The sequence below is a fragment of the Stenotrophomonas sp. AG209 genome (assembly GCF_003550055.1).
Classification (GTDB): Bacteria; Pseudomonadota; Gammaproteobacteria; order Xanthomonadales; family Xanthomonadaceae; genus Stenotrophomonas.
In genome coordinates this window covers 1,377,194-1,433,822 of the sequence record NZ_QXDB01000001.1, presented here as the reverse complement: position 1 = coordinate 1,433,822, position 56,629 = coordinate 1,377,194, and the positions used below count along the sequence as shown (strand labels likewise).

Genomic DNA, 56,629 nt, shown 5'->3' with positions numbered 1-56,629 from the left:
AATCGCCGGAGGACAGGCCAAAGGCCGCGTCCAGCGAATTGCGGCCGAAATGCCAGCGGGCGCCGGCTGCCTGTTCACCGGTCGGTTCCAGGTACAGCAGCGCCTCGACCTTGCCGCTGCCCTTGTTCCATACCGGCAGGACGGTGCGGGTGTCCTTGCTCTGCGCATGCACGCCCGTGATCGCGCCAAGGGCGATCAGCAGGGCCAGCGGTAGACGCAGGTAGGTACGCATCGGACCAGTTCAGACAGGGACGGACAACGGAAGTTCCCGTGGGGACGGGAACCTGATCCTAGGGTGTTTATGAATTCTTAACAAGCCTTGATCCTCCCCAGGTACAAGACTGCCGTTTACTGAAGTCGTTCAGGCGCCGGTACAACCCCCTGGGCGCCGTGGAACAGTATGCCGAACTCCGTCAATGGAAAGTGATACTCGCGCCCGCAGAATTCGCAACGCACCTCGACGGCGCCAGTGTCCTCGGCGGCCGCACGGGCCTCCTCTTCCCCCAGCGACTGCAGCATGCCGGCCACCCGCTCGCGCGAGCAGGAGCAGGCGAAGGACAGCGGCTTGTCGCCCAGCAGTTCCGGCCGCTCCTCGTGGAACAGGCGGTGCAGCAGCTGCTCGGCCGGGGTCGCCAGCAGCTCGGCCTTGCCCAGGGTCTCGAACAAGGCGCTGGCGCGGGCCCAGCCATCCTCGTCGCCTTCGTCGCCCGGCAGCTTCTGCAGCAGCAGGCCAGCGGCACCGTTGCGGTCGGCCGCCAGCAGCAGGCGGGTCGGCAGCTGCTCCGACTGGCGGAAGTAGTCCTCGAAGGCCTCGTCCAGTTCCGGCGCGGTCAGCGCGACCAGGCTCTGGTAGCGCTGCGGCTCGCGCGGGTCCAGGCCGGGGTTCTCGATGGTGATGGCCAGGATGGCGTCCTCGCCGAGGCTGGACAGGTCACGCGGCGCGTCGGCGCCTTCGCTGAGCTGGGCGATGCCGCGCAGGGTGCCGGCGGCGGTGCATTCGGCGAACAGGGTGCGCAGGGCGGTGCTGCTGCGCAGCTGCACCGACAGGCGGCCGTCGATCTTGGTGTGGCCGGTGAACAGTGCCGAGGCGACACAGGCCTCGCCGAGCAGCTCGGCAGCGGCGTCCGGGTACGCGGCGTGGGACAGGATTTCCTGCCAGGTGGCCTGCAGGCGCACATGCACGCCGCGGACGCCGGCGTCGGGGAGCAGGAAACGGATCAGGGAATCGGAGTTGGCGGTCATCGGCTCACATCGCGCGTAAACGGGGGCGGTTGCCGGATAATGCGCCGACAACCAGACAGAAGAAGGATGCACCAGTAATGGGGGCAGCGGGAGAGCAGCACAAGGTAGAGGCGGTGGTGGCCGCGCCGCGCCGGCGACGCTGGCGCTGGAAGCGGCTGCTGTGGCTGCCGGTGCTGCTGGCCGCCTTCAGCTGCCTGCAGGTGCTGGTGCTGCGGTTCATCGACCCGCCGGTGTCCACGGTGATGCTGTGGCGCTATGGCGAGGCGCTGGGCGAGGCCGACTGGTCCTATCGGCTGCATTACCAGTGGCGCGACCTCGACCAGATGGCCCCGAGCCTGCCGATCTCGCTGGTGGCGGCCGAGGACCAGCGCTTCCCCGACCACAATGGCTTCGACCTGCAGGCCATCGAAAAGGCCCGCGACCACAACGCCAGGGGCGGGCGCCTGCGCGGCGCCAGCACGATCAGCCAGCAGGTGGCCAAGAACCTGTTCCTGTGGCAGGGCCGCAGCTGGATCCGCAAGGGCCTGGAAGTCTGGTACACGGTGCTGATCGAGGCGCTGTGGCCGAAGGAGCGCATCCTGGAGATGTACGCCAACATCGCCGAATTCGGTGATGGTGTGTACGGCGCGCAGGCGGCAGCGCAGAAATACTGGGGCAAGGACGCGGCCCGGCTGAGCCCGGCCGAGAGCGCGCGACTGGCGGCGGTACTGCCGGCACCGCGACGCTACAACGCGGCCGCACCGGGGCCGTATGTGCAGCGGCGCGCCGCATGGATCCAGCGCCAGGCGCGCCAGCTGGGGGGCGCGTCATACCTGTCGGAGGACTGAGACAGGCGTGGCGTGATCGACAGGCGACGGGCCGTGCGCCCGGCGGGCAACGTACAATCCGGGCATGACCCGCGAACGGCTCACTTTTGTCATCGCCGCCTACAACGAGGCCCTGGCACTGCCGCTGCTGCATCCGCGGTTGTGCGCGGTGCTGGACGGCCTGCCCGACATCGACGGCCACATCCTCTATGTGGATGACGGCAGCCACGATCGCACCTGGGAGGTGATCGCCGGGCTGGCCCAGGCCGATGCGCGCGTCTCGGCGCTGAAGCTGTCGCGCAACTTCGGCAAGGAGGCGGCGCTGACCGCAGGCCTGGATCTGGTGCACGAGGGTGCTGCGATGATCCTCGATGCCGACGGCCAGGATCCGCCGGAGCTGGTGCCGCAGTTCGTCGCGCGCTGGCGCGAGGGCCATGACAATGTCTACGGCACGCGCATGGCCCGCGATGGCGAGGCCTGGATCAAGCGCGCCACGGCAGCGGTGTTCTATCGGGTGATGGGCCGCCTGTCGCGTACGCCGATTCCGGCTGATACCGGAGATTTCCGCCTGCTGTCGCCGCGCGCGCTGAGCGCCCTGCGCGGGATGCGTGAGCGCCACCGCTTCATGAAGGGGCTTTTCAGCTGGGTAGGCTTCAAGCGGATTGCCGTGCCCTATCACCGCCACGCGCGCGTGGCCGGCACCAGCAAATTCAGCCTGTGGCGGCTGTGGAATTTCGCCCTTGAAGGCATCACCGGGTTCTCGACCGTGCCGCTGCGAGCCGCCACCTACCTGGGCCTGGCAACCGCAGCGGTCGCGTTCGTGTTCGGCCTGTGGGTGATCGTGAAGGCGGCGCTGTATGGCGACCGGGTGGCGGGTTGGCCGACGATGATGGCGGTGATCCTGTTCCTGGGTGGGGTGCAGCTGATCGCGCTGGGCCTGATCGGCGAGTACCTGGGGCGGCTGTACGAAGAGTCCAAGCAGCGGCCGTTGTACCTGGTTGACGCGTGGCTAGCATCCGCCGTGGCAGACTCGGCCCTGCAACCCACCCTCGGAGGGCAGGCAGATGACGACGGTACGGCAACTGTTGGACGGCAAGTCTCCTGAAGTACATGCGGTCGCGCCGGATGCGGCGGTGATCGATGCGATCCGGTTGATGGCGGAAAAGGGCATCGGTGCGGTGCTGGTGATGGACGGGCCGCGGCTGGTCGGGATCCTGTCCGAGCGTGATTACGCGCGCAAGATCGTGCTGCGTGATCGTTCGTCGCGCGATACCGCGGTGGCGGAGATCATGACGGCGCAGGTGGTGACCGTGTCGCCGGGCGAGAAGGTGGAGCACTGCCTGCAACTGGTGACCGACTACCGCATCCGCCACCTGCCGGTGGTCGAGGGCGCGCAGGTGCTGGGGGTGATCTCCATCGGCGATCTGGTGAAGTCGGTGATCGATGCGCAGCGGCGCGAGCTGGACCAGCTGCAGCAGTACATCGTGGCAGGGTGAGTTGTTCGCTGGCGGGCCTGCGGCCCGCCGGCCCGCTTTTTGAAGCTCAAAGCCAAAGCCAAAGCAGCGCCTTCCTGATACGTCGGTAGGCTGAGGGCATGGGCGTGCAGGACACGCCGCAAGTACATCCCTGTAGGCTCGATGGCGCCATTCATGGCGCCAACGGTCCTGCACGCCCATGCCCTCAGCCTCTGGATACATTGCCGCGAGCGCGGTGAGCTTTGTCGCAGGCGATCTGCTTTTGGTAGCTGCCAACCTTGGTTGGCAACCGCTTTTGACTTTGCTTTTTTCTTTTGACTTTGAATTTCCGCTCTTGTTCCGCGCGCTGGAAACTGTCCGGAGCCGGAGCAAGGCGGCAGGCAGGACCGTGAGGCGCATGGATGCGCCGACCGAGCCTACAGGGACGTACTTACGGCGTGTCCTGCCTGTCGCCTTGCTCCGGCTCTACGCGCGGAAAAACGAGGCGCCGCGAACACCCGCTCCTACTTCGCATACTGCCCGCCGCAGTCGGCATCCTTGCCCGGCCCCAGTTCGATGGTCGCCAGCAATGCCGCCGGCGGGGCGATGCTGCCCAGTGCCAGAGCCACCGCGCCGCGGATGCCCAGCGCCTTGAAGTCCGGGCGGAACGACGGGTCCTTGAAGGTGCCGGCGATGTGCAATGGCGAGCGCAGCACCAGGATGCTTTTGTCCTTCGGGCGCGGTTTCAGCAGCAGGTCCAGGGTCTCATCGCGCAGGCTGACCGTACCCTCGCCGATGATGATCGTGTCGGTGGTATCCACCGCCAGCGCCTGGCTGGTCATCAGGCCGTCGCGCACGCCGAAGTCGGCGAAGGCGCAGCGCAGGGGGATCTGCTTGTCGCCGGTCACCAGGAATTTCAGCGACTCGGTGATATCCAGGCCGGCCAGCTCCATCACCAGGTTGCCGACATGGCCACGGCCCATCGCCAGGCCGACCTTGCCGTTGCTGCTGCCGAGCATCGCGGCGATCGAATTGCCGCGGCCACTCAGGTCCACCTCGCCGCCGATGCCGCCCTTGGCCTGTTCGGCCAGCTTGGCGTCGGGGAACAACTGGCCGAGCTGCACGCCGCGCACGCTGGCCTTCAGCGCGGTACTGATCTGCGGCTGGCGCGCGTCCATGCGGATCGTGCTGCGGATGTCGCCGCCGGCGACGCCGAAGTTCAGTGGGTCCAGCCGCAGCACGCCGTCATCCAGCAACAGGTGTGCATCCATGTCGTCAAGCGGCAACGAGGGCGCGTTGATGCGATGGGCCTTCCAGCGCACGTCGGCATCCATCGCACGCAGCTTGCCGAGGTTGTATGGCGTGTCGGGCAGCACGCGCGCACGGGCAGCCACCCGTGCGGCCTCGGCCTTCTGCTGCGCATTGGCGGTTTCGCCGCCGCCGGTCTTCGGTGGCGCACCGACGAAGCCGGCCAGGTCATCGAAGTCCAGGCGTTTGGATTCCAGCGTGGCCGTCAGTCGCGGGCGCGCGCCGCCCACTTCGAACTGCAGGTTGCCGCCGAGGTCGCTGTCGCCGACCTTGCCGGTGAACTGCTCATAACGCCAGAGGTTGTGGTCACGCTTGAGCCGACCGTTCAACGCATAGGGCGGGGACGGCGGAATGGCGATGCCGAGCAAGGGGTAGAGGTCGGCCAGGTCCTGGCCGCTGAGCGCGAACTGCAGGTCGAACACACGCAGCTGGAAGGGGTTGGTCAATGTGCCGCTGGCGACGGCGTGGGTGGCGCCGGCGCGGCCGTCGAGGTGGATGCGGAACGGGTGGTCGCTGTCGGTCAGCTGCAGTGGAGATTCGGTGCCGCCGCGAAGGGTGAACGGATTGCCCTGCCAGTGCCCTTTACCCTGCACCAGCAGAGGCGGTGCGGCGTCGGCCTGCTTCGGCTGGCCGCTGCGCACGTCCACGCGGATATCGGTGCGGCCGAGCGCATCGAGGAACTGCAGGCGGCCGTCATCGATGCGCAGCCGTTTGAGCTGCGGGCTTGCCCCGCCGGCGCTGTCACCGAGGAAATCCCAGTTGCCCGGTTCGCCCTTGCGCGGGGCGGTTTCCAGCAGCACGTCCGGCCGGGTCAGGCGCACTTCGGGCAGCTGCACGCTGCCGCGCAGCAGGGGCCAGACCCGCACGTCGATCTCGACGCGGTCGGCGCTGGCCATGTTCGGCTGCTTCGCCCAGCCTGCATTGGCGAAGGTGATCGCATCGGCGCGGATCGTACTGGTACGGCCGAGGTCGACATCAAGGTTCCCGATGTGCAGCACACGGCCGGTACGCGCCTGCACGGCACGCTCGACCGGTCCCTTGAACCAGTTCCAGTCCCACAGGGCGATCAGCACCAGGATCGCCGCCAGCAGAAAGACCAGGGCGGTCAGCCAGCGTCGGCCACGTGGGCCGGGTCGACGGAGGCGCCAGCGCGAGGTGCGCGGCGCGGCGGGGGAGGCGGCGGCATTCACGCGGCCATGGTTGCTCCCTCATCGTGGACGGGGCGCGAAGCGTCCATGTGCGCGGTGTGCACGCACACATGGACTGGGATCTACAGCACCTGCATGGTGACCGCGACGAAGTGGCAGACGCTGCCACCGATCACGAACAGGTGCCAGATCGCATGCGAATAGGGGATCGATTCGCGGTGGTAGAAATAGGTGCCCAGCGTGTACGACAGGCCGCCGGCCAGCAGCCAGCCCAGCGTCCAGCCGTCGATCGAGGCCAGCATCGGCTTGACCGCCACGATCACCAGCCAGCCCATGGCCACGTAGATGGCGGTGGACAGGCGCTTGAAACGGCCGGTGTAGAACAGCTTGAACACCACGCCGGCCAGGGCCAGGGTCCAGATCGCGGCGAACAGGCCCCAGCCCCACGGGCCGCGCAGGCCGATCAGGGTGAATGGGGTGTAGGTGCCGGCGATCAGCACGTAGATCGCGCAGTGGTCGAACACCTTGAGCCGCCCCTTGGCGACCGGGTGCTGGATGGCGTGGTAGAGGGTGGAGGCGGTGTACAGCAGCAGCAGCGCGATGCCGAACACGATGGCACCGGCCAGCTGCCAGCCATCGCTGTAGATGGCGGCCAGGGTGATCAGCACCGCGCCGGCACCCAGCGCGAACACGGCACCGAGGCCGTGGGTCAGGGCGCTGGCGATTTCTTCGCGGATCGAAGCAACGGAAGTCGTGGACATGACGTAGGCATCGTTCGCGGGGAGGGGGACCCGCACCCCCCTATCATCGCCGCGATGGGCGACATGTGCACGCCCGTCACCGTATGGTCGGTGAATCCCTGTGTTGCGTGGATGAACCGCCCGCGACGGCTGGGGTCAGAGCTCTTTCCTGCCGGAAAGGGATCCGACCCCGTGGCATCAGCCTACCGAAACGGTATGCGCTGCTTCGCGGGTGGCCGAGAAGCGCACGTCCGGCGAGCGTTCCTGGGCCAGCTGCAGGTTGACCCGGGTCGGTGCCAGGTAGACCAGGTGGCCGGCCGCATCCAGCGCCAGGTTCAGCGCGTTCTTCTCGCGGAACTCTTCCAGCTTCTTCTCGTTGCTGCAGTGGACCCAACGCGCAGTGGTCACGCTGACCGGCTCGAAGGTGGCTTCCACACCGTACTCATCCTTCAGGCGGTAGGCGGCCACGTCGAACTGCAGCACGCCGACGGCACCCAGGATCAGGTCGTTGCTGGTGAGCGGGCGGAAGAACTGGGTCGCGCCTTCCTCGGACAGCTGGGCCAGGCCCTTCTGCAGCTGCTTGAGCTTGAGCGGATCGCGCAGGCGGGCGCGGCGGAACAGTTCCGGGGCGAAGTTGGGGATGCCGGTGAAGGTCACCGCTTCGCCTTCGGTGAAGGTGTCGCCGATGGAGATGGTGCCGTGGTTGTGGATACCGATCACATCGCCCGGCCACGCCTCGGCGGCGATCTCGCGGTCGCTGGCCATGAAGGTCAGCGCGTTGGCCAGCTTCATTTCCTTGCCGGTACGCACGTGGAAGGTCTTCATGCCAGCGCTGAAACGGCCCGAGCAGACCCGCATGAAGGCCACGCGGTCGCGGTGCTGCGGGTCCATGTTGGCCTGGATCTTGAACACGAAGCCGGTCAGCTTGTTTTCTTCCGGGGCGATCTCGCGGCCGGTGGTGGAGCGCGCCTGCGGCGACGGTGCGTGCTCGACGAAGAAGTCCAGCAGCGGCTGCACGCCGAAATTGTTCACGCCGGACCCGAAGAACACCGGGGTCTGCTTGCCGGCGCGGTAGGCGTCCAGGTCGAACGGGTGGCTGGCGCCCTGCACCAGTTCCAGTTCGTCGCGCAGGTCGGCCAGCATCTGTGCACCGATCTTCTCGGCCAGGCCGGGTGCATCGATGGACGGGAAGATGGTCGAGTCCTGGCGGGTGAAATTGCGGCCCGGTTCGTACAGGTGCACTTCGCCGGTCAGCAGGTGCACCACGCCCTTCAGGCGCTGGCCCATGCCGATCGGCCAGGTGACCGGCGCGCACTGGATGCCGAGCACGGTTTCCACTTCATCCAGCAGCTCGATCGGGTCCTTGCCCTCGCGGTCGAGCTTGTTGATGAAGGTCATGATCGGGGTGTCGCGCAGGCGGCAGACTTCCATCAGCTTGATGGTGCGCTCTTCCACGCCCTTGGCCACGTCGATCACCATCAGCGCCGAGTCCACCGCGGTCAGCACGCGGTAGGTGTCTTCGCCGAAGTCGGCGTGGCCGGGGGTGTCGAGCAGGTTGACGATCTTGCCTTCGTACGGGAACTGCATCACCGAGGAGGTGACGGAGATGCCGCGCTCCTTTTCCAGCGCCATCCAGTCGGACGTGGCGTGGCGGGCGGCCTTGCGGCCCTTGACCGAACCGGCCATCTGGATCGCGCCTCCGAACAGCAGCAGCTTTTCGGTCAGCGTGGTCTTGCCGGCGTCAGGGTGGGAAATGATGGCGAAGGTGCGGCGACGCGACGCTTCGTTGGCGACTTCGGACATGGCAGTGGCGCCCGCCCGGGGCGCTTTTCAAAGAGATAAGCGCCCGATTATACCGGCCAGGGGCGGTCAGCGCCCGGTACCGCCGTCGGCCTCGCCCTGGCGGGCGAACTGCAACTGGCCCTGCTCGGCAAAGATGCGCACCGGCACCGAGCGCAAGCCCATGCCGCGGTTGACCTGCACCACGAAGTGCAGGTGTGGGGCACTGCTGTAGCCGCTGTTGCCGGACAGGCCGATCGGCTGCCCGGCGCCCACTGCCTGGCCACGGCGCACGCGCATGCCGCCGGCCTGCAGGTGGCCGTACAGGGCCATGCTGCCGTCGCTGTGCAGCACGCGGATGAAGTTGGCGCGGGCACCATCGCGTTCGCGGTCCTGGCCGTTGCCACGGAAGCCATCCTGGATCTGCATCACCGTGCCCTCGCGCGCGGCCAGCACCAGGGTACCCTCCGGCAGCGCGAAGTCGACCGCGTCGCGGTTCTCCTCGTCGTCATGGCTGAAGCGTCCCTGCGGCGCCTGGTCCACGCGCAGGCGGGCCGCATCGAAAGGCAGGCGGTAGGCGACATCTTCGGCCTGTGCGGCCGGGTTGCCCGGCACCGACTGCAGACGCAGGTCCAGCGTGCGGCCATCGATCGGGGCGGTCAGGTGGCCAACCACCAGGCTGCTGTCGCCCTGGATCAGCGATTCGACCGGGAGGCCTTCGACCGGGTGTCCGGGGGCGGCGCGCAGCTGGATCTGCAGCGGCCCTGCCAGCCCGTTGTCGATCCGGGCCTGCCATTGCGTACCGACCGGCTGCAGGCGCAACTGGGCCATGGGGGCGGCGCCTCCGGCGCTGCCTGAGCGGGTTGCCGAGGCAGGCGAGGCAACCAGTCCCCAGCCCTGGCGCCAGTCGCCGGCGTGTGCGGTCGCGCTCGCCAGCAGAGGCAGCAGCAGGCAGGACAGGGGCAGGCGCGGCATCGGCGTTTCCAGCGAAAAGGACCGCCGGGACTGTAGCTGATCCTGAACGGGGCGACCGGGACCGCCCTCGCAGAGTGGATCTGAAAATATTCATCGCTTTATCCGCATGAAGGGATTGACAGTGCCGGAAAGGGCTGGCATCGTGGCCCCACCATCGAGACCGGCAGAGGGACAGGCCCTTTGAAGCCGGGGCAGCCCGCAGGCGCGCAAGCGTCTGCGTAGGTGCCAAATCCTGCGGGGACCGTGGCGTCCACCGAAAGATGGTTCGAACCATGCACCACACGTGCATCTCGAACGCGGGCCCCGCGAAGGCTCGATGGCCGATTCCCCAACCGGATCCCGCCATGAGCTTCGCCGCCAGTACCGCGCTTCGCCCCGAACCCTTTGTCCCCGTCAGCGTGCCGGTTGAAGACCGCGTGCATGCCGAGCGCGGTGAGTTCGCCGCGGTGCTGTCGATGCGCCACGCCGGCCCCAGCCCGGTGCGCCTGCGCTATGAGTGGGTCGGCCCGGCCAACGCACCGGTGGTGGTGCTGGCCGGCGGCATTTCCGCCCATCGCCACGTGGCGTCCAACGCGCAGTTCAGCGAGAAGGGCTGGGCCGAAGACCTGGTGGGCAGCGGCCGCGCGCTGGATCCGCAGCAGCTGCGCGTGCTGGCCTTCGATTTCATCGGTGCCGACGGTGCACTGGATGTGCCGATCGATACCGCCGACCAGGCCGATGCCTTGGCGCTGCTGCTGGACCATCTCGGTATCCGCGCGCTGAAGGCCTTCGTCGGCTATTCGTATGGTGCGCTGGTCGGCCAGCAGTTCGCGATCCGGCATCGTGCCCGCGTGCGCCAACTGGTGCTGGCCAGCGGTGCGCATCGCCCGCATCCGTATGCCGCCGCCTGGCGCGCATTGCAGCGCCGCGCGGTCGCGCTGGGCCAGCTGCAGTGCGGCGAAGACCACGGCCTGGCCCTGGCCCGGCAGTTCGCCATGCTCAGCTATCGCACGCCGGAAGAGTTCGGCGAGCGCTTCGATGCCGCGCCGGAGGTCATCAATGGCCGTGTACGTGTAGCCGCCGAAGACTATCTCGATGCGGCCGGTGCGCAGTACGTCGCGCGCACGCCGGTGACCGCCTACCTGCGCCTGTCCGAATCGATCGACCTGCACCGCGTCGACCCCACCGCGATCCTGCCGCCGACCGTGGTGGTGGCCGTGGAGGGCGACCGCCTGGTGCCGCTGGCCGACCTGGTCGGCCTGGTCGAAGGGCTGGGCCCGCGTGGCAGCCTGCGCGTGCTGCGCTCGCCCTATGGCCACGACGCCTTCCTCAAAGAAACCGATCGCATCGACGCGATCCTCGCCACCGCCTTCCGCACTTCTGGAGAGTCCACATGAGCCTGCACGCCAACGAGCCGTCCTGTAGTCGTACCACTGCCGCCGTCCGTGCGGGCATCGATCGGGACACCGCGCATGGCGCAGTCACGCCGCCGATCGTGCTGTCGTCGAACTTCAGCTTTGAAGGCTTCGGCAACAAGCGCCAGTACGACTACACGCGCAGTGGCAACCCCACCCGCGATCTGCTGGGTGAAGCGCTGGCCGAACTGGAGGGCGGCGCCGGCGGCGTCATCACCGCGACGGGCATGGGTGCGATCAATCTGGTGCTGAACGCGCTGCTGCAGCCGGGCGACACCCTGGTGGTGCCGCACGATGCCTACGGCGGCAGCTGGCGCCTGTTCAATGCGCTGGCGAAGAAGGGCCACTTCGAACTGGTCACCGCCGACCTGACCGATCCGCGCGCGCTGGCGCAGGCGCTGGCCACGCAGCCGAAGCTGGTGCTGGTGGAAACCCCGTCCAACCCGCTGCTGCGCATCACCGACCTGCGCTTCGTCATCGATGCCGCGCACAAGGCCGGTGCACTCGTGGTGGTCGACAACACCTTCCTGTCGCCGGCGCTGCAGCAGCCGCTGTCGTTTGGTGCGGACCTGGTGCTGCATTCCACCACCAAGTACATCAATGGCCACAGCGATGTGGTCGGCGGTGCGGTGGTCGCGCGCGATCCGGCGCTGCACGAGCAACTGGTGTGGTGGGGCAACGCGCTGGGCCTGACCGGTTCGCCGTTCGATGCGTTCCTGACCCTGCGCGGCCTGCGCACGCTGGATGCGCGCCTGCGCGTGCACCAGGAAAACACGGCGTCGATCGTTGCCCTGCTGGACCAGCATCCGGCGGTCGGTGCGGTGTACTACCCGGGCCTGGCCGATCACCCGGGCCACGCCATCGCCGCGCGCCAGCAACATGGCTTCGGCGCGATGCTGTCGTTCGAACTGGCCGACTGCGAAGGCGATGATCCGCACGCGGCAGTGCGTGCGTTTGTCGACGGGCTGCGCTGTTTCACCCTGGCCGAATCGCTGGGCGGCGTCGAAAGCCTGATCGCGCATCCGGCCACCATGACCCATGCAGCGATGACGGCCGAAGCACGCGCGGCGGCCGGCATCAGCGAAGGACTGCTGCGCCTGTCGGTCGGTATCGAGGCCGAACGTGACCTGCTGGCCGATCTCGGTGCCGCGCTGCAGCGCGCCGAAGCGGTGATCGATGCCGCCGCACGTCGCAAACAGGTGGTGGACGCATGAGCGCACTCGCCGCTGACATTCCTGCGCTGGGCGCGGGACGCCTGGCATTGCTCGGTACCGGTACGGTCGGCTCGGCCTTCGTGCAGCGCTACCAGGCGCTGCAGGCACGCGGGTTGGAACTGCCCAGCGTGCAGTGGCTGGCCAACTCGCGCACCGCGCTGGAGATCGATCGCGACCTGGCGTTGCCGCTGGAACTGGCACGCCGTGCACCGCGTGGCGGCCTCAACTCGCCGCCGTGGGCCAGCGCCGAAGGACTGGAGCGTGGCGACGTGGTGGTCGATGCCACGGCCAGTGAAGACGTGGCCGCCCGCCACGTGCAATGGCTGGCGCGCGGCGTGCACGTGGTGACCGCCAACAAGCTGGGCCGAGGCGCGCAGCTCGCCCGCGCGCAGGCCATTGCCGAAAGCTGTGCCGACAGTGGCGCGCGGTATGGCGACAGCGCCACCGTGGGCGCCGGCCTGCCGCTGCTGAGCAGCCTGCGCGCGCTGGTGGCCGGTGGTGATCACATCCACGCCATCGAAGGCGTGCTGTCCGGTTCGCTGGCGTGGCTGTTCCATCGCTATGACGGCCAGTCGCCGTTTTCGGCTGCGGTGCGTGAGGCACTGGCGGCCGGCTATACCGAACCGGACCCGCGCCTGGACCTGTCCGGCGAGGACGTGCGCCGTAAGCTGCTGATCCTGGCGCGCAGCAGCGGGCTGGCGCTGGATGCTTCGCAGGTGCAGGTGGATTCACTGGTGCCTGATGCGCTGGCGGCGTTGCCACTGGAAGATGCCGTGGCTGCCTTGGAGCAGCTGGATGCGCCGCTGCAGGCGCGTTGGCAGCAGGCACGTGACAACGGTCGCGTGCTGCGTTTCGTTGGCCGTGTTGACGGCGAAGGTGCGCAGGTGGGCCTGCGCGAGCTGCCTGCCGATCATCCCTTGGCGCAGGGCGCGGGCACCGACAACCGCGTGGCCATCCACAGCGATCGCTACCGCCGCCAGCCGTTGTTGATCCAGGGGCCGGGCGCCGGCGCGGAAGTCACTGCGGCCGCGTTGCTGGATGACGTGCTGCGGATCGTGGGTTGATCGCACCGCTTCTGTAGAGCCGAGCCTACGCTCGGCTGCTGCTGGCAAAATCCCCTCCTGCCGGATGAGCCGAGCGTGGGCTCGGCTCTACAGGGGAGGGCTGCCGTTCAATGCGCTTTCAATGCCTTCAGCAACGCCGCATTGAACTGCTTCGGGTCCTGCACCTGCGGCGAATGGCCCAGTTCGGCGAACTCGACCAGCGTCGCGCCGGGAATCGCTGCGGCCGCCGCCTTGCCGAGTGCCGGATAGTTGCCCAGCGCCGCCTTCACCGCAGGCGGTGCCTGGTCACGGCCGATCGCGGTGCGGTCCTTCTGGCCGATGAACAGCGTGGTCGGCACCTGCAGGTTTTTCAGTTCGTACACCACCGGTTGGTTGAACACCATGTCCGAGGCCAGCGCCTGGCTCCATGCAACGGCCTGCCTGCCCGGGCCTTCGTACATGCCCGACTGCATCCGCGCCCACGGTTCGTAGGCCGGCTTCCATTTGCCGTCGTAGTACACCTCCAGCTGGTAGCGGCGGATGCTGTCATAGCTGATGTTCATTTCGCCGGCGTACCACGCGTCGACGCTGCGCCAGGGGACGCCCAGCGCCTTCCAGTCTTCCAGGCCGATCGGGTTGACCAGCGACAGGCTGCGCAGGTCCTGCGGGAACATCAGCGCGTAGCGCACCGCCAGCATGCCACCCATCGAGTGCCCGACCAGGTGCACCGGTACATCACCCAGCTGCAGTTGCTGCAACAGCGCATGGGTGTTGGCGGCCAGCTGCGCGAACGTGTACTGATAGCGCTCCGGCTTGCTGGACTTGCAGAACCCCACCTGGTCCGGGGCGATCACCCGGTAGCCGGCGTTCAACAGCGGCGCGATGGTCTGCTGCCAGGTGGCTGCGCAGAAATTCTTGCCGTGCAGCAGCACCACCACGCCGATGGCGCGGCGTTTGGGCAGGACATCCAGGTAGGCCATTTCCAGTGGCTGCCGCTGCGACTCCAGCGCGAAGATCTTCACCGGATAGCCGTAGTCGAAGCCCTCCAGCCGCGGACCATAGGTCGGCGCGGCAAACGCGGACAGCGGCAGGCAGGCAAGCAGGGCAGCAGCGATCACGCGCATGGGGCAAATCCGGGGCAGGGTAGCCCCGAGCCTAACCGGAACGCGGTGACGGTGTCGTCCGATGTAGAGCCGAGCAGGGGCCCGGCTCCACAACTCAGCACTCGATGACGTTCACCGCCAGGCCACCGCGGCTGGTTTCCTTGTACTTGTCCTGCATGTCGCGGCCGGTATCGCGCATGGTCTTGATGACCTTGTCCAGCGACACCTTGTGCTTGCCGTCGCCACGCATCGCCATGCGCGAGGCATTGATCGCCTTCACCGCGCCCATCGCATTGCGTTCGATGCAGGGGATCTGCACCAGGCCGCCGATCGGGTCGCAGGTCAGGCCGAGGTTGTGTTCCATGCCGATTTCCGCGGCGTTCTCGATCTGGCTGGGATTGCCGCCCAGCGCCGCGACCAGGCCACCGGCCGCCATCGAGCAGGCCACGCCCACTTCGCCCTGGCAGCCGACTTCGGCGCCGGAAATCGAAGCGTTTTCCTTGTACAGGATGCCGATCGCCGCCGAGGTCAGCAGGAAGTCGAACACGCGCTGCTCGTTGGCGCCGGGGCAGAAACGGTCGAAGTAATGCAGCACCGCCGGCAGCACGCCGGCGGCGCCGTTGGTCGGTGCGGTCACCACGCGGCCACCGGCGGCGTTTTCTTCGTTCACCGCCAGTGCGTACAGGTTGACCCAGTCCAGCGTGGTCAGCGGGTCGCGCATCGCCGCTTCCGGCTTCGACGACAGTTCGCGGTACAGCGCCGGTGCGCGACGGCCGACCTTCAGGCCACCCGGCAGCACGCCTTCCTCGCGGATGCCACGCGCGACGCACGACTGCATCGCGCTCCAGATCTCGCGCAGGTTGGCGCGGATCTCGTCTTCGCTGCGCCAGCACTTCTCGTTCTCGAACATCAGCTGGGCGATGCTCAGGCCGCTGCGCGCGGTCTGCGCCAGCAGCTCGTCGCCGCTCTTGAACGGGTAGGGCAGCGGGGTCTCGTCGGGCACGATGCGGTCATCGGCCGCGTCGTCCTGGTTGACCACGAAGCCGCCACCGACCGAGTAGTAATCGCGGGTGGCGATCACTTCATCGTCGGCGTTGTACGCGGTGAAGCGCATGCCGTTGGTGTGGTACGGCAGCTTCTGGCGCTTGTTCATGCCGAGGTCGCGCTTCTCGTCGAAGGCGATCTCGTGCTGGCCCATCAGCTGGATGCGCTTGCTGCTACGGATGCGCTCCAGGGTGGCCGGGATGATGTCCGGGTCGATCAGGTTCGGCCGCTGGCCCTCCAGGCCCAGCAGGATCGCCTTGTCGGTGCCATGGCCGCGGCCGGTCAGCGCCAGCGAGCCATAGACATCGGAGCGGATGCGCGCGACCTCGTGCAGGCGGCCCGGATCGAGCAGCCAGCGATGGATGAATCGCTCGGCGGCCTTCATCGGCCCGACGGTGTGCGAGGAACTCGGACCAATGCCGATCTTGAAAACGTCGAACGTGCTGACAGCCATGGATGCCAAACTGCGGGTACCGGACAAGCGGCTATTCTAGCGGCTTGCCGGGCCATCCGATGGCTGCGGCGCAGCATTTCCACCACGGGAGCCTGACTGGTGTTGACCCTGATCCAGCGTGACGATTGCCACCTGTGCGACCTGGCCCTGGCCGAACTGGCCAAAGCGCGGGCGCCGGAGTTCGAATCGGTGTTCCTGGATGACCAGCCGGCGCTGGAAGCGCGCTATGGCGCGCGGGTGCCGGTGCTGCGCGACGAGCGCGGCGAGCGCGAGCTGGACTGGCCGTTCGATGCGGCCACGGTGCAGGCGTGGTTGGCCGAAGGCGGTCAGGTAGTGCCGTCCGCTGGCCGGCAACCACCCGATATCCGTTAATGCCGGCCAGCGGCCGGCACTACCGGAAGCGTCTTATTTCGCGTCGAACTTCACGATCGTGCTGATCGCGGTGTCGTCCGGAATGGTCTTGGTATCGGCCCAGTCACCGCCGCCGACGCCGAAGTCCAGACGCTTGACCGTGGCCTTGCCGGTCAGCACCGGCTGTGTGCCCGGCTTCCAGGTGAAGGTGAGGGTGACCGGCTTGCTGACACCGCGCAGTTCCAGGGTGCCATCGGCGGCGAACTGGTCGTTGCCCACGGCGCGGAAGCCCTTGGCGGTGTAACGCGCAGTAGCGAACTTGCCGACATTGAAGAAGTCGGCACCCTGCAGGGTCGAGTCACGGTCGCTGTTGCCGCTCTTGGCGCCTGCCAGCGGAATCACCACATCCAGCGAGCCGACGGCCGGGTTGGCCGGGTCGAAGCTGAGCTTGGTGGCGAAGCCCGGGAAGCTGCCGGTGAACACTTCGCCGTCGTACTTGGTGGCGAACACCAGGATCGAGCCGGCACCCGGGGCCTGCGCATAGTCCGCAGCGAGCGCCGGGGCGGTGGCCAGCATGCCGGCCAGGGCGGCGGCCACGGCGGCCGGAGTGGTCAGTTTCAGGTTCATCGGTCAGTCCTTCTGAGGGGAGGCGAGCCAGCCGCGCGGCAACATGCGGGACAGCGTTGCATCGCGCTGGAACAGGTGGTGGTAGAAAGCAGCGCCGGCATGGGCCAGCACCACCGCGATCAACAGCCAGAAGCCGTACTCGTGGAGGGCATGGGATACCGCGACGACCTGCGGGTCGGGGCCGCTCAGCTTGGGCACGTCGACCAGGCCGAACCAACGGAACGGGCGCAGGCCACTGGCCGAATCGTACAGCCAGCCCGACAGCGGGATGGCGAACATCAGCACATACAGCAGCACGTGGGTGGCACTGGCGATGCGCTCCTGCCAGCTGGGCACGCCCGGCACCGGCTTCGGTGCACCGGCATACAGGCGCCAGCCGAGACGGAACAGCACCAGCGCCAGCACGGTGATGCCGATCGACTTGTGCGCGGTGTAGACCCAGAAGTACTTGGGCGTCTTGGGCAGTTCGCCCATGGTCAGGCCAACCACGCCCAAGGCGAGGATCAGCAGTGCGATCAACCAGTGCAGGATCTGGCTGACACTCCCCCAGGCGGCGGGGGTGTTCTTGGCGGTCATGAAGGGTCCTTGGGGGCCGTCGTGTGGTCGGAGTGTGGAACGGGAGCGGGAGTTCCCGGGGCGTCGCTGCGGTCGAGGGTGGCCTCAGCCTCGATCCGCACCTGTACCGCATCACCGATGACGCCCGGCCAGGCGGTGATGCCGAACGCGCGCCGGCTCAGCGTCGTGCTGGCGGAAAACCCGGCGGTGCGTCGGAAGGGAGGGAGCGGGTAGCGCTTGAGCGCGTTGAGGGTCACGTCCAGGGTGACTTCCTGGCTGACCCCGCGCAGGGTCAGCGTGCCGATCACATGCGCATGCTTGGCGTCGATCGGTTCGACCCGGCTGGAGACAAAACGCGCGGTCGGGAATCGCTCGCCATCGAGCAGGCTGCGGGCCAGCGTGGCCTGGTTCCACTTGGCGTCGCCAAGGTCCAGACGCGACACAGGAATGTCCACTTCCAGGGTGGCATCGCGCCAGTTGTCGGGATCGAACAGCACGCGGCCTTCGCTGCCGGACACCGTGCCCATGGCCTGCGAGTAGCCCGCGTGGTCGATGGAGAACAGCACCCGCGTGTGCACCGGATCGAGGCGATAGGTGTCAGCGGCCGCCCAGGCAGGGGCGGTGGCGAGCAGCATCGGCAGCAGGGCCAGGCAGGGACGCATCGATGGCGGGCTCCGGAAGGGGACGCTGTGATCATACGCACAGCCCCCTGCCAACGTTGCGTGCATGGCTGCAACAGTTCGTGGTGGTGCCACCGCTGGAAACAGCCTGTTGCAGCCATGAACCCGGCCCTGTGTGACAATCGGCCCAGGACAGGGGGTTCAGGATGACGAGCGGCTGGCGCCGGTGGTGCCGTGGCATCGCAGGTATGGGACTGCTGCTGATGGCGATGGCCACGGCGGCTGCGACCCTGGACATGGCAGAAACACCGCGCCTGCGCCGCTTCGGTGCCGCCGAAGGCTTGCCGTCGCGCATGGTGGTGGCGCTGGCCGAGGACCGCCAGGGCCACATCTGGGCCGCCACCGATGGTGGGCTCGCCCGTTATGACGGCAACAGCCTGCGAGTCTGGGAGCACGATCCGGAACAGCCGGGCTCGCTGCCTGGCAACGAGATCGAGACCCTGCTGATCGATCCGCTGGACCGGGTCTGGGTGGGCATCAACGGCAAGGGCGTGGCCCGCCTGGATGCCGACCGCGAGCGCTTCCGGACCTTCGACACGGTCAATTCCACCTGCCAGGGGCAGTTCTGGGCACTGGCCTATGTCGACGATGCCTTGTGGATCGGGACCAACAACCATGGCGTCTGCCGGCTTGGCGAAGACGGCAGCGTGCGCCTCTACACCCATGATCCAGCGCAGCCGGGGGGCCTGCCCAGCAACAGCATCTTCACCAGCCTGGTCGATACGCGGGGCCGCCTGTGGGTGGGCACCGAAGCCGGCGTGGCGCGTTGGAACGGCAGCGGGTTCGAGCCAGTGGCCGCGCGGGAACTGGGCACGCTGAGCGTGCTCCGGTTGAGCCGTGACGCGGAGGGTTCGATCTGGGTGGGCAGCCAGAACGATGGCCTGTACCGCATTGATGGGCAGGACCGGGTCAGTCGTCCGCGATGGGCCGACAGCGCCCAGCTGCGCTCGGCCCTGGTCCTGGCCGATCGCCAGGGGGGCTACTGGGCCGGCACCTCCGATGGTTTGTTGCGGGGGGATGCGGCGGCACTGCGCCGGCTGGAGGGCGACCGCGGCAGCGGCTTCCTGACCGCGCACAGCGGTGTGCTCGATCTGCTGCAGGACCACGAGGGCGGATTGTGGGTGGCGCTGCTGACCCAGGGCCTGGCCTATCTGCCACCGGACTGGCGGCGCTTCTCGATCTGGAACCAGCTCGACGGCAAGCCGCTGGACAGCCAGTACCTGTTGAGCGCGGCCAGCGACGGCAAGAACTACTACGTCGGCTCGGCGCGAGGGGTCTATCAGCTGGATGCGCAGGGCACCCTGCGCCTGCTGGCCAGCGACCGGCAGCTGGGCAACGGCGTGGTGTGGTCGGTGCTGCCGCGCCCGGATGGTCGCCTGTGGCTGGGGCGCGGCGGTCGCATCACCGTCTACGATCCGGCCACCGGCGCGCTGCGCGATCTGCGGATCGATGGCAGTGCCGATCTGCGCCAGCGCATCGACCTGATGCGGCAGGCGCCCGACGGCACGGTGTGGGTGTCGGTGATGGGCCTGGACCTGCAGCAGCGCAATGCAGAGGGCCGGCTGCTGCACAGCTATCCGCTGGAGCATTTCCGCGGGACCGCCGATGCGCCGATCGAGCAGATCCGCTTCGACGCCCATGGCCGGCCCTGGGTGATGGGCGACATGGGCATCTGGCGCGAGCAGGCTGGACGCTTCGAGGCAGTGCCGGGTGTTTCGCGCGGGCCCATCTACGACCTGGTGTGGATCGATCCGCAGCAGTTGTGGCTGGCGCGCCAAGGCGCCTTCGAGCGCTACCAGTGGGATGGCATGAGCCTGCGCCTGATCCAGCGCATCGACGGCAGTGCAGGCGTGCCGCCGGTCACCATGGGTGGGCTGGCGCTGGCCGACAATGGCCAGCTGTGGGCCACCACGCCGCGCGGCCTGCTGCGTTGGGACCCTAAAACGCGGCGCCTGCAGCAGTTCAACGAGCGCGATGGACTGTCCGATGCGGAGTTCACCGGCCGGCCACCAGCAGTGAATGCCGATGGCCGCGTGCTGGCCGTCACCCAGACCGGGTTGGTTGCCTTCGATGTGAATGCCGACGACACCGTGCTGCCGTCGTCATCGCTGGTGATCGCCGAAGTGCGGGTACGCCGCGACGACGCGCGCGGCTGGCAACCGTTGCCGCTCACCGGCACCCTGTTGCTGGGACCGGATGACCGCGATCTGCAGATCGATGCGCGGCTGCTGTCCTATGCCAGCCCGCAGGGCAACCGCTACCGCTTCCGCGTGCAGGGCTACGACCAGGACTGGGTGGAGCAGGGCGGCGATGGTCAGCGCACCCTGTCGCGGCTGCCGACCGGCAGCTACGTCATCGAGGTGCAGGCAGCGACCGCCCGGGGCGCGTGGACACCTTCGCAGCAGTTGCAGGTGAAGGTGCTGCCGCCGTGGTGGCGCAGCGGCATGGCGATCTTCGGCTACATCCTGCTGGGGTCGCTGCTGCTGGTGGTCCTGGTCTGGTCGGTCCGCGCGCGGCTGCGCCGTCGCCAGCAATGGCAGCTGACGGTGCACAAGCAGCAGCTGGCCGAACAGGCCTCGCAGGCCAAGAGCCGTTTCCTGGCCACGCTGGGCCACGAAGTGCGCACGCCGATGACTGGCGTGCTGGGCATGAGCGAGCTGCTGCTGGCGACCCCGCTGGATCCGGTGCAGCGCGGCTACGCGGGGTCGATCCAGCAGGCCGGTAGTCATCTGCTGCGGCTGGTCAACGATGCGCTGGACCTGGCCCGCATCGAAGCCGGGCGGCTGGAGCTGGACCTGCGTCCGTTCGATCTGGGGGAGCTGCTCGACCAGGTGCAGGGCCTGATGCAGCCGATGGCGCAGCAGCGCCAGCTGGAGTTCCAGCGCGGCGAAGATCCGCCCGGGCCGGTGAGTGTCAGCGGCGACGAGATGCGCGTGCGCCAGATCCTGCTGAACCTGCTCGGCAACGCGATCAAGTTCACCGAGCGTGGCCACGTCGGCCTGGCCGTGCGCCTGGAAGAAAAGGGCGGGCTGTGTTTCGAAGTGCATGACAGTGGCCCGGGCATCAATGCCGAACAGCAGCAGCGCCTGTTCCATCGTTTTGAACAGGCCGACGGCCCGCGCACCGCGTCGCGCTACGGGGGCAGCGGGCTGGGGCTGGCGATCTGCCAGGAGCTGGCGATGGCGATGGGCGGGTGCATCGAAGTAGACAGCCAGCCGGGCAAGGGCGCGCGGTTCCGCGTGCGCCTGCCGTTGCCCTGGACGCGCCAGGCCGCCAGCACCGCGGGCGAGGTCGCGGCCCTGCCGGAACTGCCGCCGCTGCGCATCCTGCTGGTCGAGGACGATGCCACGGTGGCCGAGGTCATCGCCGGCCTGCTGCGGGTGCGCGGGCATGAGGTGGTCCACGTGCTGCATGGCCTGGGCGCGCTGTCGGAGATCGCCACCGATGGTTTCGACGTCGGCCTGCTCGATCTCGATCTGCCCGCGCTGGACGGTACGGCCATCGCCCGCCAGCTGCGCACCATGGGCTATGAACTGCCGCTGGTGGCAGTGACTGCCCGTTCCGATGCCTACGCTGAAACCCAGGTGCTGGCCGCAGGCTTCGATGGCTTCCTGCGCAAGCCGGTGACCGGCGATCTGCTGGTGGCGGCCATCGCCCAGGCGCGTGCGAAACGGCAAGCGACTGCGTGACTGTGCCGGCGCCGGGCGTGAACGGCGCGACTTTCGGTTTACCATGCCGACGCCCGCAGCGCGGGAATCATCAGGACCAGCGTGAGGAGGCAATCGGTGGTGTATCTGCGGGCGGCGATGCTGCTGCTGGTCCTCCTGTGCTGCGCGTTGCCCGCTGCGGCACAGCCGGTGCCTCCGAGCCCGCGGCAGGTGACGGTGTTCGATGGCCTGCCGTCCAATACCGTCAACCGCATGGCCGAGGACCGGTACGGCTACCTGTGGATCGCCACCAACGATGGCCTGGCCCGCTATGACGGTCGCACCTACCGGGTGTGGCGCTCGGAGGACGGGCTGCGTGACAACCGCATCTGGACGGTGCTGGTCGATGCCCGCAACCAGCTGTGGATAGGCACCGAGAATGCCGGCCTGGTGCGGATGTCCGCCGACCGCCGGCAGCTGCACTTCTACGACCGCAGCAGCCAGCCGTTGATGGGCACCAACACGGTCTGGAGCCTGGCCAGCACGCCTGATGGCTCGATCTGGTTCGGTACCCATGAGGGCGGCCTGTACCGCCTGGACAGCCAGGACCGCCTGCAGCGCTTCCTGCCCGAGCCGAACAATCCGCGCAGCCTGCCCTCGTCGTCGGTGCCCTACCTGGCCACGCTGGCCGATGGCAGCCTGTGGATCGGCACCAAGCATGGCGTGGCGCGCTGGACCGGGACCGACTTCGAGCGTGTCGGTACGGACATCATCCCCAGCCTGCTGATCAACGGGCTGACCGCCGAACCGGATGGCAGCCTGTGGATCAGCACGATGGCCGGGGCCACCGTGCGCCGTCCGGATGGGCGCTTCGAAGCCCCTCCGTGGAAGCTGCCGCCGGGCGAGCAGGTGCTGGGCATGATGCTGCGCGACGAGCAGGGCGGGCACTGGCTGGACACGCGCACTGGGCTGGGGCGTGCGGTCGATGGCCAGTACCAGACCGTGCCGCTGTACAGCGCGATCGCGCGCGGTCCGGTGCGGCCGAACTGGACCGGTGCCTACGAGGACCGCGAAGGTGGCATCTGGTTGGCCAGCACCAATGCCGGGCTGTGGCACCTGCTGCCACGCTGGTGGCAGTTCTCGGTGCTGTCGCGCCTGGAGGACGACCCCAGCTCGCTGCGCAATGCGCTCGTGCTGGGCACCAGCCCATCCAGCAATGGCGGCGTCTGGACGGTGGGCAGCCATGGCGCGCTGGATCGCTTCGATCCGAAAACCGGCAGGATCGAGCAGCACCGTACCTGGGTCAACGGCATGCACTGGCTGTCGTCGGTGCGCGAGGACCGGCGTGGCCAGGTCTGGATCGGCTCGACCGATGCGCTGGTGCGCTACGACCCGCAACGGCGCGAGCTGCGTCGCTGGGGGCGTGACGCCGGTGCCGATGCAGCGATGGAAGGTGTCATCGAAGCGATGATGACCTGCGACGGCGACAGCCTCTGGTTGATGCTGCCCGCAGGCCTGCAGCAGCGCGACCTCGACGGGCGCGTGCGGCGCGAGCTGGACAATGGCCAGCGTGGCCTGCAGCAGGGCCAGCTCAACCTCGATGTGGAATGCGGTCCACAGGACCATATCTGGCTGGCCAGCAGCCGTGGCCTGCTGCAGTGGCTGCCGGAAAGCGAGCGCTTCCAGCCGGTGCCGGGTGCGCCGGCAACGGCCATCCATGCGCTGCACGTGGGCCGCGATGGCCAGGTCTGGTTGTCCGAGGACGGGCGCCTGTCGCGTTACCGCTGGAGCCAGGGGCGCCTGGAACGGCAGGCGGTGGTCGGTGCCGAACAGGGCTATCCGGCGATCTCCGCCTCTGGCCTGGTGGTGGATGCGCAGGGCGTGGCCTGGGCGACCAGCGCACGCGGCCTGGTACGTGTCAGTGCCGATGGGCAGAGCGTGCGCCTGTACGGCGTGCACGACGGCCTGCCCAGCCAGGAATTCCGCGAACACACCTTGATCGCAGCCGCCGATGGCCACCTGGTGGCCGGAACGGCGGCAGGCGCAGTGGTGTTCGACCCGGAGCAGGTGCGGCCTTCAGTACGCCGCGCGCCACTGGTGATCGAGCGGGTGGAAGTGCGCCGCAATGAGCAGGTGCTGGACATGACCCACGATGCACCGTTGCAGATCGCCGATGGCGACCGCGACCTGCGCATCGTCGCGCGATTGCTGTCCTTCGCCGACTCGGCGTCCAATACCTACCGTTACCGCCTGGCCGGCTACGACCCGGATTGGGTCGAAGTGGGTCCGGCGGGCGAGCGCCTGTTCTCGCGCCTGGCGCCCGGCAGCTACCGGCTGGAAGTGCAGGCACGCTCGGCCGACCATGTGTGGTCGCGGGTGCAGAGCCTGGAATTCCGCGTGCAACCGCCATGGTGGCGCAGCCTGTCCGGCCTGCTGGTGCTGGCGTCGGTCGGGTTGCTGCTGACCAGCTGGTTCGCCTGGTTGTACCGACGCCGCCTGCAGCGGCGCCACGCCTACCAGCTGGCGCTGCACAAGCAGGAACTGGCCGAGCAGGCCTCGGCGGCCAAGACCCGCTTCCTGGCCAACCTTGGGCATGAGATCCGTACGCCGATGACCGGCGTGCTGGGCATGAGCGAGCTGCTGCTGGCCTCGCCACTGGACCCGCAGCAGCGCGGCTACACGCAGTCGATCCGGCATGCTGGCGAACACCTGCTGCACCTGGTCAACGATGCGCTGGACCTGGCGCGGATCGAGTCCGGGCGCCTGGAACTGCAGTCGCAGTCGTTTGCGTTGAATGGCCTGTTGCAGGATCTGGCGGCGCTGATGGGCCCGCTGGCCGCCCAGAAGGGCCTGCGCTTCACCCTCGACAACCAGCTGCCGCCGGGCCTGCAGGCGACCGGTGACGCCATGCGCGTGCGGCAGATCCTGCTCAACCTGCTGTCGAACGCAGTGAAATTCACCAGCCGCGGCACCATCACCCTGCACGCACGTTGCGATGGCGAGCTGCGCGCGCTGCATTTCGAAGTGCGCGATACCGGCCCCGGCATCAGCCAGGAACAGCAGCAGCGCCTGTTCCGCCGCTTCGAGCAGGCCGATGGTGCACGTACCGCTGCGCAGTACGGTGGCAGCGGCCTCGGCCTGGCGATCTGCCGCGAGCTGGCACATGCGATGCAGGGGCGGATCCAGGTGGAGAGCCAGCTGGGCCGAGGCACCTGTTTTGGCGTGACCCTGCCGTTGCCACTGGTGGTGGACAGTGATGCCGAGGCGTCCGCCGAAGGGCATCGCGACGAGGCGGCGAACATGCCACCGCTGCGGGTGCTGCTGGTCGAGGACGATGCCACCGTGGCCGATGTGGTGCGGGGGCTGCTGAGTGCACGCGGCCACGAGGTGGTGCATGCCGGCCATGCGCTGGCGGCGCTGCGCGAGATCAGTGCCGGCGATTTCGACGTCGGCCTGCTGGATCTGGATCTGCCGGGCCTGAGCGGCTTCGAACTGGCCCAGCACCTGCGCAACCAGGGCTACATGCTGCCGTTGCTGGCGGTGACCGCACGCACCGATCCGGACCTGCAGCAGCAGGTGGAAGCGGCCGGCATCGGCGGCTTCCTGCGCAAGCCGGTGACCGGCGAACTGCTGGTGGAAGCGATTGCCAGGGTGATGGGAAGGTAGGTTCGGCAGGGCCTGCGGCCCTGCACCTGCTGCAAGCCGGAGCAACAGCAACAGCCGAAGCAAAAGCTGGATTCCTGTGGGATGGCGGGGTGGATCCGGTTGCGGGAGACGCCGTAAACCCATCCATGGGGGCTTGGCCGCGGCATCCATGCCGCGGACACTCCCGCAACCGGACCCACCCCGCCTTCGACAGTTTTCCGCGATCTGTCGGAACGACGCTCGGGGTCAGATCCGTTTTCTGAAGGAAAACGGATCTGACCCCAGATGTATTTCGATATCTGACAGATGTGTCGACCAAGGTCGACACCCACCAACAGCAGCGACCATCTGTCAGTGGTGGGGCGGTGTCGCAGTGCGGGGTGTAAGCCGCATGGATGCGGCTGCCAAGCCTACAGGGACGTACTTGCGGCGTCCCCGCGCTGCGACACCGCCTCGCCAACCCACGGAATGCTCGCTGTTGCTGTTGCTGTTGCTGTTGCTTCGGCTTCGGCCTCTGCAGGTGCAGGGCGCAGCCCTGCCGAACCCCTCACTCCGCGACGTGCTCGACCTGCCGTGGCTCCGGCTTGGTGTCGGGCAGCTGCCAGAAGATCATTGTCGAGGTCAGCGTGATCGCACCCACGCACAGGAACGTGGCATGCAACGCCGCAGTGGCGTCGGTGCTGTCCAGGTGGGTGCCGAACGCGGCCAGCAGGCTGCCGGCGGCTGCGGCGCCGAAACCGGCGGCCAGCATCATCACCATCGACAGCAGGCTGTTGCCGGAACTGGCGAATTCGCGATCGAGATCGCGCAGGGTCACGGTGTTCATCACGGTGAACTGCAGGGAATTGACCGCACCGAAGAACGCCAGCTGTACCAGGCGCCAGGCCAGGTGCTGGCCGGGTGTCATCAGGATGAAGCTGGCCATCGCCAGGCCGACCAGCACGGTGTTGACCATCAGCACGCGGCGGTAACCGTAGCGTTCGACCAGCTTCACCGCCAGCTGCTTGGAGACCATGCCGGCCGCCGCCACCGGCACCATCATCAGGCCGGCATGCATCGGGCCCAGGCCGAGGCCGACCTGCAGCAGCAGCGGGATCAGCATCGGCATGGCGCTGCTGCCGATGCGCGAGAACAGGTTGCCGAGAATACCGATGCGGTAGCTGGGCACGCGGAACAGTGCCAGCGAGAACAACGGCGCAGTCGAATTGGCGGCGTGCAGCCAGTAGCCCACCAGCGCGGCCAGGCCGGCCACGGTCATCAGCATCACCAGTGCGTGTGGCGTGCCGAGCCCGGAGATGCCGTCCAGTGCCAGCGACAGCACCACCATCGCGAAGGCCAGCATGATGTAGCCGCGCAGGTCGAAGCGGGTGCGATGGCTGGCGTAATGGTCGGGCATGATCTTCATCGCGGCGATGAAACCGATCACGCCGATCGGCAGGTTGATCAGGAACACCCAGTGCCATGAGGCGATCTCGACCAGCCAGCCGCCGAGTGTCGGGCCGATCAGCGGACCGACCAGCGCGGGGATGGCGATGAAGCTCATCGCGCGCAGGAAATCCTCGCGCGGCACCGAACGCATCACCGCCAGCCGACCGACCGGCAGCAGCATCGCACCGCCGATGCCCTGCAGCACGCGTGCACCGACCAGCTGGTGCAGGTGCTGGGCCAGCGCGCAGGCCAGCGAGCCGAGGGTGAACAGGATGATCGCCACCAGGAAGGTGCGCCGGGTGCCATAGCGGTCGGCGATCCAGCCCGAGGCGGGAATGAAGGTGGCGACCGCCAGCGCATAGCTGAACACCACCGATTGCATCTGCAGCGGGCTCTCGCCCAGGCTGGCCGCCATCGCCGGCAACGCCGTGTTGACGATGGTCGAGTCCAGCATCTGCATGAAAATCGCCAAGGACACCAGCCACAGCAGGGGGCGGTGGCGGTTGTAGGTCGATGACGATGTAGGCATGGCGTGCGGCCGGTGCAGCGTGGGGGCCGCCATGATCGCGCAATGCGGGTCACGGCGCGATCAAGGTCGCGCCGTACCTGCATGCGGAATGCTCAGCGTTGGCTGTGCGCGTGCACCGCGTCGACCAGCACCTGTACATGCGCAGGGTCCATGTCCGGCGACATGCCATGGCCGAGGTTGAACACATGGCCCTCGCGCGAACCGCCGTTGCCGGCCGCATAGGTGTCGAGCACGCGCGCGGCGGCCGCGGCGATCGCATCCGGTGAGGCGTACAGCGTGGTCGGGTCGAGGTTGCCCTGCAGGGCGACGCGGCCACCGGTGCGGCGCATCGCTTCGTCCAGGTCCAGCGTCCAGTCCAGGCCCAGTGCATCGGCGCCGGTCTGCGACAGCGCTTCCAGGTGCAGGCCGGTGCCCTTGCCGAACAGGATCAGCGGGGTGCGCTCGCTGCCCCCGCCACGGTCCAGGCCATGCGCAATCCGCTGCAGGTAACGCAGCGAGAACTCGCGGTACATCGCCGGCGACAGCACGCCGCCCCAGGTGTCGAACACCTGCAGCGCCTGTGCGCCGGCCGCGCGCTGCGCGCCGAGGTAGGCGATCACCGCGTCGGTGGTGACTTCCAGCAGGCGGTGCAGGGCCTGCGGATGGTTCAGCGCCATCGCCTTGATGCGCGCGAAATCCTTGCTGCCGCCGCCTTCCACCATGTAGCAGGCCAGCGTCCACGGGCTGCCGGAGAAGCCGATCAGCGGCACCTGGCCGTCCAGCTCGCGGCGGATCAGGCGTACCGCATCCATCACGTAGCCCAGGTCCTGTTCCATGTCCGGCACCGCCAGCCTGGCGATGGCCGCTTCATCACGCACCGGATGGCGGAACTTCGGGCCTTCGCCTTCGACGAAGTACAGCTCCAGGCCCATCGCATCGGGAATGGTGAGGATGTCCGAGAACAGGATGGCCGCGTCCAGCGGGAACCGGCGCAGCGGCTGCAGGGTGACTTCGCAGGCGATCTCCGGGGTCTTGGCCATGGCCAGGAAACTGCCGGCCTTGGCCCGGGTCGCGCGGTATTCCGGCAGGTAGCGGCCGGCCTGGCGCATCAGCCAGACGGGGGTGCAGTCCACCGGTTCGCGGCGCAGGGCGCGCAGCAGGCGATCGTTGCGGAGAGGGCTGGTCACGATGGGCATTCCTTGGACGGGAGGAGCAGCGGCGTCAGTCGCCGTGCGAAAGGATCTGGAAGCCGCGATGCAGTTCAGCATCGCGGGCCTTCTCGAAGGCGTGGCGGGCTTCGTCGGCCTGCAGGAACAGCTCGCGCCGCAGCTGCGAGCGGCTGCCGACGCGGCCGCTCTCGCGCAGCAGCTCCCAGCCGCCGAACAGGTCCGGCAGCAGGCTCAGGCGCAGGAAGCGCGGTGCCTGCGCACCGGCGTCGGGATGTTGCAGGTAGACGTGCATGGCGCCGATTGTAGCGGGGCACGGGTGACCCCTGCCGCAACGCGGTGGTGCCGGCCGCTGGCCAGCAACGTCATCAACGGGGAAGCCGGCCAGCGGCCGGCACTACCAGGCTGCGCGGCAGGATTGCCGGCCAGCGGCCGGCACTACCGGGCCGACAGCACCTTCAGCACCGCCGCTTCATCCACGTCCGGCACCACTTCAGCGCGGCCCATGCCACGCCACAGCACCAGGCGCAGGCGGCCGGCCACGTTCTTCTTGTCCAGGCGCATGCGGCCGAGCAGGGCCTGCGGGTCCAGCCCGGCCGGGATCGCCACCGGCAGGCCGAGGCGTTCCAGCAGGGCCTGCAGGCGTGCGCGGTCGGCATCGTCGGCCAGGCCCAGGTCGGTGGACAGCTTCGCCGCCAGCACCATGCCCACCGCCACCGCTTCGCCATGGTTCAGCGCATCGCGGCCTGGGGCCGAATAGCCCTGTTCGGTCTCGATGGCGTGGCCGAAGGTGTGGCCGAGGTTGAGCAGGGCACGCTCGCCCTTCTCGAACGGGTCGCGCTCGACGATGGCGGCCTTGTGCCGGCAGCTGCGCGCGATGGCCTCGGCCAGCACCGCATCCTCGCCGGCCAGCAGCGCATCGGCATGCTGCTGCAGCCACTCGAAGAACACCGCATCACCCAATGCACCGTACTTCACCACTTCGGCCAGGCCGGCGCGCAGCTCGCGAGGCGGCAGGGTGGCCAGCACGCGGGTATCGGCGATGACCGCACGCGGCGGATGGAAGGCGCCGACCAGGTTCTTGCCGGCCGGGATGTCGACGGCGGTCTTGCCGCCCACCGACGAATCGACCATCGCCAGCAGGGTGGTCGGCAGCTGCACGCAGTCCACGCCGCGCATCCAGCAGGCGGCAGCGAAACCGGCAAGGTCACCGACCACGCCGCCGCCGAGGGCGAACACGCAGGCGTCGCGGGTGGCACCGAGCGCGGCCAGCGCTTCGATCGCGCGGCCGAACTCGGCCAGGGTCTTGGAGGCCTCGCCGGCGGCCAGCACGTGCTCGCCGATGATCAGGTCCGCGCGTGCGGCCAGCAGCGTCTGTTTGACCGATGCCAGATAGCGCGGGGCGACTTCGCTGTCGCTGAGCAGCAGCACATGACGGCCGCGCACGTGCGAGGCCAGCGCGGTGCCGTCGGCCTGGGCGCCGGCGCCGATGGTGATGGAGTAGGGGCGGTCGCCGCCAACGGCGACCTGCAGCAGGGCGGGGGAGGTCATGCGGTCAGGTCCTGGCGCTGCCATTGCGTGGCCAGCTTGACCACCAGCTGGGCGGTCGCATCGGCAGCGGTATACGGGTCGGTGTCGAGGGTGAGGTCGGCCAGTTCGCGGTACAGCGGGTCGCGGTGTGCGGCCAGATCGTGCAGCACCTGCTCGCGGTCCGGACGCTGCAGCAGCGGCCGGCCCTTGTCGCGGGCTAGGCGCTCGAGCTGTTCGGCCACGCTCACCCGCAGATAGACCACGAAGCCGCGCCGGGCGATCAGTGCGCGGTTGTCCGGATCCAGTACGGCGCCACCACCGGTGGAGACCAGCTGGCCGCGGCCTTCCAGCACCCGCGCAAGCGCCTGGCGTTCATGGCTGCGGAAGCCGGCTTCGCCGGAGTGCTCGAAGATGGTCGGAATGCTGGCGCCGGCGGCATCGACGATGGCCTGGTCGACATCGACGAAGTCCAGCGTGAAGCGCTCGGCCAGGCGGCGGCCGATGCAGGTTTTGCCGGCGCCCATCGGGCCGATCAGGATCAGGTTCGGAGCAGGATTCATGCCCTCTGATGCTAACACCTCCGTGCCCTTGCCTTTACGTTCTTCACGTCAGGGTAGGCGTTCTGCGGGGTCTCCCGCGCCAGCCGGAGTACAGGCCATGACGGTCGCCAAGGTCATCGAAATCACCGCCTCCTCGCCGAAAAGCGTGGAAGACGCCGTGCGCAGCGGGTTGAAGAAGGTCTCCGAGACGGTCAAGGGCATCCAGGGCGCCTGGGTGAACGAGACCAAGGTGGTCACCAACGGCAGCGGCGAGATCACCGAATGGCGGGTCAACCTGCGGGTGACCTTCCTGGTGGAATAGGCGTGCTCAGCGCACGTCCTGCACCTGGCGCTGGCTGTCCAGCACCACCACGTGGTCGGCCAAGGCGGGCAGGGCGCGCAGTGCCTGCCGGCTGACCCGCTCGTAGTACTGCACGAAGCGCTCCAGCTGTGGCCGGCTCATGCCGTGCCGGCCCGGCTGGGCGGCCTGCAGGTTCTGCTCCTGCTGCCAGCGCCAGCGCGGCACCACCGAGAAGTCCGGTGGCTGCAGGAACCACAGGCGGTCGCAGCGCTGCCACAGCGCCGGGTAGTCGCGGGCCAGCGCCTGGTTGCACCAGCGTCGCCAGCGGCCATCGGTGTCGGCCTCGCGCTCCAGCGCGTTCAGCGGGCTGTCCAGCGCGTCGTCATCCTGCGCAGGCGTGCCCAGGAACCAGCCTTCGAATACCAGCAGGTCCAGCGGTTGTTGCAGCTGCGGCCATTGCGCTTCGGGCAGGCGTTCATCGGCCAGCTTGTCGAAGCGCGGCATCGCGAAAGGCTGGCGTGCGGCCACCGCGTCCAGCACGGCGTGGGCCAGCGGGAGGTCATGGGTGCCCGGCGGGCCGCGGGTGATCAACAGCGGGTGCACCTGGCGCGCCAGTCGCTGGCGCTGTGCGCGGGTCAGGTAGACGTCATCGATCGACAGCGTGGCCGCGTTCAGGCCGCGTGCCTGGGCGCGCGCCACCACCTGCGCAGCCAGCGTCGATTTGCCGCTCCCCTGCAGGCCGCTGATCGCCAATACTGGAACCGCTGCACCGCTGGCCAGTGCATCGTCCAGCGCCTGTTCGGCCAATGTTTCGGGGAATCCTTTCACCTGGGGCATATACGCAGCAGCGGCCATGCAGCCACAATAGCCCAATCCGTGTGAGAAGAACGCAATCATGAGCGACCTGTACGCCGAAGCCCTGTCCACGTTTGCCGGCCTGTTCGAAGAGGCCAAACAGAGCCGCGAGGTCGAGCCGAACGCGATGACCGTGGCCACCGCCGATGCGCAGGGCCGTCCCTCGGCGCGTACCGTGCTGCTGAAGGCCTTCGACGAGCGCGGCTTTGTCTTCTACACCCACCTGGACAGCCACAAGGGCCAGGAACTGCAGGCCAATCCGCAGGCCGCACTGCTGTTCCTGTGGCGCAGCCTGCGCGAGGCTGGCATCCAGGTGCGCATCGAAGGCCGTGTCGAGCAGGTGGCAGACACAGAGGCCGATGCCTATTTCGCCAGCCGCCCGCGCATGAGCCAGATCGGTGCGTGGGCCTCGCAACAGTCGAAGACGCTGGCAAGCCGCGAGGAATTCGACGCGCGCGTGGCCGAAATCGAAGCCCGTTTCGAGGGCAGGGACGTACCGCGCCCGGACGGCTGGAGCGGCCTGCGCGTGGTGCCTGACCGCATCGAGTTCTGGTACGGCGCGCAGTTCCGCCTGCACGAGCGCTGGTGCTATGAAGCCGGTGCCGAAGGGCGCTGGAGCAAGCGCCTGCTGTACCCGTGATCGACGGCGCGCCCACGATCCGCCAGGCCACGCCGGCCGATGTGGCCGCGTGGGCGCAGTTGCGTCTCGGCCTGTGGCCCGATGCCGATGATCCGCTGGAGGAACTGGCGGAGTCGCTGGCCGATGCCGAAGGCGCGGTATTCCTTGCCTGTCTGGCCGGTGGCGAAGCGGTGGGGTTCGCCGAAGTGCGCCTGCGCCACGACTACGTGAATGGCACCGAGTCTTCGCCGGTCGGCTTCCTGGAAGGCTGGTACGTGCAGCCGCAGTGGCAGGGCCACGCCGTGGGCCGCGCTCTGCTGGCGGCAGTGCAGGCGTGGACGCGCACGGCCGGCTGCAGCGAGCTGGCGTCTGACAGTCGCGTGGAAGACGTACAGGCGCATGCCGCGCATCGTGCGTGTGGTTTCGAGGAAACCGAGCGCGTGGTGTATTTCCGCATGGTGTTGGACGCCGAGCTGCCCCGGTAGCCGCCAACCTTGGTTGGCGACGCTACAGGAGCAGATTGTCGCGAACCGACGGGTTCGCTTCATCTGCGAGCAGGCCAGCGACCGGCACACTCGGCTGGATGCCCTCGACTTCCGGAGTCGCCATGCCCTCTTGGCGTTGCCTGTTTGCCGTGCCGCCGCCACGCCGCGGCATGGAAGCCTTCCTGCTGCTGCTTGCCCGCATCGTCGCCGGCGTGATGTTCTGCGTATCCGGCTGGAACAAGGTGTTTACCGACGCAGGGCGCGAGCGCATGGTGCATACGCTGGTTGATGCGGGCATCCCGTTCCCGATATTCAGTGCGCCGGTGCTCGGTGCGATCGAATGGATCGCCGGCGGCCTGCTGGTGCTGGGTCTGTTGAGCCGCCCCTCGGCGCTGCTGCTGGCGGGCATCTGTGCGGTGGCCGCAATGACTGATGGCATCGCGCGCATTCCGGCGGGATTGAGCGTGCCCGATTGGCTGAGCTGGTTCTTCTACCTGAGCGAAGTGCCGCTTGGGGTGCTGCTGCTATGGGTTGCGGCGGTAGGAAGCGGTCGGTTCGCCATCGAGGCGCGTTGGGCGCGGTGAGCGTTCCTCGTCCGCACGCAGCCGGAGCGCGTCTGTAGCATTTGGTATGTTCCGGTAGATCCACGCCATGCGTGGATGAGATGCTTGACGGAAGAGCGTTGCGAACCAAGGTTCGCACCCACCAGGCAACGAGTGGTTATAACCCCTCCGCGCGCAGCCAGCGCCACAGCGTAGTGCGTGAGACGCCCAGCGCCTGCGCCATCCCCTCGCGATCATTGCGATGTTCCTGCAGTAGCGTCTCCAGCTGCGCACGCGGCGGGCGCTTGCCGTTGCTTTCCACCGGCAATGCCGCGACACCTTCATTCGCAAGCTCGGGGGCCAACTGCAGCAGTCGCGCAGCATCAATCTGGCCTTCACCCGGCTGCCAGTGGATGCGCAGGCGATCCACCAGATTACGCAGCTCACGCACGTTGCCTGGCCAACTGGCGGCGGTCAGCACCGCCAGCGCATCCTCTTCCAATGGCGCGTCGATGCCACGCAGCTGGCGGAAGAAATGCTGCGCCAGCAGCGGAATGTCACTGCGCCGTGCACGCAGCGGCGGCAGCACGATGCGCAGTGCTGCCAGCCGATAGTAGAGGTCGCGGCGGAAGCTGCCGACGGCCGCGCGCTGCTCCAGCGACTGCAGGGTGGCGGCGACCACTCGCAGGTCCACCGGCGTCGGTTCGGTGGCACCCACGCGCAGCACTTCACGTTCCTCCAGCACGCGCAGCAGGCGGGTCTGCAGCGGCAGCGGCAGTTCGCCGATTTCGTCCAGGAACAGAGTGCCGCCGTCTGCGGCTTCAACCAGGCCAACGCGGCCACCACGGCGTGCGCCGGTAAAGGCGCCATCGCTGTAGCCGAACAGCTCCGCTTCCAGCAGCGATTCGCTGATCGCGCCGCAGTTCAGTGCCACGAAGCGTCCGCGACGACCGCTGGCGGCGTGCAGCTGGCGCGCCACCAGTTCCTTGCCGGTGCCGGTTTCGCCGCTGACCAGCACGGTGCTGTCATGTGGGGCGTAGAGCGCGATCTGCGCGCGCACCTGCGCCATCGCGTCGCTGCCGCCGAGCAGTTCATGCGCGTCGGCACGCGTTGCTGGGCGCCGGCGCGGGGCAGGGCGGTTGCTGCCGGAACGTGCCAGGGTCTGGGTCAGTTCCAGCGCATGTTCGAACGCCTGCCGCACCGAGTCGGCCGAATACAGCAGCACCCCGGGCAGGCCGGCCTGCTCGGCGTGGTCGATGGCCATGCCAGTGCCGACGATCACTTCGATGCCGTTGGCGCGCAGGTCGGCGATGCAGTCGCGTGCGTCCTCGCGGGTGACGAAGCGGCGATGCTCGATATCCAGGCCGAAACTCTGCTGGAAGTTGCTGAACACCGGTACGTCACTGGCGTGGGTGACCAGGCCGATGCGGCTGGCGATGCGGCGGGCGCGGGCCAGCGCCTCCATCAGGTCGAAGCCGTTGGCCTGGATCGGCACCAGCGGCAGCTCCAGCCGGCCGCGCAGCCAGGCGGCGTTGGAGCCACCGGCGATCACCACATCGCAGTGCTCGCGACGCAGGCGCTGGCCGATCACCTCCACCGCTTCCTCGAAGCCGAGGTTGATCTGCTCGATGCGCGCGCGGCGGTCGAACTCGGGAATGACGTCGCCGAGCAGGCCGGTCAGTCGCGAGACGCTGACCGTCCAGATCACCGGGCGGCCGGGGTCGGCATCGGCATGGCGCAGCGGTGAGCGGGGCAGATACATGGCGGCGGGTCCGGGCGAGGTGTTTCATGATACATCTGTTTCAATGTTTCATTTGTTTCGTTGTTGCATGCCGGTCATCCCCGTGAAATCAACGGCTTGCAGCTTGGCATGGTGCTTGCGCCTACCCATCCGTTCTTCAACCTGGATTGCCGCATGACTGCTTCCGCCCCTTTCTCCGCCGGTGCCCGCTTCCGTGAGGCGCTGGCTGCCGAATCGCCGCTGCAGGTGATCGGCGCGATCAACGCCAACCACGCCCTGCTGGCCAAGCGCGCCGGCTTCCGTGCCATCTACCTGTCCGGCGGCGGCGTTGCCGCGGGCTCGCTGGGCCTGCCGGACCTGGGCATCAACACCCTGGAAGACGTGCTGGTGGACGTGCGCCGCATCACCGATGTCTGCGACCTGCCGCTGATGGTTGACATCGACACCGGCTTCGGCCCGAGCGCGTTCAACATCGCGCGCACCGTGAAGTCGCTGATCAAGGCCGGCGCGGCCGCCTGCCACATCGAGGACCAGGTCGGCGCCAAGCGCTGCGGTCACCGCCCGGGCAAGGAGATCGTCTCGCAGGGCGAAATGGTCGACCGCGTGAAGGCGGCCGCCGATGCCAAGACCGATCCGGACTTCTTCCTGATCGCACGCACCGACGCCATCCAGGTGGACGGCGTGGACAAGGCCATCGAGCGCGCCATCGCCTGTGTCGAGGCCGGTGCCGATGGCATCTTCGCCGAGGCTGCCTACGACCTGGATACCTACCGCCGCTTCGTCGACGCGGTGAAGGTGCCGGTGCTGGCCAACATCACCGAATTCGGCGCCACCCCGCTGTTCAGCCGCGATGAACTGGCCTCGGCCGGCGTCGCCATCCAGCTGTTCCCGCTGTCGGCGTTCCGTGCCGCCAACAAGGCCGCCGAGAACGTCTACCAGGCGGTGCGCCGTGATGGCCACCAGCGCAATGTGGTCGAGACCATGCAGACCCGCGAAGAACTCTACGACCGCATCGGCTACCACGCGTTCGAGCAGCAGCTCGATGCACTGTTCGCCGCCAAGAAATAAGCAGTACCCTGCACCATCAAGTTTTCGGAGGGAAACATGAACGATACGACCGCAACCCCGACCTTCAAGCCGAAGAAGTCCGTCGCCCTGTCCGGCACCGCTGCCGGCAACACCGCGCTGTGCAGCGTGGGCCGCAGTGGCAACGATCTGCACTACCGTGGCTATGACATCCTGGACCTGGCCAACACCAGCGAGTTCGAGGAAATCGCCTACCTGCTGGTGCACGGCAAGCTGCCGACCCGCGCCGAGCTGGTTTCCTACAAGGCCAAGCTGAAGTCGCTGCGTGGCATCCCGGCCGCGGTGAAGGCGGCGCTGGAAGAACTGCCGCCGTCGGCGCACCCGATGGACGTGATGCGCACCGGCGTGTCCGTGCTCGGCTGCGTGGCGCCTGAGAAGGACGACCACAACCATCCGGGCGCGCGCGACATCGCCGACAAGCTGATGGCCTGCCTCGGTTCGATGCTGCTGTACTGGTACCACTGGAGCCACAACGGCCGCGCCATCGACGTGGAAACCGACGACGACTCGATCGGTGGCCACTTCCTGCACCTGCTGCACGGCGAGAAGCCGCAGGAGTCGTGGGTGAAGGCGATGCACACCTCGCTGATCCTGTACGCCGAACACGAGTTCAACGCCTCGACCTTCACCTGCCGTGTCATCGCCGGTACCGGCAGCGACATGTACAGCGCGATCTGCGGTGGCATCGGCGCGCTGCGCGGCCCGAAGCATGGCGGCGCCAACGAAGTGGCGTTCGAAGTGCAGAAGCGCTACGACAACCCGGATGAGGCCGAGGAAGACATCAAGGCGCGCGTTGAGCGCAAGGAAGTGGTGATCGGTTTCGGCCACCCGGTCTACACCGTCTCCGATCCGCGCAACAAGGTGATCAAGGATGTGGCCCGCGAGCTGTCCGAAGAGCAGTCGAGCATGAAGATGTACGACATCGCCGAGCGCCTGGAATCGGTGATGTGGGACATCAAGAAGATGTTCCCGAACCTGGACTGGTTCAGTGCCGTCAGCTACCACATGATGGGCGTGCCGACCGCGATGTTCACTCCTCTGTTCGTGATCGCCCGTACCGCCGGCTGGAGCGCGCACATCGTCGAGCAGCGCATCGACGGCAAGATCATCCGCCCGAGCGCCAACTACATCGGTCCGGAAGACCGCGACTTCGTCGCCATCGACAAGCGCGTCTGATCCACCTGCTGTACCCATCCGGCCGGCCGCGTGCCGGCCGGATGCTTTCGCCGCCGCACCGCCGGCACCCGGCCCGCCTCAAGCACTCCGCCAGCCCATGAATACCGATTACCGCAAGAACCTCCCCGGCAGCACGCTGGACTATTTCGACGCGCGCGCCGCTGTCGATGCGATCCAGCCCGGCGCCTATGCCACCCTGCCGTACACCTCGCGCGTGCTGGCCGAGAACCTGGTGCGCCGCTGCGATCCGGCCACGCTCGGCGATTCGCTGAAGCAGCTGATCGAGCGCCGCCGCGACCTCGATTTCCCGTGGTTCCCGGCGCGCGTTGTGTGCCACGACATCCTCGGCCAGACCGCACTGGTTGACCTGGCCGGCCTGCGTGATGCGATCGCCGACAAGGGCGGTGACCCGGCCAAGGTGAATCCGGTGGTGCCGGTGCAGCTGATCGTCGATCACTCGCTGGCGGTGGAGTGCGGTGGTTTCGATCCGCAGGCGTTCGAGAAGAACCGCGCCATCGAAGATCGCCGCAACGAAGATCGCTTCCACTTCATCGACTGGACCAAGCTGGCGTTCGAGAACGTGGATGTGATTCCGCCGGGCAACGGCATCATGCACCAGATCAACCTGGAGAAGATGTCGCCGGTGGTCTACGTGCAGGACGGCGTGGCCTTCCCGGATACCTGCGTGGGTACCGACAGCCATACCCCGCACGTGGATGCGCTGGGCGTGATCGCGATTGGTGTTGGCGGCCTGGAAGCCGAGAACGTGATGCTGGGCCGTGCCTCGTGGATGCGCCTGCCGGACATCATCGGCGTCGAGCTGACCGGCAGGCCGCAGCCGGGCATCACCGCCACCGACGTGGTGCTGGCACTGACCGAGTTCCTGCGCAAGGAACGCGTGGTGGGTGCGTATCTTGAATTCTTCGGCGAGGGTGCTGCGGCACTGACCATCGGTGACCGCGCCACCATTTCCAACATGTGCCCCGAATACGGCGCCACCGCCGCGATGTTCTACATCGACGGGCAGACCATCGATTACCTGCGCCTGACCGGCCGCGAGGAATCGCAGGTGGCGCTGGTGGAGAACTACGCCCGTACCACCGGCCTGTGGGCTGACGATCTGGCCACCGCGCAGTACGAGCGCGTGCTGCGCTTCGACCTGTCCAGCGTGGTGCGCAACATGGCCGGCCCGTCCAACCCGCACAAGCGCGTGGCGACCGCCGAGCTGGCCGAGCGCGGCATCGCCGACGAAGCCAAGCTGGAAGCGGGCAAGGCCGAGCAGGCGCAGGGGCTGATGCCCGATGGCGCGGTGATCATTGCCGCCATCACCAGCTGCACCAATACGTCCAATCCGCGCAACGTGATCGCCGCCGCACTGCTGGCGCGCAAGGCCAACGAGCGTGGCCTGCTGCGCAAGCCGTGGGTGAAGTCGTCGCTGGCGCCGGGCTCGAAGGCGGTGCAGCTGTACCTGGAAGAGGCGGGCCTGCTGCCGGACCTGGAAAAGCTCGGCTTCGGCATCGTCGCCTTCGCCTGCACCACCTGCAACGGCATGAGTGGCGCGCTGGATCCGGCGATCCAGCAGGAGATCATCGACCGTGACCTGTATTCCACCGCCGTGTTGTCGGGCAACCGCAACTTCGATGGCCGCATCCACCCGTATGCGAAGCAGGCCTTCCTGGCCTCGCCGCCGCTGGTGATCGCCTACGCCATCGCCGGCACCGTGCGCTTCGATATCGAGAAGGACGTGCTGGGCGTGGACGCCGACGGCAACGAGGTGCGCCTGAAGGACATCTGGCCGAGCGACGCCGAGATCGACGCGGTGGTGAAGGCCTCGGTGAAGCCGGAGCAGTTCCGCCGCGTCTACAACCCGATGTTCAACGTGCGCGTGGAGCACGGTGCGGCGGTCAGCCCGCTGTACGACTGGCGCCCGCAGAGCACCTACATCCGCCGTCCGCCTTACTGGGAGGGCGCACTGGCCGGTGAGCGCACGCTGTCTGGCATGCGCGCGCTGGCGGTGCTGCCGGACAACATCACCACCGACCACCTGTCGCCGTCCAACGCCATCCTGGCGTCCAGTGCCGCCGGCGAGTACCTGGCGAAGATGGGCCTGCCGGAAGAGGACTTCAATTCCTACGCCACCCACCGCGGCGACCACCTGACCGCGCAGCGTGCCACCTTCGCCAACCCGAAGCTGTTCAACGAGATGGTGCGCAACGACGACGGCAGCGTGAAGCAGGGTTCGCTGGCGCGCGTGGAGCCGGAAGGCAAGGTGATGCGCATGTGGGAAGCGATCGAGACCTACATGGATCGCAAGCAGCCACTGATCATCATTGCCGGTGCCGACTATGGCCAGGGCAGCTCGCGTGACTGGGCCGCCAAGGGCGTGCGCCTGGCTGGCGTGGAGGCGATCGTGGCCGAAGGCTTCGAGCGCATCCACCGCACCAACCTGATCGGCATGGGCGTGCTGCCGCTGGAGTTCAAGCCGGGCACCACCCGCCTGACCCTGGGCATTGACGGCACCGAGACCTTCGATGTGATCGGCGAGCGCACCCCGCGCGCCGACCTGACCCTGGTCATTCACCGCCGCGACGGCCAGGACGTAATCGTGCCGGTCACCTGCCGGCTGGACAGCGACGAGGAAGTGGCGATCTACGAAGCCGGTGGCGTGCTGCAGCGCTTCGCCCAGGACTTCCTGGAAGGCGCCAAGGTGGCGTGATGCCGTGCTGAATGCCTGCCCCCCGGCCGCCGGGGGCGGGCTTGTCCGATACCAGGACGGGGCGCACACTGACTTGGCAAAAACTGCCAAAGGAGAGTTTCATGGCCACCATGAACATTTCGCTGACTGACCCGCTCAAGCAGTTCGTGGACGAGGAAGTGCGCGAAGGCGGCTACTCCAGTACGTCGGACTACGTGCGTGACCTGATCCGCCAGCGTCAGCGCAGCAAGGCTGAAGAGCTGCTCAAGCAGTTGATAGCCGAGGGGCTGGCGTCGGGGCCTGCCGTTCCGGTGACTGCGGCCACATTCGAGCGGATGCGTCGCGAACTGACCGAAAGGATGGAGCGTGAAGGCGATTGAATGGAGGCCCCGGGCCGAAGCCGACGCAGCCGACGCCGCGCTGTGGTTCGCACGGCAGGGTGGCCTGGTACTGGGTCGGCGCTTTCTCGCCGAGCTGGAGGCCACGCTTCAACGTATTGCGATATTCCCTGCGTCAGGTTCCGTCCGCCATGCCGACCTCGCCGCACAGTTGCCGGCACTCTTGCGCTTCATGCAGGTTCCGGGCTTCGAACGCTATCTCGTCTACTACCTCGATCTGCCGGACCGCGTGGACGTCATGCGAGTGTGGTGCGTTGATCGTGGCCTTGACGCACTGATGCAAGACATTTCCTGAAATCCAAACGCTTGGATCCGACGATGAATTTTCTTCCGCAACTCCGTATTCCCGCCACCTACATGCGCGGCGGCACCAGCAAGGGCGTGTTCTTCCGCCTGCAGGACCTGCCCGAAGCCGCGCAGGTGCCCGGCGCCGCGCGCGATGCGCTGCTGATGCGCGTGATCGGTTCGCCCGATCCGTATGGCAAGCAGACCGACGGCATGGGCGGCGCCACCTCCAGCACCAGCAAGTGCGTGATCATTTCCACCGCCTCGGTGCCTGACCACGACGTGGACTACCTGTACGGCCAGGTCTCGATCGACACCGCCTTCGTCGACTGGAGCGGCAACTGCGGCAACCTCAGCACCGCTGTCGGTCCGTTCGCGATCGCCAATGGGCTGATCGATCCGGCCCGCGTACCGCGCGATGGCCTGTGCACCGTGCGCATCTGGCAGGCCAACATCGGAAAGACCATCATCGCCCACGTGCCGATGCGCGATGGCGAAGTGCAGGAGATCGGCGATTTCGAGCTGGACGGCGTGACCTTCCCGGCCGCCGAGATCCAGCTGGAATTCATCGATCCGTCCGATGACGGCGATGCGGGCGCGATGTTCCCGACCGGCAACCTGGTCGACACCCTCGATGTTCCCGGCGTGGGCAGTTTCGAGGTGACGATGATCACCGCGGGCATCCCGACCATCTTCCTCAACGCCGCCGACCTCGGCTACACCGGCACCGAGCTGCAGCCGGCGATCAATGAGGACAAGGCCGCACTGCAGAAGTTCGAGACCATCCGCGCGCATGGCGCGATGCGCATGGGCCTGATCTCGAAACTTGAAGACGCAGCGACCCGCCAGCACACGCCGAAGGTGGCCTTCGTGGCGCCGGCACAGGACTACGTTTCGTCCAGCGGCAAGGCCATTCCGGCGTCGGCGATCGACCTGCATGCGCGTGCGCTGTCGATGGGCAAGCTGCACCACGCGATGATGGGAACTGCCGCCGTGGCGATCGGCACCGCAGCAGCGATTCCGGGCACCCTGGTCAACCGTGCCGCCGGCGGCGGCGAACGCGAAGCGGTGACCTTCGGCCACCCCTCCGGCACGCTGCGCGTGGGCGCGCAGGCCGGTCTCGTTGACGGCCAGTGGACGGTGACCAAGGCCATCATGAGCCGCAGTGCCCGCGTGCTGATGGAAGGCAAGGTGCGGGTACCGGCCGAATAGTGCTCTGGTAGATGCCAACCTTGGTTGGCAGGGTGCATGGGCAACCGTGCACCGCAACGAGGAGATCGACGATGTCCGACAACCACACCCCTTCCAACGAGCGTGCAGCGTGGGACGCGCTGCTGGTGGACATCGTCGACTACGTGCGCGACGCGCGCATCGACTCACCCCTGGCGTTCCAGACCGCGCACCACTGCCTGCTCGACACGCTGGGCTGCGGTTTGGAAGCGCTATCCTTCCCGGCCTGCAGCAAGCTGCTCGGTCCACTGGTGCCGGGCATCAGCGTGGTCAACGGTGCGCGCGTGCCGGGTACGCACTACGTGCTGGACCCGGTGCAGGCGGCCTTCAACCTCGGCGCGATGGTGCGCTGGCTGGATTTCAACGACACCTGGCTGGCCGCCGAATGGGGCCACCCGTCGGACAACCTGGGCGGCATCCTGTCTGTCTGCGATTGGCTGGGACGCAACGCGCAGGCCCTGCACCGCCCGGCGCCGACCCTGCATGACGTGCTGCTGGCGATGATCAAGGCACACGAGATCCAGGGCGTGCTGGCCCTGCAGAATTCCTTCAACCGGGTTGGGCTGGACCACGTGGTGCTGGTCAAGGTGGCCACCACCGCGGTGGTCGCGCAGTTGCTCGGGCTGGATCGCGAACGCATGCTCAATGCGCTGTCGTTGGCCTGGGTCGATGGCCAGGCGCTGCGCACCTACCGGCATGCGCCCAACACCGGCTCGCGCAAGAGCTGGGCGGCCGGCGACGCGACCAGCCGTGGCGTGCGCCTGGCGCTGATGGCGGCCAGCGGCGAGATGGGCTATCCCAGCGTGCTGAGCGCGCCGACCTGGGGCTTCGAGGCGGTGTCCATGCATGGCCAGAGGCTGACGCTGGGGCGACCGCTGGGCAGCTACGTGATGGAGAACGTGCTGTTCAAGATCAGCTACCCGGCCGAGTTCCACGGACAGACCGCAGTGGAGGCAGCGATCGTGCTGCACCAGCAGCTGCGTGCGACGGGGCGGCGGGTCGAGGACATCGCGCACATCGCGATCCGCACCCAGGAAGCCTGCATCCGCATCATCGACAAGCAGGGGCCGCTGCACAACCCGGCCGACCGCGATCACTGCGTGCAGTACATGGTCGCCATCGCGCTGCTGCATGGACGGCTGGTGGCCGAGGACTACGAGGATGACGTTGCCGCCGACCCGCGCATCGACGCGTTGCGGGCGAAGATGTCCTGCCATGAGGACGCACAGCTCAGTGCCGACTACCTGGACCCGGACAAGCGCAGCATTGCCAATGGCCTGAGCGTGCGCTTCGCTGATGGCACCGAGCTACCGGAGGTGTTGGTGGAATACCCGCTCGGCCACGCTCGACGCCGCGAGGAAGGCATTCCACTGCTGATGGACAAGTTCCGGCGGCACCTGGCCCACCGCTTCCCGACCGCCCAGCAGCAGCGCATCCTGGCCGCCTCGCTGGACCCGGTGGCGCTGGCGGCGATGCCGGTGACCGACTACGTGGACCTGTACCTGCCGGGGTAGGGAACGTTGGTGGGTACCCTGGTTGGCACGGCCGACGCCAACCAGGGTTGGCGGCTACCGGTCCTGCCGGCCAGCGGCCGGCACTACCCGTCCCGGGCAATTGCCGGATTCGCGTCAACACCTTGACGCGGCCTGCCTATAATGGCCGCCTCGATCAAGGAGTGACGACATGAGCGGTCCGGCACGGCGGAAGCGGTGGGGATGGGCGGCGGCGATACTGGCAGGAGGCCTGTTGCTGGGCCTGGCCGGCTGCCGCAACGACAGCGGGCAGCTGCCCAAGGCCAGTGGTGAAGCCATCACCACCAAGGCCGAGCAGGTGAAGGAGTTCACCCTGCTGCGCGCCTACCCGGACCAGAAGAATGACGGCCTGTCGCTGGCGCTGGAGTTCTCGCGCCCGCTGGTCGGCACCCAGGATTTCGACAAGCTGGTGCGCTTCGAAGAGAAGGTCGGCACCGACGACAGCAGCTGGACGCTGTCCGATGACGGCCTGACCCTGCGTTACCCGTTCGTCGAGGCCGGCAAGGAGTTCAGCCTGGTGGTCTCGCCGGACCTGCTGGCCGCCGATGGCAGCCGCCTGGGCAAGGAGCTGAAGCAGAAGGTGTTCAGCGGCGAGCTGAAGCCGGTGGTGGGTTTCGCGTCGCAGGGCAGCGTGCTGCCGGCCAAGGACAGCCGCGGCCTGCCCGTGGTCTCGGTGAACGTGCCGGAAGTCGACGTCGAGTTCCTGCGCGTGCGCGAGAAGGACCTGCCGACCTTCTTCAGCCAGTACCAGCGCGGCGGCCGCCGTGGCAGCTGGGAGCTGAGCAGCGACTACGAGCGCAGCCCGATCAACAAGCTGGCCGAGCCGGTCTACGTCAACCGATTCATCCTGGGGGGCAAGAAGAACGAGCGGGTGCTGACCTACCTGCCGACCCAGGACATCAAGGAACTGCAGGAGCCGGGCCTGTACTTCGCCCTGCTCAAGCGCACCGGTGACTACGAAGGCGAGTTCGATACCGCGTTCTTCTCGGTCAGCGACATCGGCCTGCATACCCGTGCCTACAAGGACAAGCTGTTCGTGCACACGGCCGGCCTCAAGGACGGCGCGCCGCTGAAGGGCATCGACCTGCGCGTGCTGGATGCCAAGGGCGAGGTGGTGCTCAAGGGCAGCACCGACGGCAACGGCAATGCGCTGCTGAACTACACCCTGGATGCCACCCACGTGCTGGTCGCCAGCAGTGGCAAGGACACCAGCTTCCTGCCGTTCAACCAGCCGGCGCTGGACCTGAGCGAATTCGCCGTGGCCGGCCGTGACAATGCCTGGTTCGACGTCTACGCCTGGTCCGGGCGCGACCTGTACCGCCCGGGCGAGACCGTGCGCCTGTCCGCGCTGCTGCGCGACAACGACGGCAAGCCGGTCAAGGCCCAGCCGGTGTTCCTGCGCCTGAAGCAGCCCGACGGCAAGACCTTCCGCGAGACCCGCCTGCAGCCGGGTGACCAGGGCTACATCAACTTCGAGCAGGTGATCCCCGCCGAGGCGCCGACCGGGCGTTGGCAGGTCGAGTTCCGCACCGACCCGGCCAGCAAGGAAGCGATCCAGGGCATGACCCTGCGCATCGAGGAGTTCCTGCCCGAGCGCATGAAGCTGGACCTGGACAGCGCCCAGAAGACGCTGAAGCCGGGTGAGGACCTGCGCCTGCAGGCCAATGGCGCCTATCTGTATGGCGCGCCGGCCGATGGCAACCGCTTCACCGCGCGCATGGCGGTGGCCGCCGAGCAGAAGCCGGTGGACGGCCTGCCGGGCTATTTCTTCGGTGACCCGACCCTGCAGCTGCCGCGCGAGGCCAAGGACGTGATCGATACCACGCTGCCGGCCAATGGCCAGCTGCGTGAGGACGTGGCGTTGCCGGAAGAGGCGGCCAAGGCCAAGGCACCGATCGCCGTGGTGCTGTCCGGCAGCCTGTATGAAACCGGTGGCCGCACGGTCACCCGTACCCTGAAGTGGGTGATGTGGCCGGCCAACGCGCTGGTCGGCGTGCGGCCGCTGTTCAACCCCGACGATGGCGCTGATTCCAACGGCAACGCACGCTTCGAACTGATGCGCGTGGATGCCGCCGGCACACCGCAGCCAGCCAAGGGCCTGAAGATCACCCTGGTGCGCGAACTGCGCGACTACCACTGGACCTTCAACGACAACCGCTGGGACTACGACTTCACCCGCCGTTTCGAGAACAAGGAAACCCGCACCGTCGATGCCGGCAGCAGCGCGGTCGCCTTCGACTTCCCGGTGGAGTGGGGTGAGTACCGGGTGGACGTGTTCGATCCGTCCACCGGCCTGACCAGCCGCTATCCGTTCCGCGCCGGCTGGAGCTGGGGCGACGACAACCGCGGCCTGGACGCGCGCCCGGACAAGGTCAAGCTGGGCCTGGACAAGACCGGCTACAAGGCCGGTGACACCCTGGAGGTGACGGTGACCCCGCCGCACGCCGGCAAGGGCATCCTGATGGTCGAGACCGACCGCATGCTGTACGTGCAGGACATCGAGGCCAAGCCGGGTTCGACCTTCAAGATTCCGGTCACCGCCGACTGGGAGCGCCACGACGTCTACATCACCGCGCTGGTGTTCCGTGGCGGCAGTGCACCGAGCAGGATCACCCCGGCCCGCGCCGTGGGCGTGGTGCATGTGCCGATGGACCGCAAGGGCCGCACCGTGGCCGTCGGCCTGGTCGCGCCCAAGCAGATGCGGCCGGAACAGGACCTGCCGGTGACGGTCAGTGCGCCGCAGCTGGCCGGCAAGACCGCGCACGTGACCGTCTCGGCGGTGGACGTGGGCATCCTCAACATCACCCGTTTCCCGGTGCCCGACGCCGGTGCGCACTTCTTCGCCCAGCGTCGCCTCGGCATCGATGCCTATGACATCTACAGCCGGGTGATCGAGAGCTTCGATGGTGGCAGCGGCAAGCTGAAGTTCGGTGGTGACATGGCGCTGCAGGCATTGCCGCAGGCCAAGCGCCCGACGGCACGCGTGCAGACCGTGGACCTGTTCTCCGGCCCGGTGCAGCTCGATGCCAAGGGCAATGCCCGCATCCGCCTGAAGGTACCGGACTTCAACGGCACCCTGCGCGTGTCGGCGCTGGTCTACAGCGATGACCAGTATGGCAAGCGTGATGTGGAAACCATCGTGCGCGCGCCGATCCTGGCCGAAGCCAGCATGCCACGCGTGCTGGCCCCGGGCGACCGCAGCACCGTGACCCTGGACGTGCAGAACTTCACCGGCAAGCCGGGCCAGTTCAACGTGAAGGTGGAAAGCGAAGGCCCGTTGAACCTGGGCGAGGGCAGCCGCAGCGTGCAGCTGAATGCCGATGCCAAGACCACGCTGAGCTTCCCATTGTCGGCACGCGAAGGCCACAGCGTGGCCAAGGTGCGGGTGCGCGTGGATGGCAACGGCTTCAAGGCTGATCGCCGCTACGACCTGCCGGTGCGTGCGGCGTGGCCGCAGGTATTGCGTTCGCAGGTGCGTACGCTGGATCCGCTGGCCGCGGTCAGCCTCGATAACAGCCTGACCGATGGCCTGATGTCCGAGTCGGTGAATGCCCGCCTGCTGGTCAGCCCGCTGCCGCCGATTCCGTTCGCCAGTGCGCTGCAGGGCGCGCTGAACTACCCGTACGGCTGTGCCGAGCAGACCACCAGCAAGGGCTACGCCGCGCTGATCCTGGACCAGGCGACGTCGTCGATGCTCGGTGCCGACGGCCTGGATGCCAAGACCCGTCGCGAGCGCATGGAAGGCGCGTTCGGTCGCCTGGCGTCGATGCAGGTGGCCAACGGCAACTTCTCGATGTGGGGTGACGACGGCTACGTGAACCCGTGGCTGACCCCGTACATCACCGAGTTCCTGCTCGATGCCAAGGACGCCGGTTTCGCGGTGCCGGACAACGTGCTGCAGAAGGCACTGAACCGGCTCAGCGAGGACCTGCTGTCCGGTGGCAACCAGTTCTACGGCCAGGACGACCGCGAGAAGCTGAAGTTCGCCAACCAGGCGTATTCGGGCTACGTGCTGGCCCGGGTCAACCGTGCGCCGCTGGGTACCCTGCGCACGCTGTACGACAACGAGCGCAGCAAGGCGGTCGGTGGCCTGTCGCTGGTCCATCTGGGCGTGGCGCTCTCGCTGCAGGGCGATGCCAAGCGTGGCCAGGCCGCGCTGGCCGCGGCCTTCGCCAAGTCCAGCAGCGAACGCCCGTCCTATTTCGGCGACTACGGCAGCGCCATCCGTGATGACGCGCTGATGATCGCGCTGACCCACGAAAACAAGCTGGCCAAGCCGGCCTGGGATGCGCGTGCGGTGGATCTCGGCCGTGGCCTGGATGCGCGCCGCAATGCCGGCTGGATGTGGCTGAGCACGCAGGAACAGGTGGCGATTGCCCGCCTCGGCAAGGCGCTCGCCGCCAACCAGAAGGCGCTGGTGGCCGGTGAACTGGTGATTGGTGGCAACACCGAAGCCATCGGCGAGCGCAAGCTGTTCGGCCGCAACTTCAGCGCCAGCGAACTGGCCAGCGGCGTACGCTTCACCCCGCAGGGCCAGCCGCCGATGTTCGCCAGCATCGACGTGGCCGGCATCCCGCGCAGCGCACCGGCACCGGACAACAGCGTGCTGGGCGTTGAGCGCAGCTACTACGGCACCGATGGCAAGCCGTGGTCGCCGCGCCCGCTGAAGGAAGGCGAAGCGCTGATCGTGCGCGTCACCGTCACCGCCGACACTACGATGCCGGACGCACTGCTGACCGACCTGCTGCCGGCCGGCCTGGAGATCGAGAACTTCAACCTGGGCGACGCCAAGCAGTGGGCCGACGTGGTGGTCGATGGCATCACCATCAGCGACCGCGGCGAAGCTGCCGATACCAAGCATGAGGAGTTCCGCGACGATCGCTATGTGGCCGCGCTGAAGCTCTCGCGTGGCAGCAAGGCCAACGTGTTCTACCTGGTGCGTGCGGTGACGCCGGGAACCTACTCGGTGCCGCCGCCGCTGGTGGAGGACATGTACCGGCCGCAGCTGCGTGGCGTCGGCCGCAGCAACCCGACCACGATCACGGTGGTGCAGCCGTGACCGCGCGGACGGGCCGCGACGGCGCGGCCCGTCCCGCTGGCAAGCTCCAATCCGGCACGCTGCAATGAAGAACACGATGACGACCCGGCTGGCGGCCCTGCGCCGCTGGCTGCGGCCGCTGTGGCCGTGGCTGCGCTGGGGCACGGCCGCCACGCTGGCGCTGCTGCTGGTGCTGGATGTCGTCTTCCCGCCGCCGCTGCCGAAGCAGCGCGATACCAGCACCCTGGTGGTGGCTGCCGACGGCACGCCATTGCGCGCGTTTGCCGATGCCGAGGGCGTGTGGCGCTATCCGGCATCGATCGACAGCGTCTCGCCGCTGTATCTGCAGGCGCTGCTGACCTACGAGGACCGCTGGTTCTGGCGCCATCCGGGCATCAACCCGCTGGCGATCCTGCGTGCCAGCGGCCAGCTGCTGCGCGGTGGCCGCATTGTTTCCGGTGGCTCGACCCTGACCATGCAGGTCGCCCGCATCCTCGACCCGCACACGCGCACGCCGTGGGGCAAGCTCAAGCAGATGCTGCGCGCGGTGCAGCTGGAAGTGCACCTGAGCAAGCGGCAGATCCTGGCCCTGTACCTGGAGCGCGCGCCTTACGGGGGAACCATCGAGGGCGTGGAAGCGGCCAGCTGGGCCTATCTGGGCAAGCCGGCGGCGCAGCTGTCGCATGCCGAAGCCGCGTTGCTGGCGGTGCTGCCACAGGCGCCGAGCCGGCTGCGCCCGGACCGCCATCCGGAAGCCGCGCAGAAGGCACGCGACAAGGTGCTGTCACGCATGGCCGAACTGGGCGCGTGGACACCGGAAGAGGTGGAGGACGCGCGCATCGAGAACGTGGTGGCGCGCTCGTTGCGGCCTCCACTGCATGCCGCACTGCTGGCGCAACGACTTCACTCGGCGTACCCCGGCCAGGCACGCATCCAGAGCAGCATCGACATCGGCCTGCAACGCACGCTGGAAGAACGCGTGGCCAGCTATTTCTCGACGCTGCCCGAGCGCACCTCGGCCGCCTTGCTGGTGGTCGACAACCAGACCCTGCAGGCGCGTGCCTATGTCGGCACCTTGGCGTTCGGTGACCGCCAGCGGCTGGGCCACGTGGACATGGTGCAGGCCTGGCGTTCGCCGGGCTCCACGCTCAAGCCGTTCCTGTATGCAATGGCGCTGGATGATGGCCTGATCCATTCGGAAAGCCTGCTGGTCGATGCGCCGCAGAGTTTCGGCAGCTACCGCCCCGGCAACTTCGACATGGCCTTCAATGGGCCGATTGGTGCTTCCAGCGCATTGCGGCTGTCGCTCAATGTGCCCTCGGTGGACCTGCTGCAGCGGGTCGGGGCCGCGCGCTTCGCCGCGCGCCTGTCGCACGCCGGCATCCAGCTGCGCTTCCCACCGGGCAGCACGCCCAACCTGTCGCTGATCCTGGGTGGCACCGGTGCGCGGCTGGAAGATCTGGTCGGTGCGTTCGCCGCGCTCAACCGCAACGGCATCGCCGGCCGCGTGCGCTACACCGATGACGAGCCGATGATCGAGCGGCGCCTGGCCTCGCCGGGCGCCAGCTGGATCGTGCGCGAGATGCTGGAATCGAACCCGCGTCCGGGCTACAGCGTCGGCACCTTCGATGTCGGTGGCCGCCCGCGCGTGGCGTGGAAGACCGGCACCAGCTATGGCTATCGCGATGCGTGGGCGATCGGCAGTACCCGCCACTACACCGTGGGCGTGTGGGTGGGTCGGCCGGACGGCACGCCGTTGCCGGGCCAGTATGGCGCGGTCACCGCACTGCCGCTGATGTTCGAGGTGGTGGACAGCCTGCCGCGCCAGCGCGGCGATTCGGCGGCCGCACCGATGCCGGCCAGTGTCAGCCAGGAAGACATCTGCTGGCCCACCGGCGAACGCGCCGAGGGCCTGCCGGCGGCGCTGTGCCAGCGGCGGATGTCGGCCTATCTGCTGGACGGCGCGGCACCGCCGACCTTCCCCGAGCGCGAGGCGCGGCGCTGGCAGCCGGGGCGGCAGCGTTACCTGGCCGACGCGCGGACCGGACTGCGTGTATCCGCGGATTGCCGTTTGCCGCATGAGGAAGTCGCGCGGGAGATCGCGCGCTGGCCGGCGTTGTTGTCCCCATGGCTGCCCAAGGCCACGCGCGAGGCCTCGCAGCTGCCGGCGCTGTCGCCGGACTGCCGCGACGACGGGCGGGAGGCCAGCGTCGCGCTGCACGTGGACGGACTCAATGATGGCGCCACGCTGGCGCGCGCGCCGAATTCGGAACATGGCGTACGCCTGCAGCTGCGCGCGCTGGGCAGCGAGCAGGCAGTGGACTGGTTGCTGGATGGACGCTGGATCGCGCAGACCCACGGCGCGCAGCTGATGCAGCGCGAATTCGCCGAACCGGGCGCACACACCCTGACCGCGCTGGCGGCCGACGGCGCGTGGACGCAGGTGCGGTTCAACGTCCTCCGCTAGATGCCAACCTTGGTCGGCGCGCGGCCCAACGCCAACGACACCGCCGTGCTCTGGTAGGTGCCAACCTTGGTTGGCACGCGGCAAAGGCGCCCACCAAGGTGGGCATCTACCAGCTCATTCCCCGATCCACCCATCCAGCAGGTCGGCAAACTCGTCGGCGTGTTCCTCTTCCTGCGCCAGGATCTCTTCGAGGATGCGCTTGGTGGTGGTGTCGCGGTCGCCGATGAAGTTGATCATCTCGCGGTAGCTGTCGATGGCAATCCGTTCGGCCACCAGGTTCTCGCGGACCATGTCGCGCAGGTCGCTGCCTTCCTTGTATTCGGCATGCGAGCGTGCGGTCAGCGTATCCGGGTTGAGGTCGGGCTCGCCGCCAAGCTGGACGATGCGCTCGGCCAGCTTGCCGGCGTGCGCCTGTTCCTGCTGTGCATGCTCGAGGAACTCGGCCTTGACCGCGTCGGCCAGCATGCCCTTGGCCATGAAGTAATGCCGGTAGTAGCGCAGCACGCATACGTACTCGGTGGCCAGTGCATCGTTGAGCAGCTTGATCACCACCTTGCGGTCGGCGCTGTAGCTGTCGGTGATCGCACCGTCTTCGATGTTGCGCCGGGCGCGTTCGCGCAGGGTCTTGCGGTCGCTGAAGCCGGGAACCCTGGCGGCGGGCTTTGCGGCTTTGGCTGGCTTGCTGGACATGGCTGGCCGTTTCCTCTTGCGGTGGGGAATCAGGTAGGCAGGTGCTCCAGCACGTACTCGGCGGAAGACACCTCGAACTGGCCCGGCTGCTCGATCCAGGCCGCACGCACCACGCCATCCACCACGTACAGGGCGAACCGGCGTGAGCGGATGCCCATGCCCGAGGCGCTGGCGTCGAGCTCCAGGCCGAGCGCGCGGGTCAGTTCGGCATTGCCGTCGGACAGCATCAGCAGGCCGTCGGGCACGCTCTGGTCGGCAGCCCAGGCCTTCATCACGAACGGGTCGTTGACGGCCATGCAGTAGACGTCGATACCGCGCTGGCGGAACGCCTGGAACTTCTCGACGTAGCCGGGCAGGTGGCGCGCCGAGCAGGTCGGGGTGAACGCGCCGGGCACGGCGAACAGCACCACTTTGCGCGCGTCGAACAGCGAATGCGTATCGAGCGTTTCGATGCCCTCGCGGATGCGCTTAAGGGTCACTTCCGGAATGCGGTCGCCGACATGGATGGTCATGGGGAACTCCTTGCTGGGGCAGGCTAGTGGGCCGGATGGGACAGGGGCGTCAAGACATTGGAAAACCCGTGTGCAGGCCCCATCTTCAGGCTTTGCGGCGGGGGCTTCCAGCCACAGCCTGGGGCATCGGGATGGCAGCCGCATTGCGCAGGATCAGTCGGCCTCACCGGGGCCGCACGAGGGGCGGCGTAGCATCGCCGGCGCGTAGAATGAACCCGGGGCGGCGCCACCGGCGCGGCCGAAGCAGATCGAGGTAGCTGGATGGAATTCAAGGATTACTACGCCACCCTGGGGGTGGAACCGAGCGCGGGCGAGGCGGAGATCAAGACCGCCTACCGCCGGCTGGCACGCAAGTACCACCCGGACGTCAGCAAGGAGGCCGGGGCGGAAGACAAGTTCAAGGCGGTCAACGAGGCCTACGAGGCGCTGCGCGATCCGGAAAAGCGCGCGGCCTACGACCAGCTGCGCGCGCAGGGCTATCGCCCGGGCGAGGAGTTCAACGTGCCACCGAACTACGGTGGCGCCGGTGGTTTCAATTTCGAGGAAGTGTTCGGCGGTGGTGGACCCAACGGCGGCTTCAGCGACTTCTTCGAAAGCCTGTTCGCGCGCCAGCGTGACGGTGGCGGCGCTGGTCCGGGCCCGGGCTTCAGCAGCCAGGGCCACGCGCCCAACCGCGACACCCGGGCCAAGCTGTCGGTACCGCTGGAAGCGGCCTACAGCGGCGACAGCCTGCGCATCACCGTCAACGGCAAGCAGCTGGACGTGCGCGTGCCCAAGGGCATCCGTCCGGGCCAGGTGATCCGCCTGGCCGGGCAGGGCAACCATGGCGGCAACCTGCTGCTGGAAGTCGAGTACGCCGCCCACCCGCAGTTCGAGGTCGATGGCCGCAACATCCTCTATACGTTGCCGGTCACGCCGTGGCAGGCCGCGCTGGGCACCAGCCTGAGCGTCCCGACGCTGGGCGGCACGGTGGAGCTGAAGATTCCCGCCGATTCCGATGCAGGTCGCAAGCTGCGCCTGCGTGGCCGTGGCCTGCCGGGCAGCCCGGACGGCGACCAGATCGTCGAAATCGAGATCGTGGCTCCGGCTGCGACCGACGAGGCGCAGAAGAAGGCGTACCGGAACCTGGCCAAGGCGTTCGGCGAGTCAATCTGAGGCCGATTCTGGTGGGTGCGGACCTTGGTCCGCACGCCTTCCGGTAGTGCCGGCCGCTGGCCGGCAATTTCATGACCCGGGACGGTGATACGTGGTTGCCGGCCAGCGGCCGGCACTACCAGGCGCCGTCTCAGCCCTGCCCGGCGAACACGCGCTCCAGCACCTCGGACAGCTCGTCTTCCGAGAACGGCTTGGTGATGTAGGCCTTGGCGCCCTGGCGCATGCCCCACATGCGGTCGGTGTCCTGGTCCTTGGTGGTCACCAGGATCACCGGGATATGCCGGGTCGCCTCGTCGCGGGCGAGGGTACGGGTGGCCTGGAAGCCGTTGAGGTTGGGCATCACCACGTCCATCAGGACCAGGTCGGGCAGCTCGGCCTTGGCGGTTTCGACCCCGGCGGCGCCATCGGTGGCGGTCAGGATCTGGTGCCCGAGCTTCTCGACGATGCGCTGTATCCCCAACAGCTGCGACGGTGAGTCGTCGACGATCAGAATGCGTGCCATGTTGTTCCCCATGTAATGCCCGCAGTGTAGTGCGGGCTCATTACCGGCGGGAGGGGGGCATCTGCCGTCCGTCGCCTGCCTGCGACGTTCAGTCGATCCGCACTACCGTGCGGCCCAGCGAGCCACCGCCCAGCATCCGCTCGAACACTGCCGGCAGGCCATCAAGGCCGACCTCGGCGGTGCAGATGCGGTCCAGGTGCTGCGGCTTCCACTCAGTGCCCAGGCGCGACCACACCTCTTCGCGCAGCGGGCGCGGTGCATTGGCCGAAGACACGCCGAGCAGCGACACACCGCGCAGGATGAAGGGCATCACCGTCATGTCCAGCGTCGGGCTGGCCGCCAGGCCGGCGCTGACCACGCTGCCGTAGGGCACGGTCTGCGCCAGCAGGCTGGCGAGCATGGCGCCGCCGGCATTGTCGAGGCCCCCGCCGAAGCGCGCCGACTGCAGCGGGCCGGTGTCGCTCAGTGCCTTGCGCGGCAGCACCTCGGTGGCGCCGATGGCGCGCAGGAAGTCGGTCTGCTCCGGCTTGCCACTGACCGCGTGCACGGTGTAGCCGGCACGGCTGAAGATCGACAGCGCCAGCGCACCGACGCCACCACTGGCGCCGGTGACCGCCAGCGGGCCGAGATCCGGGGTCTGCCGGTTGTCCTGCATGCGCAGCAGGGCCAGCGCCGCCGTGAAGCCGGCGGTGCCCAGCACCATCGCCTCGCGCGGGCTCAGCCCGGTCGGCTGGGCAATCACCGCACGCGACTCCAGCCGCACATACTGGCTGTAACCGCCGTCACGGGTCTCGCTGAGGCCGCAGCCGGTGGCCAGCACGGCATCGCCTTCACGCCAGTCCGGGTCGGTGCTGGCGACCACGATGCCGGCCACGTCGATGCCGCCCACCAGCGGGAAGCGGCGCAGGATCTTCCCCTTGCCGGTGCCGGCCAGGGCGTCCTTGTAGTTGACCGAGGACCAGTGGGCGCGGATCAGCACCTGTCCCGGGTTGAGGTCGTCCACCCTGAGCTGGGCCAGGCCGCTGCGGTAGCCGGCGTCGTCGTTTTCGATGCGGAAGGCGGTGAACGGGGTGGTGGGGGCCATCGGCGTTGCCTGACTTCGAGGAAAACGCCACCTTACCCCGTCGCCCCCCTTTCGATCCTGCCGATCCGCCCCATCTTGTATGATCGGTAATGGTTTCACGGCTGGCGCCGCGGGAAGGGCCCGCGCCGCAGCCCACATCTTGATGGAGCGTGCATGGCCTGGAATACACCCGGCGGCAACAAGGGCGGACAAGGCCCCGAGGACAATCGACGCGGGCCGTTCGGGTCGCGCGGCGGTGGCAATGGTGGTGGCTGGGGCGGACTGCCCGGGCCGCTGAAGGACCTGTTCGACGGCGGCATCATGCGTTGGGTGGTGGCAGCCGTGGTGCTGCTGGTGCTGTTCTCCAGCTTCCAGCTGATCGGCGAACAGCAGCGTGGCGTGGTGCTGCGCTTCGGCCAGTTCTCGCGCATCCTGCAGCCCGGCCCGAACTTCAAGCTGCCGTGGCCGATCGAATCGGTCACCAAGGTCAACGCCACCGAGATCAAGACCTTCTCGATCCAGGTGCCGGTGCTGACCCGCGACGAGAACATCGTCAACGTCTCGCTGAACGTCCAGTACCGCATCGACGACCCGCAGCAGTACCTGTTCGGCACGGTCGATGCCAACCAGGTGCTGGAGCAGTCGGCGCAGAGCGCGGTGCGCGAGGAAGTCGGCCGTGCCGACCTCAACGCCGTGCTGAACAACCGTGGCCCGCTGGCCGTGGCTGCCGAGGAGCGCTTGCAGGCGCTGCTGAAGGCGTTCAAGACCGGCCTGACCGTGACCGGCCTGACCCTGCAGGACGCCCGTCCGCCGGAAGAAGTGAAGCCGGCCTTCGACGAGGTCAACGGTGCCCAGCAGGTCAAGGAACGCCTGATCAACGAAGCCCAGGCCTACGCCGCCAAGGTCGTGCCGGAAGCCCGAGGCCAGGCCTCGCGCGCCCGTACCACCGCCGAAGGCTACAAGCAGGCCGTGGTCTCCAAGGCCGAGGGTGACGCGCAGCGCTTCAGCCTGTTGCAGGCCCAGTACAAGGACGCCCCGGAAGTGACCCGCAAGCGCCTGTGGCTGGAGACCGTGCAGCAGGTGCTGAGCGAGAACCGCAAGGTGATCGGTGGCGATGGCCGCCAGCTGATCTACGTGCCGATGACCGGCGACACCCGTCCCACCACCTCGGCCCCGGCCGCAGTGGCGAACCCGGATGTGGTGATGCCGTCGCTGCCGGGTGCAGCGGTGGAAGCTTCCCGTGATCCGGGCCGGCCGGTGGGCCGCCCGACCGGGCGACCGAGCGGCCGTGAGGAGGGCAGCCGATGAAGAGTCCTATCTGGATCGCCGTGATCGTGGCGGTGGTGCTGGGCCTGCTCGGCTCGGTGTACGTGGTCCGTGAGGACCAGACCGCCATGGTGCTGAACCTGGGCAAGGTGGTGCGTTCGGACATCAAGCCGGGCCTGCACTTCAAGGTGCCGGTGGTGGAAACGGTGAAGGTCTTCGACCGCCGCTTCCAGGTGCTCGACACCGCGCCGGCGCGTTACTTCACCGCCGAGCAGAAGGACGTCAGCGTCGACTTCTTCGCCATCGGCTACATCTCCAACGTGGGTGACTACTTCCGTGCCACCGGCGGCGATCCGCGCATCGCCAATGCCCGCCTGGCACCGATCATCACCGACTCGCTGCGCAACCAGATCAACTCGCGCACCCTGCAGCAGCTGGTGTCCGGCGACCGCAGCGAGCTGATCGCCGAGCAGCTGAAGGGGATCAACGAAGCCGTGGCCGGGCTGGGCATGCAGATGATCGACCTGCGCATCAAGCAGGTGGACCTGCCGACCGACAGCCAGGTGATCAACGACGTGTACGAGCGCATGCGCGCCCAGCGCAAGCAGGAA

Annotated in this window: 47 protein-coding genes and 1 riboswitch (2 of these 48 cut by a window edge); of the genes, 25 read left to right on the top strand and 22 right to left on the bottom strand. The window is 67.9% G+C overall.

Going from position 1 to position 56,629, the window contains the following annotated elements; translation table 11 throughout:
* Nucleotides 1-232, bottom strand: the start of a protein-coding gene (locus tag DFO63_RS06670) for a hypothetical protein (RefSeq protein WP_014038162.1). It extends 617 nt beyond the left edge of the window; only the first 232 of its 849 coding nucleotides appear in the window; the start codon lies at nucleotides 230-232; the stop codon falls past the left edge of the window.
* A gap of 116 nt (nucleotides 233-348) precedes the next feature.
* Nucleotides 349-1,242, bottom strand: coding sequence for an Hsp33 family molecular chaperone HslO (locus DFO63_RS06665; RefSeq protein WP_049442992.1), 894 nt, complete (start codon nucleotides 1,240-1,242; stop codon nucleotides 349-351).
* Nucleotides 1,243-1,319: 77 nt separating this feature from the next.
* Between DFO63_RS06665 and mtgA the strand changes: the two genes are divergently transcribed.
* The 3 genes from mtgA (at nucleotide 1,320) to DFO63_RS06650 (ending at nucleotide 3,544) form a co-directional block, all read left to right on the top strand.
* Complete coding sequence (mtgA, locus tag DFO63_RS06660; protein ID WP_014038160.1) at nucleotides 1,320-2,069, top strand: monofunctional biosynthetic peptidoglycan transglycosylase; 750 nt, start codon at nucleotides 1,320-1,322, stop codon at nucleotides 2,067-2,069.
* 64 nt (nucleotides 2,070-2,133) lie between these two features.
* Complete coding sequence (locus DFO63_RS06655; RefSeq protein ID WP_101765936.1) at nucleotides 2,134-3,153, top strand: glycosyltransferase family 2 protein; 1,020 nt, start codon at nucleotides 2,134-2,136, stop codon at nucleotides 3,151-3,153.
* Nucleotides 3,113-3,544 carry a CBS domain-containing protein gene (locus DFO63_RS06650; protein WP_014038158.1) on the top strand — a complete coding sequence of 144 codons (432 nt, stop codon included), beginning with the start codon at nucleotides 3,113-3,115 and terminating at the stop codon, nucleotides 3,542-3,544. Before DFO63_RS06655 ends, DFO63_RS06650 begins: the two co-directional genes overlap by 41 nt.
* A 482-nt stretch (nucleotides 3,545-4,026) precedes the next feature.
* On the opposite strand, the gene DFO63_RS06645 is transcribed toward DFO63_RS06650, so the two are convergent.
* From DFO63_RS06645 to DFO63_RS06630, 4 genes are all read right to left on the bottom strand, one after another.
* Nucleotides 4,027-6,000 carry an AsmA family protein gene (locus DFO63_RS06645; RefSeq protein ID WP_049442994.1) on the bottom strand — a complete coding sequence of 658 codons (1,974 nt, stop codon included), beginning with the start codon at nucleotides 5,998-6,000 and terminating at the stop codon, nucleotides 4,027-4,029.
* An 80-nt stretch (nucleotides 6,001-6,080) separates the two neighbouring features.
* Entirely contained in the window at nucleotides 6,081-6,719 is a 639-nt protein-coding gene (locus DFO63_RS06640; RefSeq protein WP_014038156.1) for a hemolysin III family protein, read from the bottom strand.
* Between the two features lie 177 nt (nucleotides 6,720-6,896).
* Nucleotides 6,897-8,501 (bottom strand): peptide chain release factor 3, encoded by a 1,605-nt coding sequence (locus DFO63_RS06635; protein ID WP_014038155.1) that lies wholly within the window; start codon nucleotides 8,499-8,501, stop codon nucleotides 6,897-6,899.
* A 66-nt stretch (nucleotides 8,502-8,567) separates the two neighbouring features.
* Entirely contained in the window at nucleotides 8,568-9,452 is an 885-nt protein-coding gene (locus tag DFO63_RS06630) for a M23 family metallopeptidase (protein ID WP_119006636.1), read from the bottom strand.
* A 148-nt stretch (nucleotides 9,453-9,600) separates the two neighbouring features.
* Nucleotides 9,601-9,719, top strand: a riboswitch (SAM riboswitch).
* Between the two features lie 77 nt (nucleotides 9,720-9,796).
* Between DFO63_RS06630 and DFO63_RS06625 the strand changes: the two genes are divergently transcribed.
* The 3 genes from DFO63_RS06625 to DFO63_RS06615 are packed head-to-tail and all read left to right on the top strand — an operon-like array spanning nucleotide 9,797 to nucleotide 13,124.
* Nucleotides 9,797-10,828: a homoserine O-succinyltransferase gene (locus DFO63_RS06625; protein WP_049442996.1), complete on the top strand. Its 1,032-nt coding sequence runs from the start codon at nucleotides 9,797-9,799 to the stop codon at nucleotides 10,826-10,828.
* Nucleotides 10,825-12,060 (top strand): O-succinylhomoserine (thiol)-lyase, encoded by a 1,236-nt coding sequence (locus DFO63_RS06620; RefSeq protein ID WP_101765934.1) that lies wholly within the window; start codon nucleotides 10,825-10,827, stop codon nucleotides 12,058-12,060. Before DFO63_RS06625 ends, DFO63_RS06620 begins: the two co-directional genes overlap by 4 nt.
* On the top strand, nucleotides 12,057-13,124 hold the full coding sequence (locus tag DFO63_RS06615) for a homoserine dehydrogenase (protein WP_049442998.1): 1,068 nt from the start codon (nucleotides 12,057-12,059) through the stop codon (nucleotides 13,122-13,124). Before DFO63_RS06620 ends, DFO63_RS06615 begins: the two co-directional genes overlap by 4 nt.
* Before the next feature lie 107 nt (nucleotides 13,125-13,231).
* Here the strand turns inward: DFO63_RS06615 and DFO63_RS06610 are convergent, their stop codons facing one another.
* A complete protein-coding gene (locus DFO63_RS06610) occupies nucleotides 13,232-14,227 on the bottom strand; it encodes an alpha/beta hydrolase (RefSeq protein WP_049442999.1) in 996 nt (331 codons plus the stop codon).
* Between the two features lie 94 nt (nucleotides 14,228-14,321).
* On the bottom strand, nucleotides 14,322-15,704 hold the full coding sequence (locus DFO63_RS06605; protein WP_049443000.1) for an L-serine ammonia-lyase: 1,383 nt from the start codon (nucleotides 15,702-15,704) through the stop codon (nucleotides 14,322-14,324).
* 96 nt (nucleotides 15,705-15,800) lie between these two features.
* On the opposite strand from DFO63_RS06605, the gene DFO63_RS06600 reads away from it, so the two are divergent.
* Nucleotides 15,801-16,076: a glutaredoxin family protein gene (locus DFO63_RS06600; protein WP_049443001.1), complete on the top strand. Its 276-nt coding sequence runs from the start codon at nucleotides 15,801-15,803 to the stop codon at nucleotides 16,074-16,076.
* 33 nt (nucleotides 16,077-16,109) lie between these two features.
* Here DFO63_RS06600 and DFO63_RS06595 read toward each other — a convergent pair whose 3' ends face one another.
* From DFO63_RS06595 to DFO63_RS06585, 3 genes are read right to left on the bottom strand one after another with little or no spacing between them, the layout of a single operon-like run.
* Nucleotides 16,110-16,682 carry a YceI family protein gene (locus DFO63_RS06595; protein WP_049443002.1) on the bottom strand — a complete coding sequence of 191 codons (573 nt, stop codon included), beginning with the start codon at nucleotides 16,680-16,682 and terminating at the stop codon, nucleotides 16,110-16,112.
* 3 nt (nucleotides 16,683-16,685) lie between these two features.
* Complete coding sequence (locus tag DFO63_RS06590; RefSeq protein WP_005418388.1) at nucleotides 16,686-17,258, bottom strand: cytochrome b; 573 nt, start codon at nucleotides 17,256-17,258, stop codon at nucleotides 16,686-16,688.
* Entirely contained in the window at nucleotides 17,255-17,899 is a 645-nt protein-coding gene (locus DFO63_RS06585; protein WP_014038146.1) for a YceI family protein, read from the bottom strand. The genes DFO63_RS06590 and DFO63_RS06585 overlap by 4 nt, the downstream gene beginning before the upstream one ends.
* Nucleotides 17,900-18,063: 164 nt before the next feature.
* On the opposite strand from DFO63_RS06585, the gene DFO63_RS06580 reads away from it, so the two are divergent.
* Together DFO63_RS06580 and DFO63_RS06575 are read left to right on the top strand one after the other, a co-directional pair.
* Complete coding sequence (locus tag DFO63_RS06580) at nucleotides 18,064-21,606, top strand: ATP-binding protein (RefSeq protein ID WP_049443003.1); 3,543 nt, start codon at nucleotides 18,064-18,066, stop codon at nucleotides 21,604-21,606.
* Nucleotides 21,607-21,702: 96 nt separating this feature from the next.
* The gene (locus tag DFO63_RS06575) at nucleotides 21,703-25,230 is read left to right on the top strand and encodes a hybrid sensor histidine kinase/response regulator (RefSeq protein ID WP_119006635.1); all 3,528 of its coding nucleotides are present in this window, start codon (nucleotides 21,703-21,705) and stop codon (nucleotides 25,228-25,230) included.
* 526 nt (nucleotides 25,231-25,756) lie between these two features.
* Here DFO63_RS06575 and mdtD read toward each other — a convergent pair.
* The 5 genes from mdtD to DFO63_RS06540 form a co-directional block, all read right to left on the bottom strand.
* Nucleotides 25,757-27,166, bottom strand: a complete 1,410-nt coding sequence (gene mdtD, locus DFO63_RS06560; RefSeq protein ID WP_119006993.1) for a multidrug transporter subunit MdtD — start codon at nucleotides 27,164-27,166, stop codon at nucleotides 25,757-25,759.
* Nucleotides 27,167-27,258: 92 nt separating this feature from the next.
* Nucleotides 27,259-28,341 carry a uroporphyrinogen decarboxylase gene (gene hemE, locus DFO63_RS06555; protein WP_119006634.1) on the bottom strand — a complete coding sequence of 361 codons (1,083 nt, stop codon included), beginning with the start codon at nucleotides 28,339-28,341 and terminating at the stop codon, nucleotides 27,259-27,261.
* Between the two features lie 25 nt (nucleotides 28,342-28,366).
* Complete coding sequence (locus DFO63_RS06550; RefSeq protein ID WP_014038141.1) at nucleotides 28,367-28,606, bottom strand: WGR domain-containing protein; 240 nt, start codon at nucleotides 28,604-28,606, stop codon at nucleotides 28,367-28,369.
* 143 nt (nucleotides 28,607-28,749) lie between these two features.
* Nucleotides 28,750-29,862 carry a 3-dehydroquinate synthase gene (gene aroB / locus DFO63_RS06545; RefSeq protein WP_049443007.1) on the bottom strand — a complete coding sequence of 371 codons (1,113 nt, stop codon included), beginning with the start codon at nucleotides 29,860-29,862 and terminating at the stop codon, nucleotides 28,750-28,752.
* Complete coding sequence (locus DFO63_RS06540; RefSeq protein ID WP_014648049.1) at nucleotides 29,859-30,401, bottom strand: shikimate kinase; 543 nt, start codon at nucleotides 30,399-30,401, stop codon at nucleotides 29,859-29,861. Before DFO63_RS06540 ends, aroB begins: the two co-directional genes overlap by 4 nt.
* Before the next feature lie 97 nt (nucleotides 30,402-30,498).
* Here DFO63_RS06540 and DFO63_RS06535 point away from each other — a divergent pair, with 97 nt between their 5' ends.
* On the top strand, nucleotides 30,499-30,702 hold the full coding sequence (locus tag DFO63_RS06535) for a dodecin family protein (RefSeq protein ID WP_005410663.1): 204 nt from the start codon (nucleotides 30,499-30,501) through the stop codon (nucleotides 30,700-30,702).
* Between the two features lie 6 nt (nucleotides 30,703-30,708).
* Here the strand turns inward: DFO63_RS06535 and DFO63_RS06530 are convergent, their stop codons facing one another.
* Entirely contained in the window at nucleotides 30,709-31,536 is an 828-nt protein-coding gene (locus tag DFO63_RS06530) for a kinase (protein WP_119006633.1), read from the bottom strand.
* Nucleotides 31,537-31,576: 40 nt separating this feature from the next.
* Here DFO63_RS06530 and pdxH point away from each other — a divergent pair, with 40 nt between their 5' ends.
* The 3 genes from pdxH to DFO63_RS06515 all read left to right on the top strand — a co-directional run bounded on the left by pdxH (nucleotide 31,577) and on the right by DFO63_RS06515 (nucleotide 33,224).
* Complete coding sequence (gene pdxH / locus DFO63_RS06525; protein WP_119006632.1) at nucleotides 31,577-32,176, top strand: pyridoxamine 5'-phosphate oxidase; 600 nt, start codon at nucleotides 31,577-31,579, stop codon at nucleotides 32,174-32,176.
* Nucleotides 32,173-32,640, top strand: coding sequence for an aminoglycoside 6'-N-acetyltransferase (gene aacA, locus DFO63_RS06520; protein WP_119006631.1), 468 nt, complete (start codon nucleotides 32,173-32,175; stop codon nucleotides 32,638-32,640). The genes pdxH and aacA overlap by 4 nt, the downstream gene beginning before the upstream one ends.
* Nucleotides 32,641-32,762: 122 nt before the next feature.
* The gene (locus DFO63_RS06515) at nucleotides 32,763-33,224 is read left to right on the top strand and encodes a DoxX family protein (protein ID WP_049443011.1); all 462 of its coding nucleotides are present in this window, start codon (nucleotides 32,763-32,765) and stop codon (nucleotides 33,222-33,224) included.
* 136 nt (nucleotides 33,225-33,360) lie between these two features.
* Here the strand turns inward: DFO63_RS06515 and prpR are convergent, their stop codons facing one another.
* On the bottom strand, nucleotides 33,361-34,944 hold the full coding sequence (gene prpR, locus DFO63_RS06510; protein ID WP_119006630.1) for a propionate catabolism operon regulatory protein PrpR: 1,584 nt from the start codon (nucleotides 34,942-34,944) through the stop codon (nucleotides 33,361-33,363).
* A 153-nt stretch (nucleotides 34,945-35,097) separates the two neighbouring features.
* Here prpR and prpB point away from each other — a divergent pair, with 153 nt between their 5' ends.
* The 9 genes from prpB to pbpC all read left to right on the top strand — a co-directional run bounded on the left by prpB (nucleotide 35,098) and on the right by pbpC (nucleotide 50,830).
* On the top strand, nucleotides 35,098-35,991 hold the full coding sequence (gene prpB, locus DFO63_RS06505; protein ID WP_005418360.1) for a methylisocitrate lyase: 894 nt from the start codon (nucleotides 35,098-35,100) through the stop codon (nucleotides 35,989-35,991).
* Nucleotides 35,992-36,027: 36 nt separating this feature from the next.
* Nucleotides 36,028-37,185 (top strand): 2-methylcitrate synthase, encoded by a 1,158-nt coding sequence (gene prpC, locus DFO63_RS06500; RefSeq protein ID WP_014038133.1) that lies wholly within the window; start codon nucleotides 36,028-36,030, stop codon nucleotides 37,183-37,185.
* A gap of 97 nt (nucleotides 37,186-37,282) precedes the next feature.
* Entirely contained in the window at nucleotides 37,283-39,901 is a 2,619-nt protein-coding gene (acnD, locus tag DFO63_RS06495; RefSeq protein ID WP_119006629.1) for a Fe/S-dependent 2-methylisocitrate dehydratase AcnD, read from the top strand.
* 101 nt (nucleotides 39,902-40,002) lie between these two features.
* Nucleotides 40,003-40,260, top strand: coding sequence for a type II toxin-antitoxin system ParD family antitoxin (locus tag DFO63_RS06490; protein ID WP_006384133.1), 258 nt, complete (start codon nucleotides 40,003-40,005; stop codon nucleotides 40,258-40,260).
* Nucleotides 40,247-40,573 carry a type II toxin-antitoxin system RelE/ParE family toxin gene (locus DFO63_RS06485; RefSeq protein ID WP_119006628.1) on the top strand — a complete coding sequence of 109 codons (327 nt, stop codon included), beginning with the start codon at nucleotides 40,247-40,249 and terminating at the stop codon, nucleotides 40,571-40,573. Before DFO63_RS06490 ends, DFO63_RS06485 begins: the two co-directional genes overlap by 14 nt.
* 23 nt (nucleotides 40,574-40,596) lie before the next feature.
* Complete coding sequence (gene prpF, locus DFO63_RS06480) at nucleotides 40,597-41,775, top strand: 2-methylaconitate cis-trans isomerase PrpF (RefSeq protein WP_119006627.1); 1,179 nt, start codon at nucleotides 40,597-40,599, stop codon at nucleotides 41,773-41,775.
* A gap of 71 nt (nucleotides 41,776-41,846) precedes the next feature.
* Complete coding sequence (locus DFO63_RS06475) at nucleotides 41,847-43,307, top strand: bifunctional 2-methylcitrate dehydratase/aconitate hydratase (protein ID WP_119006626.1); 1,461 nt, start codon at nucleotides 41,847-41,849, stop codon at nucleotides 43,305-43,307.
* 169 nt (nucleotides 43,308-43,476) lie between these two features.
* Nucleotides 43,477-48,384, top strand: a complete 4,908-nt coding sequence (locus DFO63_RS06470; RefSeq protein WP_119006625.1) for an alpha-2-macroglobulin — start codon at nucleotides 43,477-43,479, stop codon at nucleotides 48,382-48,384.
* Between the two features lie 64 nt (nucleotides 48,385-48,448).
* On the top strand, nucleotides 48,449-50,830 hold the full coding sequence (gene pbpC, locus DFO63_RS06465; RefSeq protein ID WP_049443019.1) for a penicillin-binding protein 1C: 2,382 nt from the start codon (nucleotides 48,449-48,451) through the stop codon (nucleotides 50,828-50,830).
* 114 nt (nucleotides 50,831-50,944) lie between these two features.
* Here the strand turns inward: pbpC and DFO63_RS06460 are convergent, their stop codons facing one another.
* Nucleotides 50,945-51,520, bottom strand: coding sequence for a ferritin-like domain-containing protein (locus DFO63_RS06460; protein ID WP_119006624.1), 576 nt, complete (start codon nucleotides 51,518-51,520; stop codon nucleotides 50,945-50,947).
* Nucleotides 51,521-51,549: 29 nt separating this feature from the next.
* Nucleotides 51,550-52,032 (bottom strand): peroxiredoxin, encoded by a 483-nt coding sequence (locus tag DFO63_RS06455; protein WP_032127816.1) that lies wholly within the window; start codon nucleotides 52,030-52,032, stop codon nucleotides 51,550-51,552.
* 261 nt (nucleotides 52,033-52,293) lie between these two features.
* Between DFO63_RS06455 and DFO63_RS06450 the strand changes: the two genes are divergently transcribed.
* Entirely contained in the window at nucleotides 52,294-53,187 is an 894-nt protein-coding gene (locus DFO63_RS06450) for a DnaJ C-terminal domain-containing protein (protein ID WP_119006623.1), read from the top strand.
* A 130-nt stretch (nucleotides 53,188-53,317) separates the two neighbouring features.
* On the opposite strand, the gene pilH is transcribed toward DFO63_RS06450, so the two are convergent.
* Both pilH and DFO63_RS06440 read right to left on the bottom strand, forming a co-directional pair.
* A complete protein-coding gene (gene pilH / locus DFO63_RS06445; RefSeq protein ID WP_005410644.1) occupies nucleotides 53,318-53,689 on the bottom strand; it encodes a twitching motility response regulator PilH in 372 nt (123 codons plus the stop codon).
* Between the two features lie 88 nt (nucleotides 53,690-53,777).
* Nucleotides 53,778-54,773 carry a YhdH/YhfP family quinone oxidoreductase gene (locus DFO63_RS06440; protein WP_119006622.1) on the bottom strand — a complete coding sequence of 332 codons (996 nt, stop codon included), beginning with the start codon at nucleotides 54,771-54,773 and terminating at the stop codon, nucleotides 53,778-53,780.
* A gap of 153 nt (nucleotides 54,774-54,926) precedes the next feature.
* Between DFO63_RS06440 and hflK the strand changes: the two genes are divergently transcribed.
* Together hflK and DFO63_RS06430 are read left to right on the top strand one after the other, a co-directional pair.
* Nucleotides 54,927-56,060: an FtsH protease activity modulator HflK gene (gene hflK / locus DFO63_RS06435; protein ID WP_032127819.1), complete on the top strand. Its 1,134-nt coding sequence runs from the start codon at nucleotides 54,927-54,929 to the stop codon at nucleotides 56,058-56,060.
* Nucleotides 56,057-56,629: the 5' portion of a protease modulator HflC gene (locus tag DFO63_RS06430; RefSeq protein ID WP_010482785.1), read on the top strand. The gene runs 291 nt beyond the window's last position; only the first 573 of its 864 coding nucleotides appear in the window; it begins with the start codon at nucleotides 56,057-56,059; its stop codon lies beyond the right edge, outside the window. The genes hflK and DFO63_RS06430 overlap by 4 nt, the downstream gene beginning before the upstream one ends.

Excerpts from the sequence above, each read along its gene's own strand:
- aroB (WP_049443007.1), bottom strand. The coding sequence starts at position 29,862 with ATGACCTCCCCCGCCCTGCTGCAGGTCGCCGTTGGCGGCGACCGCCCC.
- DFO63_RS06470 (WP_119006625.1), top strand. The coding sequence starts at position 43,477 with ATGAGCGGTCCGGCACGGCGGAAGCGGTGGGGATGGGCGGCGGCGATA.
- pbpC (WP_049443019.1), top strand. The coding sequence starts at position 48,449 with ATGAAGAACACGATGACGACCCGGCTGGCGGCCCTGCGCCGCTGGCTG.
- DFO63_RS06630 (WP_119006636.1), bottom strand. The coding sequence starts at position 9,452 with ATGCCGCGCCTGCCCCTGTCCTGCCTGCTGCTGCCTCTGCTGGCGAGC.
- DFO63_RS06460 (WP_119006624.1), bottom strand. The coding sequence starts at position 51,520 with ATGTCCAGCAAGCCAGCCAAAGCCGCAAAGCCCGCCGCCAGGGTTCCC.
- acnD (WP_119006629.1), top strand. The coding sequence starts at position 37,283 with ATGAATACCGATTACCGCAAGAACCTCCCCGGCAGCACGCTGGACTAT.
- hemE (WP_119006634.1), bottom strand. The coding sequence starts at position 28,341 with ATGCCCATCGTGACCAGCCCTCTCCGCAACGATCGCCTGCTGCGCGCC.
- DFO63_RS06595 (WP_049443002.1), bottom strand. The coding sequence starts at position 16,682 with ATGAACCTGAAACTGACCACTCCGGCCGCCGTGGCCGCCGCCCTGGCC.
- DFO63_RS06580 (WP_049443003.1), top strand. The coding sequence starts at position 18,064 with ATGACGAGCGGCTGGCGCCGGTGGTGCCGTGGCATCGCAGGTATGGGA.
- DFO63_RS06650 (WP_014038158.1), top strand. The coding sequence starts at position 3,113 with ATGACGACGGTACGGCAACTGTTGGACGGCAAGTCTCCTGAAGTACAT.
- DFO63_RS06625 (WP_049442996.1), top strand. The coding sequence starts at position 9,797 with ATGAGCTTCGCCGCCAGTACCGCGCTTCGCCCCGAACCCTTTGTCCCC.
- DFO63_RS06475 (WP_119006626.1), top strand. The coding sequence starts at position 41,847 with ATGTCCGACAACCACACCCCTTCCAACGAGCGTGCAGCGTGGGACGCG.
- DFO63_RS06530 (WP_119006633.1), bottom strand. The coding sequence starts at position 31,536 with ATGGCCGCTGCTGCGTATATGCCCCAGGTGAAAGGATTCCCCGAAACA.
- prpF (WP_119006627.1), top strand. The coding sequence starts at position 40,597 with ATGAATTTTCTTCCGCAACTCCGTATTCCCGCCACCTACATGCGCGGC.
- DFO63_RS06550 (WP_014038141.1), bottom strand. The coding sequence starts at position 28,606 with ATGCACGTCTACCTGCAACATCCCGACGCCGGTGCGCAGGCACCGCGC.
- DFO63_RS06610 (WP_049442999.1), bottom strand. The coding sequence starts at position 14,227 with ATGCGCGTGATCGCTGCTGCCCTGCTTGCCTGCCTGCCGCTGTCCGCG.
- DFO63_RS06655 (WP_101765936.1), top strand. The coding sequence starts at position 2,134 with ATGACCCGCGAACGGCTCACTTTTGTCATCGCCGCCTACAACGAGGCC.
- DFO63_RS06605 (WP_049443000.1), bottom strand. The coding sequence starts at position 15,704 with ATGGCTGTCAGCACGTTCGACGTTTTCAAGATCGGCATTGGTCCGAGT.
- DFO63_RS06490 (WP_006384133.1), top strand. The coding sequence starts at position 40,003 with ATGGCCACCATGAACATTTCGCTGACTGACCCGCTCAAGCAGTTCGTG.
- DFO63_RS06515 (WP_049443011.1), top strand. The coding sequence starts at position 32,763 with ATGCCCTCTTGGCGTTGCCTGTTTGCCGTGCCGCCGCCACGCCGCGGC.
- pilH (WP_005410644.1), bottom strand. The coding sequence starts at position 53,689 with ATGGCACGCATTCTGATCGTCGACGACTCACCGTCGCAGCTGTTGGGG.
- DFO63_RS06585 (WP_014038146.1), bottom strand. The coding sequence starts at position 17,899 with ATGCGTCCCTGCCTGGCCCTGCTGCCGATGCTGCTCGCCACCGCCCCT.
- DFO63_RS06615 (WP_049442998.1), top strand. The coding sequence starts at position 12,057 with ATGAGCGCACTCGCCGCTGACATTCCTGCGCTGGGCGCGGGACGCCTG.
- DFO63_RS06640 (WP_014038156.1), bottom strand. The coding sequence starts at position 6,719 with ATGTCCACGACTTCCGTTGCTTCGATCCGCGAAGAAATCGCCAGCGCC.
- DFO63_RS06455 (WP_032127816.1), bottom strand. The coding sequence starts at position 52,032 with ATGACCATCCATGTCGGCGACCGCATTCCGGAAGTGACCCTTAAGCGC.
- DFO63_RS06540 (WP_014648049.1), bottom strand. The coding sequence starts at position 30,401 with ATGAATCCTGCTCCGAACCTGATCCTGATCGGCCCGATGGGCGCCGGC.
- DFO63_RS06535 (WP_005410663.1), top strand. The coding sequence starts at position 30,499 with ATGACGGTCGCCAAGGTCATCGAAATCACCGCCTCCTCGCCGAAAAGC.
- prpR (WP_119006630.1), bottom strand. The coding sequence starts at position 34,944 with ATGTATCTGCCCCGCTCACCGCTGCGCCATGCCGATGCCGACCCCGGC.
- prpC (WP_014038133.1), top strand. The coding sequence starts at position 36,028 with ATGAACGATACGACCGCAACCCCGACCTTCAAGCCGAAGAAGTCCGTC.
- DFO63_RS06440 (WP_119006622.1), bottom strand. The coding sequence starts at position 54,773 with ATGGCCCCCACCACCCCGTTCACCGCCTTCCGCATCGAAAACGACGAC.
- DFO63_RS06590 (WP_005418388.1), bottom strand. The coding sequence starts at position 17,258 with ATGACCGCCAAGAACACCCCCGCCGCCTGGGGGAGTGTCAGCCAGATC.
- mdtD (WP_119006993.1), bottom strand. The coding sequence starts at position 27,166 with ATGCCTACATCGTCATCGACCTACAACCGCCACCGCCCCCTGCTGTGG.
- DFO63_RS06635 (WP_014038155.1), bottom strand. The coding sequence starts at position 8,501 with ATGTCCGAAGTCGCCAACGAAGCGTCGCGTCGCCGCACCTTCGCCATC.
- DFO63_RS06665 (WP_049442992.1), bottom strand. The coding sequence starts at position 1,242 with ATGACCGCCAACTCCGATTCCCTGATCCGTTTCCTGCTCCCCGACGCC.
- DFO63_RS06620 (WP_101765934.1), top strand. The coding sequence starts at position 10,825 with ATGAGCCTGCACGCCAACGAGCCGTCCTGTAGTCGTACCACTGCCGCC.
- DFO63_RS06450 (WP_119006623.1), top strand. The coding sequence starts at position 52,294 with ATGGAATTCAAGGATTACTACGCCACCCTGGGGGTGGAACCGAGCGCG.
- prpB (WP_005418360.1), top strand. The coding sequence starts at position 35,098 with ATGACTGCTTCCGCCCCTTTCTCCGCCGGTGCCCGCTTCCGTGAGGCG.
- pdxH (WP_119006632.1), top strand. The coding sequence starts at position 31,577 with ATGAGCGACCTGTACGCCGAAGCCCTGTCCACGTTTGCCGGCCTGTTC.
- hflK (WP_032127819.1), top strand. The coding sequence starts at position 54,927 with ATGGCCTGGAATACACCCGGCGGCAACAAGGGCGGACAAGGCCCCGAG.
- mtgA (WP_014038160.1), top strand. The coding sequence starts at position 1,320 with ATGGGGGCAGCGGGAGAGCAGCACAAGGTAGAGGCGGTGGTGGCCGCG.